The sequence below is a fragment of the Streptomyces sp. NPDC016851 genome, from assembly GCF_055562795.1.
This window is the reverse complement of sequence record NZ_JBVHEP010000027.1, coordinates 1-55,977: the sequence shown is the minus strand read 5'-3', so window position 1 is coordinate 55,977 and position 55,977 is coordinate 1. Positions and strand designations below refer to the sequence as shown.

Sequence of the window (55,977 nt, the reverse complement as noted above, 5' to 3'; positions counted from 1 at the left end):
CGGCCGGGAACGTCTCCCCCGCCGCTCCCGCCGTCCGTCTCACCACGCCGGGCACGGACGACGGCCGTGCGACGGCCCCCACCGGGTTCCGGGCGACGAGCCACCGCGCGGACGGGGCGTACTACGTCGACCTGAGCTGGGTGCCGCCGCGTGTGGACGGTGAGGTCACCGAGTACCAGATCCAGCTGGACGGCCGGCCCGCCACCTCTCTGGTGTACGGCGGGGACGCGCCGCGGGACCGGGCCACGTACAGCTTCTACGTGGGACGGGAAGCCGGTGTCAGGCACCGGGTTCGCGTCCGGGCGATGCTGCCGGACGGCACCTGGGGAGGTTTCTCGGCGGAGCGGACGGTGACGACGGGCCCGGGGCGCTGACGCGCTCCCCGGCATGGTCCGGCCGTGGGAACCCGTCACCTGCCCGGCGGCACCCGGGGTGCGTCCGGGGCCGGGGGCGCCTTGGCTGACCCTGCAGGCAGCACGGGCGTTCCCCGACCCTCGGCGGCGCAAGGGATGTACCGCCAACCGTGCCGCCGGAGGGCAGTCCACATGCGCAACTCATCGCCACTTCTCCGCTCCGGCCTGACCGTGGCAGCCGCCGCCGCGCTGCCCCTCGCCCTGGCCGCGGTGCCCGCCACCGCCGGCCCGGGCATCTCCGTGAGCACCACGGGTTCCACGGTGTCGGTCACGACCAGCGCGTGCACCCAGATCAACGGCAGCTGGGGCACCGCCTCGCTTCTCACCAGCAGTCAGGGCAGCTTCGCCCAAGGGCGCCAGGTGACCCTGTCGGGGACGTCGACCAGTCAGTCCGCCGCCTGGTCGAACGTCTCCTCGGGGACGTACACCGTCATCGTCATCTGCTCGGACGGCACCACCGCGGGCACGCAGTCGGTCGTCGTCTCCCCCACCGCCTCCCCCACGAGGTCGCCGTCCCCCTCGGTCTCGCCGTCCCGCGGTGTCATGGGCGGGGCCGGCGGGAGTGCCACGGACTACGGCACCGTCACGCTCGTGGCGGGCGGCGCGCTGGTCGGGACCGGTCTCCTCGCGACGGCCTGGTACCTGCGCCGGCGCAACAGGCCGTACCGGCTCTGATCCGGTACGAACGGCGGCCCGCCCTTCCGAAGCGCTCCGGCCGGGCGGGCCGCCGTCACGTGCATGCCAGCTCGGCCGCTCCACCGTCACGTCCCCGTCAGGCCGGCGGCCAGCCGTCGCACGCCCGTCAGGCCGGGGCGAGCCGCCGTCGCACGCCCGTCAGGCCGGGCAGGCCACCGTCCCACGCCAGTCGGGCGGGGTGGGCCAGTCAGGCCGGGCGGGCCGGCTCGTCGGTCGGGAGTTCCGCGAAGTCCGCCAGGGCGCGCCTGAGCCACTGCGTCCAGAACGTCTCCAGGTCGATGCCTGCCTGGAGCACCAGATGCCGCAGCCGGTCCTCGGTGCCGTCCCGGCCGGGCGGGAAGTCTCGCTTCTCGATCTCCTGGTACTCCGCCAGCTGCCGTTCATGCAGCTCCAGGTGGCGCCGCAGATCGGCCTCCAGGCCCGCGGTGCCGACCACGGCCGCCGCCCTCAGCCGCAGCAGCAGCGCGTCGCGGTGCGGCTTGGGGTCCTGGGAGGTGGCCGTCCAGCGGGCCAGTTCGGCGCGGCCCGCCGGCAGGACCTCGTAGCTCTTCTTCTGCCCGCGCGTCGGCTGCTCGGCGGGCAGGGCCCGGATCAGGCCGTCGGCCTCCAGCTTTCCCAGCTCGCGATAGATCTGCTGGTGCGTCGCGGACCAGAAGTAACCGATCGACCGGTCGAAGCGGCGGGTCAGCTCCAGCCCGGACGACGGCTTCTCGAGCAGGGCGGTGAGGATCGCGTGCGGGAGTGACATGGCCTCATCCTAGGGACGCGTATCGGCACTACAGGGCGGCCGCCAGCTCGGTGCCCTGCTTGATGGCGCGCTTGGCGTCCAGCTCCGCGGCCACGTCGGCGCCGCCGATGAGGTGCGCGCTGCGCCCGGCCGCGATCAGTTCCTCGTACAGGCCGCGGCGCGGCTCCTGGCCCGTGCACAGCACGATCGTGTCGACCTCCAGCACGGTGCTCGCACCGTCGATCGTGACGTGCAGTCCGGCGTCGTCGATCCGGTCGTAGCTCACGCCCGGGACCATGGTGACGCCGCGGTGCTTGAGTTCGGTGCGGTGGATCCAGCCGGTGGTCTTGCCGAGGCCGGCGCCGACCTTGGAGGTCTTGCGCTGCAGCAGGTGGACGGTGCGCGGCGGGGCGGGCCGCTCGGGCGCGGCGAGGCCGCCGGGGGCGCGGTAGTCCAGGTCGACGCCCCACTGACGGAAGTACGTCTGCGGGTTCTCGTGCGCCTTGTCGCCGGTGTCCGTGAGGTACTCGGCGACGTCGAAGCCGATGCCGCCCGCGCCGAGGATCGCGACCCGGTCGCCGACGGGTGCGCCGTCGCGCAGGACGTCGAGGTAGCCGAGGACGCTGGGGTGGTCGACGCCGGGGATGTCGGGGGTGCGCGGGGTGACGCCGGTGGCGACGACGACCTCGTCGAAGTCGTCGAGGTCGCCGGCCCCGACGGAGGTGTTCAGCCGTATGTCGACGCCGTGCCAGTCGAGCTGGGTGCGGAAGTAGCGGAGCGTCTCGTCGAACTCCTGCTTGCCGGGGACCTTGCGGGCGACGTTGAGCTGGCCGCCGATCTCGCTCGCCGCGTCGAACAGCGTCACGTCGTGCCCGCGCTCGGCGGCCGAGACCGCGCAGGCCAGCCCGGCCGGCCCGGCGCCGACGACCGCGACGCGCTTGCGCAGCCGGGTCGGGGAGAGCACGAGCTCGGTCTCGTGGCAGGCGCGCGGGTTGACCAGGCAGGAGGTGATGAGGCCGCTGAAGGTGTGGTCGAGGCAGGCCTGGTTGCAGCCGATGCAGGTGTTGATCGCCTCGGGCCGGCCGGCCGCGGCCTTGATGACGAAGTCCGGGTCGGCGAGCATCGGGCGGGCCATCGACACCATGTCGGCCGCGCCCTCGGCGAGCAACTCCTCGGCGAGTTCGGGGGTGTTGATGCGGTTGGTGGTGACGAGCGGGACGGATACCTCGCCCATCAGCCGCTTGGTCACCCAGGTGTAGGCGCCGCGCGGCACGGAGGTCGCGATGGTGGGGATGCGGGCCTCGTGCCAGCCGATGCCCGTGTTGATGATGGTGGCGCCGGCGGCCTCGACGGCCTTGGCGAGGGTGATCACCTCGTCGAGCGTGGAGCCGCCCGGGACGAGGTCGAGCATGGACAGCCGGTAGACGACGATGAAGTCCTCGCCGACCGCCTCGCGCACCCGGCGGAGGATCTCCAGGGGGAAGCGCGTGCGGTTCTCGTACGAGCCGCCCCAGCGGTCGGTGCGCTCGTTGGTCTGCCGCGCGATGAACTCGTTGATGAGGTAGCCCTCGGAGCCCATGATCTCGACCCCGTCGTAGCCGGCCTGCCGGGCGAGGCGGGCGGCGCGTGCGTAGTCGTCGATCGTCCGCTCGATGTCGGCGTCGGTGAGCTCGCGGGGCGGGAACGGGCTGATGGGCGCCTGGAGCGGGCTGGGCGCGACCAGGTCCTTGTGGTAGGCGTACCGGCCAAAGTGCAGGATCTGCATCGCGATCCGTCCGCCCTCGCGGTGCACGGCGTCGGTGATGACCCGGTGCTGCTCGGCCTCCGCCTCGGTGGTGAGCTTCGCGCCGCCCTCGTAGGGGCGTCCCTCGTCGTTGGGTGCGATGCCGCCGGTGACGATCAGGCCCACTCCGCCGCGGGCGCGGGCGGCGTAGAAGGCGGCCATGCGGGCGAAGCCGCCCTCGGCCTCCTCCAGACCTACGTGCATGGAGCCCATGAGGACCCGGTTGGGCAGGGTCGTGAAGCCCAGGTCGAGAGGGGTCAGCAGGTGCGGGTAACGGCTCATCGGGCCCTCCGTGCGCGGTGTCGTGCCTGTAGTTGTAGAGGACCGCGCACGGTTTATGCAACTAGTTGCACAAGGTGATGGAGGGCACAGGGGGCCGATGAGCAGGAAGATCGAGGGGCAGCGGCGGTCACCGGCTTTCGAGGCGCACGTGCAGTTCCTTCTCCTGGTCGCCGGAGACCGTGCTCATGTCCCGCACGGCGAACAGCGCATCCAGCCTCCTGCGGAACTGCTCGATCGCCCAGTAACCGCCGTGCAGGTCGGCGTCGACGGAGGACGACAGCCGGGCCGGTCGCGCCCCCTCGTGCGTGTCGGCGACGTCGAACGTGCCGAGCCACACGGTCGGGCGGGTCGCGTGCAGTTCCTCGGGTACGTCGTCGGCGCACCGGTCGGACTCGAAGCAGGCGCACAGCGTGTCGAACACGACCCGGGCGTCCTGCTTGCTGCACCCGCTGATCTCCACCGAGACGGAGTGGGGATGCGGCTGCTCACGGTCCATCGTGATCGCTCCTCTCGTGGCGTATCCGCCCCTACCCCAGCAAAGCACCACCTTCTGCCGAGCACTACCGGCGGCGCCCCGCCGTGATGACGGGTTTGCGGAGCGGGTGGCTCCGCGTTGGGAGATGGTGGAAGGTGACGCAAGGGGCCCCGGATCGACGGCCCCACGCGGTAGAACAGCGGTAGAGCATGGGGTGTCGGCACCGTGACGGCGTGCCGCGTGATCGGCGAAGGCGGGGCGTGGGATGAGTGCAGCCGGGTCTCCCCTGGCCGAGGGCGACGAGCCGGCGCGCGCGGCAGTGCGGCCGAGCGGGCTGCTCGACGTCCTGCGCGTGGCCTCGGTGGTCCTGGACGCCGAGGGCCGCATCGTGCTGTGGAGTCCCCAGGCCGAGGAACTGTTCGGGTACGAGGCGCGGGAGGCGCTCGGGGAGTACGCCGCCCGGATCATGGTCCACGAGCAGCACCTCGATCTCGTGGTCAAGCTGTTCGCGGACGTCATGGGCACCGGGCAGAGCTGGGCCGGTGCCTTTCCCGTCCGCCGCAAGGACGGCACCACGCGGCTCGTGGAGTTCCGCAACATGCGGCTGCTGGACGACCAGGGGGACGTCTACGCGCTCGGTCTGTGCGCCGACCAGTCGACCGTGCACCGGCTGGAGCGCGAGGTGGCGCTGTCGACGCGGATGATCGCCCAGTCCCCGATCGGGCTGGCCGTGCTGGACACCGACCTGCGGTACGTCTCGGTCAACCCGGCGCTGGAGGAGCTCAACGGCGTGCCGGCCGAGGAGCATCTGGGCCGGACGGTCCGCGAGGTGGTGCCGCGGATGGACGTCGACGCGCTGGAGGCCGCGGCACGCCGGGTGCTCGACACGGGGGAGCCGGTCGTCGACCAGTCAACGATCGGCCGCACCCCGGCCGACCCCGACCAGGATCACGCCTGGTCGATCTCGCTGTACCGGCTGGAGAACGCCTTCGGGACCGTGCTGGGCGTGGCCCTCTCGGTCGTGGACGTCACCGAGCAGTACCGCGCGGGCATCGAGGCGGAGGCCGCGCGGCGCCGCCTGGCCATGATCGCCGACGCCTCCGGCCGCATCGGCACCACGCTGGACCTGGACCGCACGGCCCGCGAGCTCGCCGACGTGGCCGTGCCGGAACTCGCCGACATCGCGGCCGTGGACCTGCTGGACGCGGTGGTGCAGGGCCGGCGGACCAGCCTCGGCCCGGCCGAGGCGGCCGTGATCCGCGCGCTGGCGGTCCAGGGCTACGACTCCGCCGAGGCGCTCGAGGCGGCCGACCCGCCCGGGCAGGTGGCCCGGTACGCGTCCGACCGGCTCATCACCCAGTGCGTGCGCACGGCCGGCCCCGTGATGCTTCCGGAGGTCGGGGACGAGGACCTGCCGCGCATCGCCCGGTCCCCGGAGGCGGCCGAACTGCTGGGCCGGGCCGGGGTGCACTCGTATCTGGCGGTGCCGCTGATCGCGCGCGGCGAGGTGCTGGGCGCCCTGGACCTCAAGCGCACCCGCAATCCGCTGCCGTTCACCGAGGACGACCTGCTGCTGGCCCGCGAACTGGCGGCGCGGGCCGCGGTGCAGATCGACAACGCCCGCTGGTACCAGAGCGCCCGCGACACCGCGCTCACCCTCCAGCGCAGCCTGCTGCCCAGCCATCCGCGCGTGACGGGCGGGCTGGAGGTCGCCTCCCGCTACCAGCCGGCCGGGGCCACGAGCGAGGTGGGCGGCGACTGGTTCGACGTGATCGGCCTGGAGGGCGGCAAGACCGCGCTCGTCGTGGGCGATGTGATGGGCAGCGGCATCCCCGCGGCGGCGGCCATGGGGCGGCTGCGTACGGCGACCAACACGCTGGCCTCCCTCGACCTCGATCCGGCCAGGCTCCTGGAACACCTCGACAAGATCACCGCAGGGCTGGAACAGGCCATCGCCACCTGCGTCTACGCCGTCCACGACCCGCATCTGCGACAGTGCCGGATCGCCAACGCCGGGCATCTGCCGCCGGTGCGCGTCCGGCCGGGGCGGCGTCCCGAACTGCTCGACCTGCCGACCGGGGTGCCGCTCGGGGTCGGCGGTGTCGCCTTCGCCACGACGACCGTCGACCTGGAGCCGGGCGACCGGCTGGTGTTCTACACCGACGGCCTCGTCGAGACCCGGCGCGACTCCCTCGACGACCGTCTCGACACGCTGCTGTCCCTGCTCGACGGGCCCGACCGCCCGCTGGAGGAGGTCTGCGACCTGCTGCTGCGCACCTTGCACGAGCCGGACAACTTCGACGACGTGGCCCTGCTCATCGCGCGGGCGACGGCACCGGACTGAGGGGCCGCCGCCGGCGAGCGGCCGCGCTCGGGCCCGTCAGGGTGCGACGCCGATCACCACATGGGCGTACAGCTCTTCCGAGACGGCCAAGTGTGCCGTCAGGCCGCTGCGTTCGAAGGCCTCGAGGGCGTTCGGTGCCTGGTGGCGGCTCGTCTCCACCAGGACGCAGCCGCCGGGCGCGAGCCAGCGGGGCGCCTCGGCCGCGACCCGGCGCAGGACGTCGAGGCCGTCCGCGCCGCCGTCGAGGGCGACCAGCGGCTCATGGGCGCGGGCCTCCGGCGGCAGCAGCCCGATCTCGTCGCTCGGTACGTACGGCACGTTGGCCGCGAGGATGCCGACGCGGCCCCGCAGGTCGCCGGGCAGCGCCTCGAACAGGTCACCTTGGTGGACGTGACCGCCGGCGGCGGCGACGTTGCCGCGGGCGCAGCGCACGGCGGCGGGGTCGATGTCGGCGGCGTGCAGTTCGACGGGGCCGAGTCCGGCGGCCAGCGCCGCGCCGACGGCGCCCGAGCCGCAGCACAGGTCCACGACGACGCCGGCGCCGGGCGCCCGGGCCAGGGCCTGTTCGACCAGGAACTCGGTGCGGCGGCGCGGCACGAAGACGCCCGGGTCGACGGTGATGCGCAGGCCCCGGAACCCGGCCCAGCCGACGACGAGTTCGAGGGGCAGGCCGGCGACGCGGCGTTCGACCATGGCGGCGGCTTCGGCCGGGGTGCGGGCGGTGGTGAGGATCAACTCGGCCTCGTCCTCGGCGAAGACGCAGCCCGCGGCGCGCAGGGCGAGGACGACGGAGTCACGGGAGGACGGCGGAACGGGAGACACGGAGGGCATGGATGCCAGGAGCCTTTCGGGATGCGAAGGGCGCTCCTGCGGTCGCCTACGGCCGGCGATCCGCGCGACATCGAGGAGAGAGCACCCGGGCTGACACAGCGGTAATGGGTCTCACCTCCTCGGTTTCCGTCGGCCGGGGTCCGTCCACAGCCGGACGGCAACACTACCCGACGGCCCGGTCGGCCGGTACGGCACCTGGTCGGCCGCCCCGCCGACGGTGCGTCGGCCGCCCCCGCCGACAGGTGGTTGGGCTATGCAACGATGGAGGGCCGAAAGGACGACGTGGTGAGGGAGGGCCGATGAAGCCTGCCGATGCCGTGGAGACGATCCAGCGGGAGATGACGGTCTTCGCGCGCCGTGCCCGTGCCGCGGCGGGGCGGATGCACCCGGAGCTGTCGCTGGTGTCGTACACGCTGCTCGGTCACCTGGAGGAGAGCGGCGGGTGCCGGGCCACGGACCTGGCCGCCCACTACGCCCTGGACAAGTCCACGGTCAGCCGCCAGGTGGCCGCGCTGGAACGCGCCGGTCTGATCGAACGCCGCCCGGACGCGCAGGACCAGCGTGTCCTGGTACTGCATCTGACGGAGGCCGGCCGGCGCATCCTGGCGCGGGTCACCGAGAGCCGCCGGGCGGTCTTCCGGGAGCGGCTGGCGGACTGGCCGGCCGAGGACCTGACGCGATTCGCCGACTACCTCACGCGCTACAACGCGGGCTCTGCCCGTGGCCGGCCCGACGAGGAGCGCACCGCCCGCACAGACGACTAGGCACACAGCGCACGTACGGTTGAATATGCAATGACTGAGTACGCCGGCCCGACGGGGCACCGTCGGTCCGGCCCGGAGGCACACCGCATGCACATCACCCGAGGCTTCACCGGGCGCCCACGCGTGGACGACCCCGGTCTGCCGCCCGGCCAGTACGACGCGGGCGACGACTGGCCCGTCCTGTCCGCCGAAGTCACTCCCGACCTCGCACCCGCCGACTGGACGTTCCGTATCGACGGGCTGGTGGACGAGCCCCGCGCCTGGGACTGGGACGAGGCGCACCGGCTGCCGCCGTCGGCGTACGAGGGCGCCATCCACTGTGTGACGAGCTGGTCGAAGTTCGGGGTGCGGTTCGCGGGGGTGTCCCTGGACGCGTTCTTCGATGTGGTCCGGCCCCATGGGTCGGCGACCCATGCCGTCGCCTATGCGCACACCGGCTACACGACGAACCTCCCGCTCGCCGACCTGACCGGCGGGCGCGCCTGGATCGTGTGGGAGTACGACGGCAGGCCGCTCGCCCCGGAACACGGCGGCCCGGCACGGCTGCTGGTGCCGCACCTGTACTTCTGGAAGAGCGCCAAGTGGATCGCCGGCCTGCGGGTCCTCGACCACGACGAGCCGGGTTTCTGGGAGCGGAACGGCTATCACGAGCGGGGCAACCCCTGGGAGGAGCAGAGGTACTCCGGTGACTGAGACGTTCGTGCCTCCCACGCGGTTCGCCGTGCCCGGGCGCATCGCGGTGAGCGAGCAGGCCGCCTCCGAGTGGCAGACCGCGACGCTCACCGAGATCCGGCGCGAGACCGCGCGTGCCACCACCTTCCGGTTCGCCGTGCCGGGCTGGCCGGGGCACCTGCCCGGCCAGCACCTGATGGTGCGGCTGACCGCCGAGGACGGCTATGCGGCCCAGCGCCACTACTCGATCGCGTCCGCGCCGGACGACTCCGGGCACGTCGAGCTGACCCTTGATCACGTCGAGGGCGGCGAGGTCTCGGGCTGGTTCCACACCGTCGCCCGGCCCGGCGACCAGGTCGAGGTGCGCGGCCCGGTCAGCGGGTTCTTCGCCTGGCCGGGTGACCGGCCCGCGCTGCTGATCGGCGCCGGCTCCGGCGTCGTACCGCTGATGTCGATGGTCCGGCACCATCGGGCGCGGAACCTGACCGTGCCGCTGCGCCTGGTGGTGTCCGCGCGGAGCCCCGAGGAGCTCGTCTACGCCCGGGAGTTCGGCCCCGAGACGACGCCCGTGTTCACCCGGAGCGCGCCCGAAGGTGTGACGGTGGGACGTATGGCGGCCGCACATGTGGCGCCGCTCCTGGCCGAGCAGCCTTCCGGTGGGTGGGAGGCCTATGTGTGCGGCTCCAACTCCTTCGCCGAGCACGCCTCCCGGCTGCTCGTGACGGCGGGTCAGCCGGTGGACCGCATCCGGATCGAACGGTTCGGCTGATCTGGACGGCGGCTCTTCCGCCGGTGGTGTCAGCGGCCTCTATCCCCCTGCGGTGTCCCGGCGCGGCGTGCGGCGCGCCACAGTGACGGGCCCGGTGTTTCACCGCGGCGGCCCCGGGCACTCCGGCCGAAGGGCTCCGGCACGCGGCGACCCGGGCCGTGCCGGGCGATCGATGTGCGTCGGAGGGGGTACCCGCCCCGTGTGGACACTCGCACGCGTGACGTGACGTGACGTGGAGGGAGCGGCGGCGCCGCCACCGCACGGCCGGTCCGGCCCTCCGGCCGCGGTGACGGCGAGGAGGTCGACATGCGAACCCGGGTGCGCGGCTGGCGTTGGCGGCGCAGTCCGCTGCGGCGCCGGTCGGATGTCGTCGAGGCGTGGACGGTACTGGTGGTCGCCGTCCTGATCCTGGTGGGCGCGCCTCTGGCGGGGGCGACCGCCGCCTGGTGGGCCCATGGCGAAGCGCGGTCGCTCTCGGCGGAGCAACAGGCCGAGCGGCACCGCGTCCGTGCCGAGGTCGTCGGCAGGAAGGGCGACTCGGTGCCGTCGGTGCAGGCCGACGGGCGGCACGCGTACCGGGCCACCGTGCGCTGGACCGAGCCGGGCGAGGGCACGCGCACCGCGACGGCACGGGTCCCCGGAGGCACCGGGCCGGGTGAGGCCGTGGACGTGTGGCTCGACTCCCGGGGGCGGAGCGTGGCCCCGCCGGTGGACGGCACGGCGGTCTGGCAGCACACCCTCACCATGGGCACGTGCGCCGCGGGCGGTGTGGTGCTCGTGGTGCTCCTCGGCCACTCCGTCGTACGCCGCGTCGCGCTGCGCCGCCGGCTGGCCGAGTGGGAGCGGGAGTGGGCCCGTACGGAGCCGGAGTGGACGCATCGCAACGCATGAGGCGACCCACGCCCGGCGGGTGAACGAACTGCGGCAAAAAGACCTGGCGAGCCCTCCGAGCCCACACGTAGTGTGATCATCCGCACTGTCTCCGCAGCCGTTCCTCACCCAAGGCGGTCCTACATGGCCCTGTTCGACCTTCCGCTCGACGAACTCCGCGAGTACCGCAGCGCGTCCACCGAACCCGAGGACTTCGACGCGTTCTGGTCCAAGACGCTCCAGGAGGCGCGCGAGTACGACCTGGACGCCCGCTTCGAGCCGGTCGACACCGGGCTGACCACTGTGCAGGTGTTCGACGTGACGTTCGCCGGGTTCGGCGGCCATCAGGTCAAGGGCTGGCTGACAGTGCCGGCGGGTGCGGACGGCCCGCTGCCGCTGGTCGTGGAGTTCATCGGCTACGGCGGAGGGCGCGGGCTGCCGCACGAGCATCTGCTGTGGGCGTCCACGGGCCGGGCGCACTTCGTGATGGACACCCGCGGGCAGGGCAGCGCCTGGGGAGGGGGCGGTGGCACGGCGGACCCGGTGGGCGGCGCGCCCGCGTACCCCGGTTTCATGACGCGGGGTATCGACGCACCGGAGAACTACTACTACCGCCGGGTGTTCACGGACGCCGTGCGTGCCGTGGAGGCGGCCCGTTCGCACCCCCTCACCGACCCGGCGCGCACGGTCGCCGTCGGCGGCAGCCAGGGCGGCGGCATCACGATCGCGGTGGGCGGCCTGATACCGGATCTGGCGGGCATCGCCCCGGACGTGCCGTTCCTGTGCGACTACCCGCGCGCGGCGACCCTGACCGACCGCCACCCGTACCGGGAGATCGGCCTGTACCTCAAGACGCACCGCGGCCGTGCCGAGCAGGCGCTGCGCACGCTCTCCTACTTCGACGCCGTCCACTTCGCCGCCCGCGGCCGGGCCCCCGCGCTCTTCTCGGCCGCCCTGGAAGACCAGACCTGCCCGCCCTCGACCGTCTTCGCGGCCTTCAACGCCTGGAGCCACGAGGACAAGACGATCGAGGTGTACGACTTCAACGACCACGAGGGCGGCGGCCCCTTCCAGCAGGAGGCCAAGCTGCGCTGGATGCGCTCCTACGCCTGATCCCGCCGCCGTCCGGCGACTGATCCCAGCCGTTTCGGCGGCGGCAGTCTTCCACCGAGTCCGACCAGTCGGTACGTTCTTCGCGCCCGGGCCGCACCTCTGCGGCCCGGCCCGGCGAGGGGTGGAGGGGCTCATGCCAGAGCACGAGGCACAGGTGCGCGGTCACTGCGACGCGCGCTTCACGGCGGTGCGCAGGGCGTTCGAGGAGAACTTCCGGGAGCGGGGCGAGCTGGGTGCCGCGGTGGCCGTCACCGTCGGCGGCAGGACCGTGGTGGACCTGTGGGGCGGCTGGGCCGACCCGGCACACACCCGGCCGTGGGGCGAGGACACGCTGGTCAACGTGTGGTCGACGACCAAGGGGCCGGTGGCGCTGTGCGCGCACATCCTGGCCGACCGGGGGCTGCTGGATCTCGACGCGCCGGTGGCCGCGTACTGGCCGGAGTTCGCCGCCGCGGGCAAGGAGAAGGTCCTCGTCCGGCACCTGCTGTCCCACCGTGCCGGCCTGGCCGGGCTGCGTGAACCGCACTCGCTGGAGCAGCTCTGCGACTGGGAGCTGACCACCCAGCGGCTGGCGGCGACGCAGCCCTGGTGGGAGCCGGGGACCACGTCCGGCTATCACGCGCTGACCTACGGCCATCTGGTCGGCGAGGTCGTCCGGCGGGTGTCGGGGCTGCTGCCCGGAGCCTTCCTGGAGCAGGAGGTGACCGGGCCGCTCGGCATCGACTTCCGCATCGGCCTGCCGGAGAAGGACTCCGGGCGGGTGGCCGAGCTGGTCCAGCCTCCGGTCGCCGCGAGCAGTGAACAGGCCGCCGTCTTCGCCCAGTTGGCGCCCGCGGCGATCGCCGCGCTGACCAACCCCGCGGTGTCCGCAGCCGGGGCCCTCACACCGGCGTGGCGGGCCGCCGAGATTCCCGCGGCGAACGGGCACGGCACCGCGCGTGCGGTCGCCGAGCTCTACGGCGTCTTCGCGGGGCGCGGCTCGTACGGCGGCAAGCGCGTCCTGTCACCCGAGGCCGCCGAGCGGGTACGGGAGGGCCAGGGCAGCTGCCGGGACCTGGTGCTCGGCGCCGGGTTCGAGGGCGAGACCGAGGCGGGGCTCGGTCTGTGGCTCAGCGGGTCCAACGGCTCCTACGGGCCCAACCCGCGCGCTTTCGGTCATGACGGCTTCGGCGGCTCCTGCGGGCTCGCCGACCCGGAGGCGCATGTGTCGATGGGGTACGTGATGAACCGCATGGGGCCTCATATCGCGAACGACCCGCGCAAGATGGCGCTGGTCGACGCCGTGTACAGCGCTCTGTGAGGGCCGGTGAGGGCGGGCCGGTTTCGGCCGAACCGCCCTGCCGCCCTTCCCGGCTGGTTTAGACCAATGCTAGACCTGGTGGCGCACCGAGCCCGCACGGCTACCGAACGTCACCACCAGGAGGCGCGGCATGGCCCGCACCACCCCGCACGACCACCCGCCGGCCGAAGGACAGCCCCTGTACCGGCGGATCGCCACGGAGCTGCTCGGCGAACTGCGCGACGGCACCGTGCCGCCCGGCGAACGGCTGCCGGGCGAGCGGCATCTGGCCGGGCACTTCGGGGTCAGCCGGGAGACCGTACGGCAGGCGCTGGAGCTGCTGCGCCGCGACGGTCTCGTCGCCACCGACCGGCGCGGCAGCCACGCCACCCTGCCCGGCCTGCCGGTCGAGACCCCGGCCTCGCTCACCTTCCCGGTCGGCGCCCGGGCCGCGACCCCGGGCACGGTCGCCCGCGCCACCGTGGCCTGGGAACCGCCCCCGCCGGACCACGCGGAGGCCCTCGGGCTGGCTCCGGGCCGGCCGACCCTGATCCACCGCTACCGGTACGCGACGGCCGATGGACGCGGGCTGCGCACCGCCGTGACGTCCTTCTCCGCCGTGGCCCTCGCGGAGGTGGAGGAGCTGGCCCGCTACCGCGACCGCGCCGACGGCACCGCCACCGCCCATCTGCGGCGGGCCTACGACTGGATGCGCCGGGCCGGTCTGACCCTGCACCACCGCGACGCCATCACCCCCCTCGCGAGCACGCCGTCGGTACGGGTCACCCGGCGCGTGCACGACCAGTACGCCCGCCCGCTGGAGATCACCGACCTCGTGGTGGACGCCCAACGGGACGCTCTCGTCTACGAGTTCACGCTTCCGGGCCGGACGCCGACGCCGAGCGGCGCGTGAAGCGGCAGGCGTCGCTCAGCCCCCGGGCCCGGGCACGCCCCGGCCCGGCGGCCGGCACTGTCGTGGCGCGGACCCGGGATCACGGAGATCATCGAAAGAGGGCTCAGGATCAGACCCCGAGGCCCCACCGAGAGGATTCCCCATGAGCACGTTCACCACGTCCGACGGTACCGAGATCTACTACAAGGACTGGGGCGAGGGACAGCCCGTGGTGTTCAGCCACGGCTGGCCCCTCAACGCGGACGCCTGGGACGGACAGGCACGGCTGGTCGCCGAGCACGGGTTCCGGGCGATCGCGCACGACCGCCGCGGGCACGGCCGCTCGGGTCAGCCGTGGCAGGGCAACCACATGGACCGGTACGCCGACGACCTGGCCGAGCTGATCGAGGCGCTGAACCTCACCGACGCGGTCCTGGTGGGCCATTCGACCGGCGGCGGCGAGGTGGCACGCTACATCGGGCGGCACGGGACGGCGCGGGTCGCCAAGGCCGTGCTGCTGGGCGCGGTGCCGCCGCTGATGCTGCGGACGGACGCCAATCCGGAGGGCACGCCCAAGGAGGCCTTCGACGGGATCCGCGCGGCAGTGGCGGCCGACCGCTCCCAGTTCTACTGGGACCTGAGCGAGAGCTTCTACGGCTTCAACCGGCCCGGGGCCGCCGTGTCGGAGGGTGTACGGCGGGCGTTCTGGATGTGGAGCATGCAGGCCGGGCTGAAGGGCGCCTACGACTGCGTCGCGCAGTTCTCGGAGACCGACTTCACCGAGGACCTGCGGCGGATCGACGTGCCGACGCTCGTGGCGCACGGGGACGACGACCAGATCGTGCCGATCGGCGCCTCGGCGCAGCGGACCGCCCAGCTCGTCAAGGACGCGACCCTGAAGGTGTACCCGGGCGCCCCGCACGGCCTGGTGGGCGACTTCGAGCAGGCGTTCAACAACGATCTGCTGAACTTCCTGCGCGGCTGACTAGTCCGGCGTCCGGGCGACGACGAGCCGCACCCGCGGGCTGCCGTCCCGTCGCCGCCCGAACTCCGGCAGCGCGTTGAGCTCCACCCGGAAGCCGGCCCGGGCGAGCTCACGCCGTACGTCCGAGAAGCGGAACGCGCGGTAGTACATGACGAACGGCGGCCGCCACAGCGCGTTGCGCACCCGCATCACCGTGTCGAAGCCGAGCAGCATCCAGTAGCCGAGCGAGCCCGGGCGGGGCGGGGCGACCAGCGGAAACGCGAAGCTGCCGCCCGGCCGCAGGACGGAGCGGACCTGCGTGAACAGTCCGGGCAGCTCGCGGGGCAGGAAGTGCCCGAAGGCCCCGAAGCTCACCACCAGGTCGAAGGCGGGCCCGAAAGGCAGGGCACGGGCGTCCGCGCGGACGAAGGAGACCGGCGGCCCGGTCGGCCGGACCCGCTCCCGGGCCACGTCGAGCATCCCCGCACTGAAGTCGACGCCGACGACCCGCTCCCGGCACACCCCTGCCAGCACGCCGACGCCCGCGCCGGTGCCGCAGCACAGGTCGAGCCCGGTGTCGAAGGGCCCCGTCCGCCGCAAGGCCGACTCGACCGCGCCGAGGACCGCGTCGGGCGTCCGGAAGGGGGTGTGGTCGAACTTCGGCGCGAGGAGGTCGTAGCCGCGTTCGACGGACGACAGCGCCTGAACGGCGAGCTCGCGCAGACTGGGGCCTTCGGGGCTGAACATCGGCTCAGACTATTCGGCTCGGCCCAGGGCAGCTCGCTGCTCGAGGATCGTGAGGACGCGTGCGCACCAGCGGAGGTTCTCCTCCTCGTAGGCGATGCCTCCCATCAGCGTGAGGTACGGACCGATACGGTCGGCCTCCCGCAGGTACTCCTCCTCGCCGCGGCCGGCCAGGAGGCGTTCGCGGACGCGCTCGTAGCGGGCGAGCTTGCCGCGCGCCCACGCCTCGCGCTCCTCGACCAGCGCGCGGGTGGCCTCGGGGTCCACGCCGTCCATGGCCTGGATCTTGATGAGGAGTTCGTCGCGGATGGCGGTCGGCCGGCGGGGCGGTGCGCCGGCGAAGGCGCGCAGGTCCTCGCGGCCCGCCTCGGTGAGCGTGAACATCCGCTTGTCGGGCCGCCGTTCCTGGCGTACGACCCTGGCCTCGATCAGCCCGTCCTGCGCGAGCCGCTCCAGCTCCCGGTAGAGCTGCTGCGGAGTCGCGGCCCAGAAGTTCGCGAGCGACACGTCGAACACCTTGGACAGCTCGTAGCCCGAGGCCTCGCCCTCCAGGAGAGCGGCCAGCACGGCGTACTTGAGAGACATATGGACACCGTATCAACGGTTGATTAATCTACTCCGCACCTACTCAATTAATTGACTAAGCCAGGGTTCGATGCGTGCATTCCGTGAGGCGGTCGAGGCGCTCGACCTCGACGCCGCCGAGGCGCTGCTGGCGCCGGACGTCGTCTTCACCAGCCCGGTCGTGTTCAAGCCGTACACCGGCAAGCCGATCACGGCGGCGATCCTGCGCGCCGTCTGCGGTGTCTTCGAGGACTTCCGCTATGTGCGCGAGATCAACGACGTGAACGGCCGTGACCACGCCCTGGTCTTCACCGCCCGGGTGGGCGACCGGGAGCTCAGCGGCTGCGACTTCATCCACGTCGACGACGACGGGCTCATCGACGAACTGACGGTGATGGTCCGCCCGTTGTCGGCGGCGCAGGCGCTGGCGGCGGCCATGGGCGCGCAGTTCGAGCGGATCGCCGAGGAGGCACGGGCGCGCTCGATGTGAGCGACACGCGAGCGACACGTCCGGGACCCGTTTCCCGTGTTCTGCCGCCGCTCGCGGCTCACCGACGGTTGGATGTCCCCATGACGTCCGTCGATCACGACCGGCTGATGCGGGCCAACCAGGCGAACTGGGACGCCCGCACGCCCGTCCATCTCGCCAGCCGGTTCTACGGTCTCGACCAGGACCCCGACCCCGAGCGCTGGTTCGCGCCCTGGGAGTGGGAGGACGTCGGCGAGCTGGCCGGCCGTGACGTGCTGCACCTGCAGTGTCACCTCGGCACGGAGACGATCGCCTTCGCACGGCGCGGCGCCCGGGCCGTCGGCCTCGACTTCTCCGAGGCGTCCGTGGCGGCGGCGACCGGCATCGCCGCGAAGGCGGGCGCGGACGTGACGTACGTCCGGGCGAACGTGTACGACGCGGACGAGGCCCTGGACGGGCGGCGGTTCGACGTCGTCTACACCGGCAAGGGCGCCCTGTGCTACCTGCCGGACCTGGACCGGTGGGCGCAGGTCGTCGGCCGTCTCCTGCGTCCGGGCGGCCGCTTGTACGTCGTCGAGTTCCACCCCCTGCTCAACTCGCTCGGCCCGAAACCCGCTCCGGGTGAGGGCCCCGAGCTGCTCCTGCGCCACGACTACCTGGGCGGCGGGGGTCCCGTGCACCGGGACGCGACCCACACGTACACGGACGGCCCGGCCGTCGAGGGCGCCACGGACAGTTACGAGTGGATGCACGGAATGGGCGAGGTCGTCAACGCGTTGACGGAAGCGGGACTGGCCGTCCGGCAGCTGCGGGAAAGCGACGAACTGCCCTGGCCGCGCTGGCCGCAGATGGCCCGTACGGAGTCCGGCTGGTGGCGGCTGCCCGAGCCGCGCATCCCCCTGCTGTACGGGCTGCTGGCCACCCGCTGACGCATATCCCACTCCCCCGGCGCCCCGTCGGGTGGTAGCCTGCAGACAGCACTCGTGCACGCCCCTCTCTGTGTGGGCGCCGGTGCGGTTCTTCCTCTCCTCTCCATCATTTCCGGCATCTCGACGAACTCTGTCGTACCCGAGGTGCTGTTCCCCCGCCGCCGGAGGCGTGCCCCAGGCCCTCCGTTCGCGGCTCTCTCCCTTCCCTTCGCATGTCCCATGCCTGCCGTCCGTGAAAGGACACCTCACCATGACCACCACACTCGACACCCCGGCTGCCCAGCGGCAGCCCGAGCCCCGGACCGCCCTCGGTGTCCTCGACATCGACGCGAGCGGGAAGGGGCATCTGCGCGGCGAGGACTACCAGCCCGCGCCCACCGATCCCGCCGTCTCCCCCGCCCTGATCCGCCGCCACGGCCTGCGCAAGGGCGACCTCGTCGAGGGCACCCTGGGCGACCGGAGCGCTCTCACCGACGTCGCACGGGCCGACGGCCGTACGTCCGCGGAACTGCGCGGCCGCCGGCACTTCCGGGACCTGACGCCCTTGCATCCGCACGAGCGCCTGCGTCTCGAACACCCGGCCGCCGGAATGGCCGGCCGGGTCGTCGACCTGATCGCACCGGTCGGCAAGGGCCAGCGCGGGCTTCTCGTGGCCCCGCCGAAGACCGGCAAGACCGTCATCCTGCAGCAGCTCGCGGCCGCCGTCACCGGCAACCATCCCGAGTGCCGGCTGATGATGCTGCTGCTCGACGAGCGGCCCGAGGAGGTCACCGACATGCGGCGCAGCGTGCGCGGCGAGGTGTACGCCTCGACCTTCGACCGGAACGCCCGGCAGCACATCGCTCTCGCCGAGCTCGTGATCGAGCGGGCCAAGCGACTCGTCGAGGCCGGTGAGGACGTCGTGATCCTCCTCGACTCCCTCACCCGGCTGTGCCGGGCGCACAACAACGCGGCCGCGTCCGGAGGCCGCATCCTCACCGGGGGCGTCGACGCGTCCGCGCTGACCGGCCCCAAGCGGTTCTTCGGCGCCGCCCGGTCGGCCGAGGAGGGCGGTTCCCTCACGATCCTCGCCACGGCGCTGGTGGAGACCGGTTCCCGGGCCGACGACTTCTACTTCGAGGAGTTGAAGAGCACGGGCAACATGGAACTCCGCCTGAGCCGCGAACCGCCGTCCCGCCGCGTGTTCCCGGCCGTCGACATCATCCCCTCCGGCACCCGCCGCGAGGAACTCCTGCTGCCCCCGGCCGAGTTGGCGGCCGTCCACGGCCTGCGGCGCGTGCTGCAGAACCGGGACGGTCAGGACGCTCTGGAGACTCTCCTGGAACGCATGCGCGAGACCCCGGACAACGCGACGTTCCTGCGGCGCATCCAGCCGACGCTGCCCTAGGGCTGCCCCAGGGAGCGCCCCACCGCCCCGGACCGCCCCCGGATATGTGCCGTCAGGAGTTGCGGTCCGTGCCGTCAGGAGATGCGGATGTCCGACCAGTCCGTGGTCTTGCCGGCCTGGGACCGGTTGTCGAAGCCGCCCTTGCCGTTGCCGCGGTTCAGCCAGGCCCGGCCGTCCTTGTCGAGTGAGACCAGGTCGGATCGGCCGTCGCCGGACAGGTCGAGTCCGCCGACCACGTCCTTGTAGGAGGTGCCCCAGTCCTTGAAGACCAGCGACCGGGGCTTGAAGGTGCCGGCGCCGGTCCCGTCGAACCGCCACAGCTCGTTCGACGCGTCGATGGCCAGCAGGTCGTTCTTGCCGTCGCCGTCCAGGTCTCCCGCGGCGATCAGCCTCTTGTAGCCGCCGAAGCCGGACCCGGCGAGCGCTCGGGCCTTGAAGCCGCCCGCGCCGTTGTTCGCGTACACGTACAGCTTCCCGGTCGAGTCGGACCGGGTCAGCAGGTCGGCCCTGCCGTCGCCGGTCACGTCACCGGGCGAGACGACCGCGTCGTACGCGCTCCAGTCCGAGGAGACCTTCACGGAGAACGACTGCTGGTCGGGCAGCCCGCCGCCGCAGATCGTCGGGTGGACGCGGGCCTCGCCCTTCGGGGAGCGGACGAACACGTCGTTGCAGCGGTCACCGTCGACGTCGCCGAAGGGCAGGACGAGCGTGCCCGTCGGCCAGCTGCTCGCACGCTGCCCCGCGGTCAGCTTCGTCGCGTCACCCGCGTACACCTTGAGCCCGGCGCTGCCCCGGCCGAACAGGTCGGCCTTGCCGTCGTCCGTGTGGTCACGCCACTTGGGCAGCGCGCGGCCGGTGGTGGTCGCCTGGTACACGCCGTCCAGGACGGTGTTGTTCGTCTCGCCCACCAGGTACTCGTCCCACAGCACGACGGGCCGGCCGAGCGCGTCGGCGGCCACCTGCGACGGCCCGGCGAACTGGGCGCTCTTCGCACTCAGCCGCCGCGGCGTGGACCAGGTGCCGCCCTTGAAGACGGCGGCCATCGTGTACTCCTCGTACGAGTAGCCCTCCCGCCACGTCACCGTGACCGTGCCGCCGGAGGTGGCGGCCGCGGCGACATTGCGCACCTTCTTGTGGGTGGAGAAGCGCTGCGCGTACGACCGCCAGAGGCCGGTGGCCGCCGAACGCACCGCGTACCAGGGGGTGGTGGGCCCACCGGCCACGAAGAGATCGCCGTTGGGCAGGTGGACGGGCGCCGTCATCCTGTACGTGCTGCCACGGCTGTCGGCGGGCCGCGGGGTGCTCCACTGCGTGGCGCCGGCGGGCCGGCGGGAGTGCATGAGGGACGCGTCGTCGTAGAAGACGTCGAAGCCGCCCTGCGGAACGGCGAACACCTTCGGGCGCGCGAGATCCTTGCCCGGGACCGGGAAGCCCTGGACCGCGGTCCAGGCGGACGCGCCCGGGGCCTTCTCCAGGGCGACGACGGCCTTGCTCGCCTGCCACTGCCACACCAGCAGGGCGGTGCCGTCCTCGGCGACCGCGAGGTCCATGTTGGCGATGTCGCGACTGCCGGACGGCGGCTGCGCGTTGAGGTCGGCCGGAGCGGTCCACGCGGCCTGCGGACCGGCCTTCTCGGCGGCCCTCACGACACCGGAGACCGACCACACGGCGACCAACCGGCCGTCCGGGGCCGCCCCCAGGTGGTGGTAGCCCTTCTCGGGGACCGCGGCGACGTACTCGGGCTCGGAGAAGGCGGTCGCTCCGGGTGTGAGGGTGGCGACCTTCAGCCAGTGGTTGCCGTGGTCGTCGGCGCGTTTGGCCCGCCAGGCCAGGCGCACGGAGCCGTCGCCGAGCGCAACCAACTCGGTGCTGTACGAGCCGGCGTCCGGCCAGCTCTGCGGGGTGAGCCAGCGGGTGCTGCCGGCGGGCCGGATCCGGGTGGAGCGCCCGTCGTGGGTGAGGGAGACCAGGGCGCCGTCCCCGGCCGACACCAGGGCGCTCAGCCCGCCCGAGGCTTCACCTGGTCTGGGGGCCGGGGCGTGGAGGGCGCGGGCGCCCCACGGGCCCGGCGCACGCGTCTCGACGGCGGCCGCAGCGGTGCCGGCGGCCGGGGCCGTGGTGGCCGTGCCGGTGGCGGTGGTGTCGGCCGTGGCGGTGGTGTGGGCGGCGGCCGGGTCGGCGGCCGCCAGAGCGAAGACGGGAGTGAGCGCGATGCCGAGCACCGCGCGGGACTGCGAAGTCATGGGAACGCCCCCCCGGGCAGGACGAATCAGTTGACACGGATTCGCCGAACTGTTCGAACAAGTCTGACGCAGCGTATATCAACCAAGATCGCCCCGCGTGGGGGAATTCCCTGGAATTCCCTCCCCGTGCCCGATGGGGCTCCGGCGCCGCACGTGCGGCATCCGGGTGCTCGCGCGTGATGTCCGGCCCGGTCGTCGCGGCGCGGAGGACATCCGTTTCTACGTTGATCATATGATCTACGGATTCTTTTCCCGGGTGGCCGCGTCGACCTGTGCGCTCTGTACGGCCGGGCTGCTGGCCGTGATGCCCGCCGCGGCGGCCCGTTCCGGCGGGGCGGAACCCAGTCCGCCGGCCGGGCCGAGGGCGGCGGCCCCGCACCCCTCGCTGCTGTACCGCCCCGGTACCCAGGTCCGCCCGCGCGCCGGGGCGCCCCGTCTCCCGGAGACCTCCGCGCTGTCCTGGCTGGTGGCCGACGCCCGCACCGGCGAGGTGCTCGCCGCCCACAACGCGCACCGCAGGCTGCCCCCGGCCAGCACCCTGAAGACCCTGTTCGCCCTCACGGTGCTGCCCACGCTGCCGGCCGGCATCCGGCACACGGTCCGCGCGCGGGAGCTCCGGGGCATCGGTGCCGGCAGCAGCATGGTCGGGGTCACCGAGGGCCGTACCTACCGGGTCGCCGACCTGTGGCGGGGCGTCTTCCTCAACTCCGGCAACGACGCCGTGCGCGTCCTGGCCGAACTCAACGGCGGCTGGCGGGCCACGGCGCAGCGCATGCAGGCCAAGGCCCGGTCCCTCGGCGCCCGCGACACCCACGTGGTCTCCCCGGACGGCTACGACGCGCCGGGCCAGGTGTCGTCGGCGTTCGATCTGGCGGTCTTCGGCAGCGTCGGGCTGCGCAACCCCGACTTTGCGCGGTACTGCGCCACCGTCGAGGCCAGGTTCCCGGGCGGCGGAGGCTGGTCGTACCCGATCCGCAACACCAACCGGCTGCTGAGCGGCGCCCGTGGTGTGCAGCCGTACCGGGGGCTGATCGGCATCAAGAACGGCTACACCAGCAAGGCGGGCAACACCCTCGTCGCGGCGGCGCGGCGCGACGGGCGCACCCTCGTCGTGACGGTGATGAACCCTCAGGAGGGCGGCGGCTCCGCGGTGTACGAGGAGGCCCGCTCGCTGCTCGACTGGGGCTTCGAGGCGGGCAGCCGGGTCGAACCGGTGGGTTCGCTCGACACGTCGAAGCCTGCGGACGGACCGGCCGCGGCGACTCCGCCCACCGTCGCGGCCGCCGTGCCGAAAGAGGCCGGCTCCGGGTGGACGGAAGCGGGGCTGATCGCTGGTGCCGCCGGGCTGGGCGCGGTGGTCGTGGTGCTGGTGCTGCGGCTGCCGGTCCGCCGTTCCGGAGACTGCTGACCGGCCGGCAGCCACAGCAGCAGGCCCAGGGTGATCCAGGCGTAGGTGTTGCTGCCCAGGAAGCCGTCGACGCCGGACGCGTCGTCGAACCACAGCCACACCACGCTCGTACACAGCACCGCGTACAGGGCCCCCGCGATCCGGGTGTGCCCGGTACGGATCAGCACGGCGAAGGACGGCAGCAGCCACACGAGGTGGTGCACCCAGGTGACCGGGCTGACGAGACAGGCGGCGAGGCCGGTCAGGGCGAACGCCGCCGCCCAGTCCCCCGCGGCGACCGCCCGGCGCGCCCGCAGCGCCCACACACCGAGGACCAGCAGGACCGCCGCCGCCCACACGGCCCGATCCGTCTCGCCCAGCCGGGCCAGGATGCCCTGCACCGACTGGTTCGAGACGTAACCGAGGCGGCCCACCCGGTTGGTGTCCCACAGCGCCTCGGTCCAGTAGAAGCGCGAGGCGTCGGGGTCCACCGACGCCGCGAGGGCGGTGGCACCGAGGGCGACGGCCGTGGCGACCGCCGCCGCGCGCCACCTGCGGGCCACCAGCAGCAGTCCGATGAACAACGCCGGCGTGAGCTTGATCGCGGCCGCCAGCCCGATGCCGATGCCCGCCCAGCGTGTGCGTCCACCGGCGAGCAGCGCCGCGTCGGTGAGCACGAGCGCCAGCAGCAGCAGATTCACCTGGCCGAAGCTGAAGGTGTCGCGCAGCGGCTCGAACAGCGCGAGGAGGCAGGCGGTCACGGCCCAGCCGTACCAGCCGTGGCGCCGCCGGTCAGGGCCGGCGAGCAGCCGCAGGATCAGGGCCAGGGCCGCCGCGTTGAGCAGCAGGGCGGCGGCGATCGCGGTGCGCAGGTCCAGCAGGGCCATCGGCAGCATGACGACGGCTGCGAACGGCGGGTAGGTGAAGCCGTACACCGTGCCGGGGACCCGGTAGTCGTAGATCCGGCCGCCGTGGTGGACCCAGTGGTCGATGGTTCCGTAGTAGACGCGCAGGTCGAACCAGTCGCGCAGCAGAGGCACGGTCGCGGTGAAGACCGTCACCACCGCGGCGAGGGCGAGCACGAGCAGCAGTCGTCCGCGGTCGGTGCGCGGCAGGCCCGGGGTCATGCCGTGTGTCCCAGCGCCGGTGCCAGCTGGGCCTGGTGGGCCTGCCACAGCACGACGACCGCGAGTGCCCCGCCGGAGACGGCCAGCACGAGTTGCCCGGTGTCGGCCGGGCCGCCGCCGGGCAGGACGCAGAGCGCCAGCACGCCGGTCACCGCCGCCGTGCGGTGGCGTACGGAGGTGCTGGGTGCGGCGGCGGCGATGAGGAACAGGCCCCACAGGGCGTACCAGGGGCGGATCGCCGGGCCGAGTGCGGCCACCGCCGCCAGGCTCAGTCCCAGGGCGTACACCGGTCGTGGCCGCAGCCGGAGCCAGATCAGGACGATCGCGGCCCCGGCCGCCACGACGCCCAACGCGTGCCAGGTGGGGATCGCCAGGGGCGCGAGATCGCTGCCGAGGTGTTCCAGCAGGGCGCGGGTGGCGCGGCCGAGCAGGGTGGTCAGGGCCCAGTTCTGCGGCGAGACGGGGGTGTTCAGGGCGCCGATCCAGCCGTATCCGGTGCCCGCCGCGGCCGTGGCCGCGACGGTCGTCCCCGCGGCCGCGACGGCGGTCGTCACGAGGGCCTTCGCCGTACCGCGGCCCGCTCGCGCCTGGAGGACGACGACGGCGGCGAGACCGAGGGCGGCGGGCGCCTTGACCAGTGCGGCGAGCGTGACGAGGACGGCGCCGAGGAACGGCCACCGGCCGAGCGCCGCCACCAGGCCGGCGCCGAGCAGGCCCAGCATGACGGCGTCGTTGTGGGCACCCGCGACCAGGTGCAGCAGGACGAGCGGGTTGAGGGCGCCCAGCCACAGCGCGGCGGCCGGGTCGGCGCCGCTGTGGCGGGCGAGTCGGGGCAGCGCGGCGGCCATCAGGGCCACGCCGGCGAGTGCGACGAGCCTCATCCCGAACAGTCCGGCGGGCAGTTCCCCGCGCGTCAGCGCCGACAGGACCGCCGCGACGGCGAGGAACACCGGGCCGTACGGGGCGCCGGTGTGGCGCCAGAGCGGGGCGACCTCGCCGGCGAGGGGGCCGCCGAGCTGCGACGGCCCGTACGCGTAGACGTCCATGTGCGCATCGACCATCGCCCCTTGGGCGAGGTAGCTGTACACGTCACGGCTGAACAGCGGTGGGGCGAGCAGCAGCGGGGCGGCCCAGACGGCGAGGACGAGCAGCAGGGCGCGGGGAGCGGGCGGTCTCGGCCCTCGGACCAGCCGGCCCAGCAGCGCCCAGGCCGCGATCAGCAGGACCAGTCCGAAGTACACCGCCACCAGGCCGAGGGCCGCGCGCGCGGAGGCCGGGTGCAGGAGGTCGCGTACGGGCAGGGCTCCGGCCGTCTCACCTCCTGCCGCGAGGAAGGCGGTGCCGGCCAGACCGAGTATCTGGCAGCGGCGGAGATCGACGGGGAAAGCCATGGCCAACACTCGGGCAGCGTGTCAACGTGGGGTGGCCTCACGGCGACGTGGAGCCCTCTGGAGGGGAGCGGGAGTGTGACCGGCCGGTGATCAGGTGCGGGGGGGGGGACGGGGACCGGCGAGTATCTGCCGGGTGCGGTGGTGTGCGGAGTGCGGGCTCGTCGTGGCTTGTCGCGCAGTTCCCCGCGCCCCTGAAGGCATGACGCCGACGCCGACCGAGATGTGAAGGCGTGCTCCCGACGCCCGCCGAGATGTTCTGTCAGAACACCGACAGGCCCGTCAGGGTCGTGAATCTGTCCAGGGCCGCCACACCGGCCACCGAGTTGCCCCGTTCGTCCAGGCCGGGGCTCCACACGCAGAGCGTGCAGCGGCCCGGGACGACCGCGATGATGCCGCCGCCGACACCGCTCTTGCCGGGCAGGCCCACGCGGTAGGCGAAGTCGCCCGCCGCGTCGTACGTGCCGCAGGTCAGCATGATCGCGTTGATCTGCTTGGCCTGGCTGAGGGTGAGCAGGCGGGTGCCGTCGGCGCGTATGCCGTGCCGGGCGAGGAAGGCGGTGGCGAGGGCGAGATCGGCGCAGGACGCCGCGATCGAGCACTGCCGGAAGTACTCGTCGAGCAGGACGGGCACCGGGTTGTCGATGTTGCCGTAGGACGCCATGAAGTGGCCGAGCGCGGCGTTGCGGTCGCCGTGCGCCGACTCGGACGCGGCGACCTCCTGATCGAAGGTCAGGTCCGTGTTACCGCTCTCCGCCCGCAGGAACGCCAGCAGCTCGCCCGATGCGTCGCCGGTACGGGTGTGCAGCCGGTCGGTGACGACGAGGGCGCCCGCGTTGATGAACGGGTTGCGCGGGATGCCGTTCTCGTACTCCAGCTGGACCAGGGAGTTGAAGGGGTTGCCGGAGGGCTCGCGGCCGACGTGTTCCCACAGGGCGTCGCCCTCGCGGGCCAGGACGAGGGCGAGGGTGAAGACCTTGGTGATGGACTGCGCGGAGAAGGGACGCCGCCAGTCCCCCACGCCGTACACCGTGCCGTCCGGCTCGGCGACGGCCATGCCGAAGCTGCGCGGGTCGCGGGCGGCGAGCGCCGGGATGTAGTCGGCGGCCCGGCCGCGGCCGGGTGTCCGCTCGATCTCCTCGGCGATGCGCTCCAGGACCGGCTGGAAGGTCGTCGACGACGTCATGATCCGATTGTCGCTCCTGCCGGTCCCGGTGCGCTCGCGTCCGTCAGGCCACCGGAGCCGGACCGCTGCCCGCCAGGACCTCCGGGCGCAGCAGCCCGGCGAGCGTCTCGGCGGGCAGCAGGCCCTTCTCCAGGACGAGTTCGGCCACGCCCCGGCCGGTGGCGAGGGCCTCCTTGGCGATGTCGGTGGCGGCCGTGTAGCCGATGTGCGGGTTGAGCGCGGTGACGAGGCCGATGGAGTTCTCGACGGTCGCGCGCAGCGCCTCGGTGTTGGCGGTGATGCCCGCCACGCAGCGTTCGGCGAGGGTGAGGCAGGCCGCGCGCAGGTGGGTGATGGACTCCGACAGGGAGTGCAGGATGATCGGCTCGAAGGCGTTGAGCTGGAGCTGTCCGGCCTCGGCGGCCATGGTGATGGTGACGTCGTTGCCGATCACCTCGAAGGCGACCTGATTGACGACCTCGGGGATCACCGGGTTGACCTTGCCGGGCATGATGGACGAACCGGCCTGCACCGGCGGCAGGTTGATCTCGTTGAGGCCGGCGCGCGGACCGGAGGACAGCAGGCGCAGGTCGTTGCAGCTCTTGGAGAGCTTGACCGCGATGCGCTTGAGCACACCGGACATCTGGACGAACGCGCCGCAGTCCTGGGTGGCCTCCACCAGGTTGGCCGCCGTCACCAACGGCAGGCCGGTGATGGCCGCGAGGTGGCGGCGGGCCGACTCGGCGTATCCGGCGGGGGCGTTGAGGCCGGTGCCGATCGCCGTGGCGCCGAGGTTGATCTCATGGATCAACTCGACGGCCTCGGCAAGACGGGACCGGTCCTCGTCCATCATGACGGCGTACGCGGAGAACTCCTGGCCGAGCGTCATCGGCACCGCGTCCTGCAACTGTGTACGGCCCATCTTGAGCACGTCGCGGAACTCGACGGCCTTGCGGGCGAAGGCGTCCTGGAGGACCGCCATCGCGTCTAGCAGCCCGCGCACCGCGAACACCGTCGCGATCTTGACGGCGGTCGGGTAGACGTCGTTGGTGGACTGGCCGAGGTTGACGTCCTCGTTGGGATGCAGGTACCGGTACTCGCCCTTGGCGTGACCCAGCAGTTCCAGGGCCCGGTTCGCCACGACCTCGTTGGCGTTCATGTTGGTGGAGGTGCCGGCGCCGCCCTGGACGACGTCGACGACGAACTGGTCGTGCAGCTTGCCGTCGCGGATCTCCCGGCAGGCGGCGACGATCGCGGCGGCCTTCTTCGGGTCCAGCAGCCCGAGTTCCTCGTTGGCGAGGGCGGCGGCCTCCTTGACGGCGGCCAGCGCGTCGATCAGGTGCGGGTAGGCGGAGATGGTCATGCCGGTGATGGGGAAGTTCTCCGTGGCCCGCAGGGTGTGCACACCCCAGTAGGCCTCGGCGGGAACGTCACGGTCCCCGAGCAGATCGTGTTCGGAACGGGTGGCGGCGGTCATGAGGGTGAGGGGTCCCTTTTCTGAGGAGTGAGAGCGGATTCACGCCCTTAAGGGGCGCGGGGAACTGCGCGACCAGCCACAGGGGGCCCGCAGTCGCCGACGGGGGAGATCCGGCACACCCTTAGGCGTGAGCCGATCCGACAACGGGCTCCAGCGAGCGAACGGGCCGCACACACCCGACCGGCTCCCCGCCCCCAAGCAGCGGCTCACCGGCGAACTCGGCAAGCAGCTCGGGATCGACACCCGCCCGGGCCAACGCGGCGGCAGCCACCGGCACCCGCGCCCGATTCGCACCATCCGCGATCTTCACAGCAACGGCCCGCCCATCGGCCAGCGCAGCGACCTGCACCCCTTCGAAGCCGTCCTTGGACAACAGCCCCGGCACCGCCCGCATCATCGCGGCGACGTCCCGGCCGGAGCCGGAGGCCATCTCGGCGTGCTCGCGCATCGCGTCGGCGACGCGGGCCTCGGGCGTGCCCGGCGCGGCGGTGACGATCCGGGCGGTGGCCCGGGCGAGGCCGTGCAGGGAGATGGAGAACAGGGGCGCCCCGCAGCCGTCGACGGTGACCCGGGCGATGCGCTGCCCGGTGAGGTCCTCGACGATCTCGGCGATGGCCTGCTGGAGGGGGTGGCCGGGATCGTGGTAGTTCTCCAGCGGCCAGTCGTTGAGGGCGCAGGTGTAGAGCATGGCCGCGTGCTTGCCGGAGCAGTTCTGCGCGAGCCGCGAGGGCAGCCGGCCCTCGCGCACCCAGGCGTCCCGGACGACCGGGTCGAACGGCAGGTCCGGGACGTTGCGCAGGTGGTCCTCGGTGAGCCCGGCGAGTTCGAGGATGCGCCGGGTACCGGCGAGGTGGCGTTCCTCGCCGGAGTGGCTGGCCGCGGTCAGCGACAGCAACTCGCCGTCGAGCGGCAGCCCGGCCCGGGCCATGGCCACGGCTTGGACGGGCTTGATCGCGGAGCGGGGGTAGAAGGCGGCCTCGATGTCTCCGATCTGGAGCTGGACCTCTCCGTCGGCGCCGAGGACGACGACGGAGCCGTAGTGGATGCCTTCGACGATTCCGCCGCGTATGAGGTGGGCGACGGGGGCGTGGACGGGTTCACGGACAAGGGGTGCGTCCGCGAGGGAACTGCTGTACATCACTGCCTGCTTCTCATGGAGCGGCGCGTTCCTCACGCGTCGGCTCCGGTGGTGGACGTGCGCGCGACACGGCCGCGGACGGCGAACCATCCGGCGACCAGTGCCCCGACGATCAGCGGCAGGCACAGCACGGTGGTGCGTCCCGCGCCGCCGTCGGCGTACATGAGGACCAGGACGGAGGCGAGGAACGCCAGCGTCACGAGCTCGGTCCAGGGGGAGCCCGGCAGCCGGTAGCCCGGGCGGGTCAGCTCGCCCTTCTGGGTCTTCTGCCAGAAGAGGAGGTGACAGATCATGATCATGCCCCAGGTGGCGAGGATACCGATCGCGGCGAAGTTCAGCACGATCTCGAACGCCTCGGCGGGCACGACGAAGTTGAGGCCGACGCCCAGCACGCAGATGCCGCTGGTGAGCAGGATGCCGCCGTAGGGGACCTGGCTGCGGCTCATCACGGACGTGAACTTCGGCGCGGACCCGGCCATCGCCATGGAGCGCAGGATGCGGCCGGTGGAGTACAGGCCGGAGTTGAGGGAGGACATCGCAGCGGTGAGGACCACGAGGTTCATCACGCCGCCGGCCGCCGGGACGCCGATGTTGGACAGCACCGTGACGAAGGGGCTCTCCCCCGCCGTGTACTTGTTCCAGGGCAGCAGCATCGACAGCAGGACGACGGAGCCGACGTAGAACACGCCCACGCGCCACATGATCGAGTTGATCGCCTTGGGCATGATCTTCTCGGGGTTCTGGGTCTCACCGGCCGCGACGCCGACGAGCTCGACGGAGGCGTAGGCGAAGACGACGCCCTGGATGATCAGCAGCATGGGGAGCAGGCCGTGCGGGAAGACGCCGCCGCTGTCGCTGATGAGGGACGGGCCGGGACTGTGACCGTCGACGGGGTGCTGGGTGACCAGCAGGAAGATGCCTATGCACATGAAGACGACGAGCGCGCCGACCTTGACGATCGCGAACCAGAACTCCAGCTCGCCGAAGATCTTCACCGAGATCAGGTTCACGGTGAGCACGACCGCCAGCGCGATGAGCGCGATCACCCACTGCGGGATGTCGGAGAACATGCCCCAGTAGTGGGTGTAGGTCGCGACGGCGGTGATGTCGGCGATGCCGGTGGTCGCCCAGTTGAGGAAGTACATCCAGCCCGCGGTGTAGGCGCCCTTCTCCCCCATGAACTCGCGGGCGTACGACACGAACGCGCCGGAGGAGGGCCGGTACAGCACGAGTTCGCCGAGGGCGCGGACGACGAGGAAGGCGAAGAGGCCGCAGACCGCGTAGGCGAGGAAGAGGGAAGGGCCCGCGTCGGCGAGGCGGCCGCCGGCGCCGAGGAAGAGGCCGGTGCCGATGGCGCCGCCGATGGCGATCATGTTGACGTGCCGGGACTTCAGGGACTTGCTGTAACCGGCGTCTCCGGCATCGACATGGCCGGAACGTTTCTGCACGCCTTCGTGCAGGGACTGCTCGCTCACGCCTCGGGTCCGCCTTCCGTGGGGGTGTCCGTGCGCGCGGGGCGCACGATGTCGGTGAGGGTCGTCTCGACCCGGTCGAGGTGGTGGGCCATGGCCTCCACCGCGTCGTTCTCGGAACCGTCCATCAGCGCCTCGACGATCGCCCGGTGCTCACGGTTGGACTGCTCGCGGCGGCCGCCCAGCTCGTTGAGGAAGGCGGACTGGCGGGCCAGCGCGTCCCGGATCTCCTCGATGACCCGGCGGAAGACCGGGTTCTGCGCGGCCTCGGCCACGGCGAGGTGGAACAGCGTGTCCATCGCGACCCAGGCGGTGGTGTCCGTCTCCCGTTCCATCCGGTCCAGGAGGTGGGCCAGGTGGTCGAGGTTCTCCGGGGTGCGGCGCCGCGCCGCGTACCCGGCGACCGGGATCTCGACGTGGCGGCGCACCTCCAGCAGGTCGCTGGCCGAGTAGTCGCCGAAGGTGGGGTCCTCGACGGTGCTGGCGACGACGAAGGTGCCCTTGCCGGTCCTGGAGACGGTCAGGCCCATGGTCTGAAGCGCCCGCAGCGCCTCGCGCAGCACGGGCCGGGAGACCTCCAGGGTGCGGCAGAGCTCCGCCTCGGAGGGGAGCTTGTCGCCGATCGCGTAGTCGCCGCGCTCGATGGCGTCGCGCAGATACGCCAGTACCGCTTCCATGGCGCTGATGCGACGTACGGGCTGTCCGGCTGTCCGGCTGTCTGACAGGTTCACGGTGGTGATCCTGGGGGTCGCGGGATGCGCCTGTCAAGGGGTCGCAACGAAACGTCAAGGGCGCCGAAAGCCCGCGTTCACGCGCCCGGCCCCTCGCCGTCGCGACCGGTCAGCCGGTGAGCACACCCGCCCCGAGCAGGCCGAACAGCAACAGGCCCACGACGATCCGGTAGATCACGAAGGCGTTGAAGGAGTGCTTGGCGACGAACTTCAGCAGCCAGGCGATGGAGCCGTAGGCCACCACGAAGGACACGATCGTGCCGACGGCGAGCGGGGCCGCGCCCACGCCGGTGCCCAGGGCGTCCTTGAGTTCGTAGAGGCCGGCGCCGGTCAGGGCGGGGATGCCGAGGAAGAAGGAGAGCCGGGTGGCGGCGACCCGGTCCAGGTCGAGGATCAGCGCCGTGGACATGGTCGCGCCGGAGCGGGAGAAGCCGGGGAAGAGCAGGGCGAGGATCTGGGAACTGCCGACGAGCATGGCGTCCTTGAAGGAGGTGTCGTCCTCGCCGCGCTTGTGCCGGCCCATCTGGTCCGCCGCCCACATCACCCCGCTGCCGGCGATCAGCGAGCCCGCCACCACCCACAGCGAGGCGAGCGGGCCCTGGATGAGCGGCTTGGCGGCGAGTCCGACGGCGACGATCGGGATCGTGGCGCAGATGACCCACCACGCGAACTTGTAGTCGTGGTGGTAGCGCTCCTCACGGTCGCGCAGGCCCCTCCCCCACGCGGAGACGATCCGCACGATGTCCTTGAAGAAGTACACGAGCACCGCGGCGATCGCGCCGACCTGGATGACGGCCGAGAACCCGACCACGGCGTGATCGTCGACGGGGATGCCCATGAGCCCTTCGACGATCTTCAGATGGCCGGTGGAGGAGACGGGCAGGAACTCGGTCACCCCCTCGACGGCTCCGAGGACGACGGCCTGACCGACGCTGATGACGCTCATGGGATCCAGTTCTGTGCGGGGTGGGACGGGCGTGGAGAGGACCGTCCTACTACACGCGGGCGAGAACGGGTCTCACAGACGCGCGAGCGCCACCCCCGCGAACGCCGCCCCGAGACCGGCCGCAAGGCTCGCCGTCACATTGAGGACGGCGTAGCCGCGGGCCCCCGTCTCCGCCAGCCGCAGCGTCTCGTAGGAGAACGTCGAGTACGTCGTCAGGGCCCCGCACAGACCCGTGCCGAGCAGCAGCTGGACGTGTCCCGCCACGCCGGTGAGCAGCCCGAGGACGAGGCAGCCGGTGACGTTCACCGCGAAGGTGCCCCAGGGGAAGACGGAGTCGTGCCGGGACTGCACCGCGCGGTCGGTGAGGTAGCGCAGCGGGGCGCCGACCATCGCGCCCCCGACGACCAGCAGCCAGTTCACAACGACCTCTTACCCTTCGTGTCCGTTTCGCCCGGAGTGCCCTCTCGGGAGGTGTACCGGATGACCTCGCAGTCGTCGAGGGTCACCAGGCCCTCGGTGACGAGTTCGTCGAGCTGGGGCAGGAAGGCCCGCACGCGTGGCTCGGTGTCGACGATCACGACGGCGACCGGCAGGTCCTCGCTCAGGGACAGCAGCCGCGAGGTGTGGATCAGCGAGGAGGCGCCGAAACCCTCGACGCCCCGGAAGACGCTGGCGCCCGCGAGGCCCGCCGCGTGGGCCCGGTGGACGATCTCCGAGTAGAGCGGCTTGTGGTGCCAGGTGTCGTTCTCGCCGACGAAGACGGTCAGGCGCAGGGCCCTGCCGGTCAACCGTGTCATGGCTGCCTCCGTTTCAGGACACGGCGGGTCGACCAGGCCGCGAGCCACACCGCCGTGAGCGCCGCGATCGGGGTCGCGGCGAGGTAGGCCAGGCCGGCGCGGAGGTGGCCGCCGTCGGCCAGCTTCTGGATGTCGACGGCGTAGGTCGAGAAGGTCGTGAAGCCCCCGAGGACGCCTGTGCCGAAGAAGGGACGGACCAGACGGTGGGCGGGCCGGAACTCGGTGATGACCACCATGAACACGCCGATCACGGCGCAGCCGGCGACGTTGACCCAGAAGATCGTCCAGGGGAAGCCGCCGGTGTGCGACGGCCACCACAGGGACGCCGCGTAGCGGGCGGCGGCCCCCGCTCCCCCGCCGAGCGCCACCGCCGCGACGACGGGCGCCTGGGCGCGCCAGGCGGGCGGGTGCATGGCAGCGGGCCGGATGCGGAGGCTTTCCGTCTCGGGGGCCGTCATGGTCGTACGTCTCCTACTCGCCGGGGCCCGGGATCGTGCGGGCGCGTGCCGTCGCAAGTAGGGACCGTTGGCGGCGTCCGTGCCGCGGTTCGGGTACGGCGGGCCCCACCGCCGCGCCGCGAGAGGTGTCGCGGCCGGGGTTCAGGTTAACCCCGGCGGCGAACCGGCGTCATTTCGGGCCGGGTGGCTCGCAGATCGCCACGCCCGGCTCCCAGAGGCTGCCCAGCACGAGGTGTCCGCCCGCTTCGCACACGCTGGTGACCATCCGGTAGCCGGAGTGGCGGCGGGCGAGGTGGTGGACGACGCGGCCCTCGTCGTCGAAGGCCAGGACGGCGATCGTGCCGGTGGGACGGAAGGGAGCGCGTACGGCCACGCGGGCGGCGGCGCGGCGGACCGCGGGCGCGCTGCGGTGGAACAGGTCGAGGGCGGGGACGCGGGGCCCGGCCAGCGCGACCCACACCGGTCCGTCCGGGGCGCCGCGCCAGAGGTTGTCGGGCATGCCCGGGAGGTTCTCGGCGAAGGGCTCGCTCCGGCCGGCGCCGGGTCCGGTGAGCCGGTAGCGGATGAGCCGGCGGGCGCCGGTCTCGGCGACGACGAGGAACGACTCGTCGGCCGCGGCGGCGAGCCCGTTGGCGAACTGGAGGCCGTCCAGCACCACCTCGGGGGTGTCCGCGCCGGGGGCCAGGCGCAGCAGGCGCCCTGTTCCGGTGTGTTCGACGATGTCGCCGATCCAGTCGTCCAGGGGGTGGCGGCGGCTGGAGACGGTGAAGTACACGCTGCCGTCGGAGAGGGACACGACGTTGCTGGCGAACCGCAGGGGCTCCCCCGCCACCGCGTCGGCGAGGACGCGGACCGTGCCGTCGCCGGTGCCGACGCGCAGCAGTCCGCGTTCGGCGTCGCACACCAGCAGGTCGCCGTCCGGGAGGAGTTCGAGCCCGAGCGGCCTGCCGCCGGTGTCGGCGATCACCTCGGAGCGGGCCGTCACCGGGTCCCCCAGGCCGTCCAGGCGCAGGATGCGGCCGTCCGCCAGGCCGGTCAGCACGCGGCCGCGCGGGTCGGCGACCACGTCCTCGGGGCCGTGGCCCACCGCGACGTAGTGGCGTGGGACGAGTGCCGTGGGACGGTCCATCGCGCGCGTGTCCTTCACCGTGGGGGGAGATTCCGGGGGCTGGGTCCTACCGGGTCGCCTACCAGCCCTTTTCAAACATCCGGGCGACCTCGGCGATACGCATGTCGTCGCGGTGGTAGTGCACGCGGCCCTCGGACCGGCTGGTGCGCAGCATGCCGGTGGCCTGGAGCAGCCGGAGGTGGGTGACGGCGACCGGGCGGGGCATCGAGAACCTCTCGGCCACGGCGTCCGCGGTGACACCGTGCGCGGCGGGTCCGGGTTCCTTCAGCCAGGCCAGGATGCGCAGGCGCGTGTCGTCGGTGGGAGTCCTCAGCATGTCCTGCCCCTGCCTCGCGGCTCTGTCCTCTTACCGCGTCTTCCCACTGTCTCGCAGTCGAAGCAGCCTCGCTCGGGACTCGGCATCCTTGACCGATACCGAACAGCCGTATCACGCAAGCGAGTTCGGAAACGAGAGAGGGCCCGGCCGCGTGCATGCGGCCGGGCCCCATCTCTCCGTGGGTCAGCGGTGGCGGAACCAGGACATCGACGACAGCGCCCGGTCGTCGTAGCCGAACAGCGCCTGGTTCTCCCAGGCGTTGCCGGAGGACGCGTCGGTCGGGTCCCAGCCGTTGCCGTTCACCGCGGTCCAGGTCGCCTCCCAGTAGAAGATGCCGAGGCCACGGCCGTTCGGGACGGCCTCCACGATGCTCGCCACGTCGTTCATCCACCGGGTCTGGCCGGACACGCTCGCCGGGTAGCCGGGGACCAGTTCGGCGCTGGTGTCGATGATGTTCTCGTGCGCGTCCTCGCTGTCCAGGCGGAACGGGTAGGCCGTCTCGGCGACGAAGACGGGCTTGCCGTAGCGGGAGGCCGCGTCGTCGAGGGTGGTCTGGAAGTCGGCCAGCGTGCCGTGCCAGTAGCCGTAGTACGACAGGCCGATCGCGTCGAACTTCACGCCGTTGGAGCGGGCGCTGTCGAACCACCAGCGGGTGCCGGCCAGGTCACCGCCCTCGGCGAGGTGCAGGGCGACGGTCGTGCCGGAGTTGACCGCCTTGACAGCGTCGTAGCCGGAGTTGAGCAGACCGGCCAGCTGCGGCCAGTTGGAGGTCGATCCCTCGTTCCACAGCATGCCGCCGTTGATCTCGTTGCCGACCTGGACCATGTCGGCGGTGGTGCCCTGCGCCTTCAAGGCGTTCAACACGTCGTACGTGTGGTTGTACACGTCTGTCTTGAGTTGACTGTACGAGTGTCCGGACCAGGCGGCGGGCTTGTCCTGGCGGCCCGGGTCGGCCCAGAAGTCCGAGTAGTGGAAGTCGACCAGCAGCTTCATGCCCTGCGCCTTGACGCGCTTGGCCGTGGCGAGGACGCGCGCCTTGTTGTTGTAGCCGTCGGCCGGGTTCACCCAGACCTTGAGGCGCGCGTAGTTCATGCCGGACGACTTGAGGATCGCCAGCGGGTCTCCGGCCGTGCCGGAGCTGTTCCGGTAGACGCCGCCCCTGGCCTCGCTCTTGGCCAGGGACGAGATGTCGGCACCCTTGATCGACGTACTGGAGGTGCCCGACGTGAAGGTCAGGTCGTCAACGTTGATCCAGTTGCCCGCGTTGGCGTCACTGTTGACGCTGATCGTGCACTGATTGCTGGTCACATTGACCGGCACGACGATCCGGATCCACCCACTGGCCGAGACCGGCAGGTCGGTGCGCTGCTCGGCACCACCGCAGTTCTTCAGCGCTATGTACGCGGACTTCTGCCCGCCGCCGGAGCGCACCCAGGCGGTGAGCTTGTACGCGCCGTTGGTGAGTCCGGACAGGTACTGGTACGTCTCCACCTTGTAGGCGGTGGAGGCCCAGTGGCTCAGGCGGTAGCTGCCGCCGTGGCCGCCGGACTCGGTGAACGAGGCGCCGGTGTCGCCGTACTCGGACCAACCGCCGGGTGTGGCCGCGCCCGCGCCGTCGGCCTCGAAGCCGCCGTTGGTCAGCGTGCTCGCGGCGTGGGCGGAGGTGGCGGGCAGGGCGGTGAGGGCGAGCCCCGCCGCGAGGGGGAGCAGCAGGGTTCTGAGCGTGCGTCTGGGATGGAACATCGTCGTCCGTCGTCCCTTCGACGTGGGGGTTGGGGGTGCCTCTCGCCCGGAGGTGAGGCGAGAGAGCCCCTCCGCCCGCGGCTCCTGCGGCTCGCACGGGCGGAGGGGAGTCGGTTCAGCCGTCGAGCCGGACGACCCGGACGGCTCCGGCCGGGACCGCCAGGCGGCCCGCGGCGCGTTCACCGGTCAGCAGTTCGGTGCCGTCGGCCTCCAGCGGCACCTTGGCGTCCGAGGCGGTGTGGTTCACGGCGAACAGGTAGGTGCCCGACTCGCCGGTGCGGCGCACCACTTCGACGTCCCGGGGCAGGTCGGCGCGCGGGGCGAGCCGCGCGTCCTCGACCGCCCAGCCGAGCAGGGCGTCGAGTCCGTCGGCGCCGAGCCGGGTGGAGACGTACCAGGCGATGCCCTCGCCGAGGCGGTGCCGGGTGACGGCGGGCCGCCCGGCGGTGAGGCCGTCGGCGTACGTCAGGACGGTCTCGGCGCCGCGCGGCACCACGAACTCCGTCCACACGTCGGCGGCCAGCTCGGATCCGTCGGGGCCGGTGACGCTCACCCGCTCGCCGGGCAGCAGCGGTGAGAACTCCTCGACGGTGAGGCCGAGGACGTCCCGCAGGGGGCCCGGGTAGGCGCCCTCGTGGACGGCGTCGTGCTCGTCGACGATGCCGGAGAAGTAGGAGACGACCAGTGTGCCGCCGTTGTCGACGTAGGTCTTCAGGTTGCGCCCGGCCGCTTCCGTCATCAGGTACAGGGCCGGTACGACGACAAGGGGATACCTCGACAAGTCGGCTTCCGGGTGGGCGAAGTCGACGGTGAGGTGGCGGTCGTAGAGGGCCTCGTAGAAGGAGTCGGCGCGTTCGCGGGCGTCGTGGTCGACGCTGGGGCGCCAGTCGAGGTTCTGCGCCCACCAGGAGTGCCAGTCCCACAGTACCGCCACGTCGGCCTCGGTGCGGGTGCCGCGGATCTCGCTCAACGCGTCGACGGCCGAACCGAGTTCGACGACCTCGCGCCACACACGGGTGTCGGTGCCGCCGTGCGGGACCATCGCCGAGTGGAACTTCTCGGCGCCTCGCCGGGACTGGCGCCACTGGAAGAACATGGCGCCGTCGGAGCCGCGCGCCACGTGGGTGAGGGAGTTGCGGGCCATCTGACCGGGGGCCTTGGCCGGGTTGCGGGGCTGCCAGTTGACGCCCGAGGTGGAGTGTTCCAGCAGCAGCCAGGGGGCGCCGCCCGCGACGGAGCGGGTGAGATCGGCGGCCATCGCCAGGTTGACGTGGGTGCGACGGCCGTCGGTGATCAGGTAGTGGTCGTTGGTGACGATGTCGACCTCACGGCCCCAGGCCCAGTAGTCGACGGAGTCGCACTGGCTCAGCGCCGTCATGAAGTTGGTGGTGACCGGGACGCCCGGGGACAGGCGGTGCAGGATGTCCCGCTCCGTCACGAAGTTCTCGCGCATGGTGGCGTCGGCGAACCGCTTGTAGTCCAGCGCCTGGCCCGGGTTGACGGCCGCGGGGGTGAGCCGGGGCGGGTTGATCTGGTCGAGGTCCGCGTAGCGCTGGCCCCAGAAGGCCGTGCCCCAGGCCTCGTTGACCGCGTCGACCGTGCCGTACGTCGTCGCCAGCCAGCGGCGGAAGTGGGCGGCGCACGAGTCGCAGTAGCACGCCGAGACGGGGACGCCGTACTCGTTGTGCACGTGCCACATCGCCAGGGCCGGGTGGTCGCCGTAGCGTTCGGCGAGCTTCGTGGTGATGGCGGCGGCGGCCGCGCGGTAGTCCGCGTTGCTGTGGCAGATCGCGGCGCGGGAGCCGAACTCGTAGCGCACGCCCTCGGCGGTCACGGGCAGGGCGTCGGGGTGGGCCCGGTAGAACCAGGCGGGCGGTACGACGGTGGGAGTGCCGAGGTCGACGCGGACGCCGTGCTCGTGCAGCAGGTCCAGGAGCCGGTCGAGCCAGCCGAAGTCGTGACGGCCGGGTGAGGGCTCCAGCAGCGCCCAGGAGAAGATCCCGACACTCACCATGGTGACGCCGGCCTCGCGCATCAGCCGGACGTCCTCCTGCCAGACGCTCTCCGGCCACTGCTCGGGGTTGTAGTCCCCACCGAAGGCGAGCCTGGTGAGGCCCCTGGGGGTGGTCTCCGGCATGGATGGTCTCCCGGTCGGTCGATCAAATGGGAACGTGCACACACAGCGGCGCAGTGCGGAGCCCAACATAACCGCACAGCAACAACCATTGACAAGTGTCCGGGATGTTTCTCTACTGTGAACGCTCACAGAAGCATGGCAGGTTCTCGCAGCAGGCGAGGACCCCAGGTCAGGGGAGAGATCCATGCCGCACACGAAGCGCCGCCGCCTCGTGACATCCGCCGTCGCCCTCACGCTCGGCGCCACCGCCCTCGCCGCCTGCGGCTCGGAATCCGGGGACAGCGAGACCGAGTCGGGGCCGGCCTCGCTGACGTACTGGACCTGGACGCCCGGCATGGACAAGGTCGTGGACCTGTGGAACAAGGGGCCGGGCAAGAAGGACCAGATCACCGTCACGGTGAAGAAGCAGGCGTCCGGCGACACGCTCATCACCAAGATCCTCACCGCGCACAAGGCGGGCAAGGCGCCCGACCTGGTGCAGGCGGAGTACCAGGCGCTGCCCACGCTGGTCAGCAACGACGCCCTGGCGGACATATCGAAGAACGTGGGCGACGCGAAGGACAGGTACGCCGACGGTGTCTGGCAGCAGACGACGCTGGGCACCGACGCCGTCTACGCGGTCCCGCAGGACATCGGGCCGATGATGTTCTACTACCGCGAGGACCTGTTCAAGGAGTACGGCCTGACGGTGCCGACGACCTGGGACGAGTTCGCGAAGACCGCGCGCAAGCTGAAGCAGGCCGCCCCCGACAAGGACCTCACCACCTTCTCGGCCAACGACTCCGGCCTCTTCGCGGGCCTCGCCCAGCAGGCGGGCGCCAAGTGGTGGACGACCTCCGGTGACCAGTGGAAGGTCGCCATCGACGACGCGGCGACGCGGAAGGTCGCGAAGTTCTGGGGCGGCCTGGTCAAGGAGGGCGCCATCGACAACCAGCCGATGTACACCCCGGCCTGGAACAAGGCGCTCAACACCGGCAAGCAGATCGCCTGGGTCAGCGCCGTGTGGGCACCGGGCACGCTCACCACGGCCGCCCCCGCCACCAAGGGCAAGTGGGCCATGGCCCCGCTCCCCCAGTGGTCCGCGAACGAGAACAGCACGGGCAGCTGGGGCGGTTCCTCCACCGCCGTCACCACGGACTCCGAGCACCAGCAGGCAGCCGCCAAGTTCGCCACCTGGCTGAACACCGACTCCGACGCCCTCAACGCCCTGGCCAAGGAGAGCGGCATCTACCCGGCCGCCAAGAACGCCCAGACCAGTGGCGCCTTCCTCAAGCCGCCGGCCTACTTCTCCAACCAGGCCGACTTCTACAGCAAGGCCGCCGACATCGCGGAGACCACGGCGCCGTCCGCCTGGGGCCCCAACGTGAACGTCGCCTACACCACCTTCAAGGACGCCTTCGGCGCCGCCGCGAAGAACAAGTCGGACTTCGGCGCCGCGCTGAAGGAGATGCAGGACGACACCGTCGCCGACATGAAGAAGCAGGGCTTCGAGGTCGCGGAGTGAAAAGCACGGCACGTCGGCGGTCGTACGGGGTCAAGGGGGCCCCGTACGCCCACCCGTCTCCCACCACCACCCTCAAACGAGCGCGAAGCGCCCCCTATTTTTTCCTCATCCCGGCGACGATCCTGTTCGCACTGTTCTTCGCACTGCCCATCGGCTACGCGCTCTGGCTCAGCCTCCGCAAGGTGAAGGTCTCCGGCCTCGGCCTGGGCTCCGGCGCCCGCAAGGAGGTCTGGGCCGGTCTGGAGAACTACACCGACGCCCTCACCGACAGCGAGCTGGTGAACGGGGCGCTGCGCGTGCTGGGCTACGGCTGCATCGTCGTCCCCGTCATGCTCGGCCTCGCCCTGCTCTTCGCGCTGATGCTGGACTCCGAGAAAGTGCGGCTGGCCCCCTTCACCCGGCTCGCGATCTTCCTGCCGTACGCCGTCCCCGGTGTGGTGGCGGCGTTGCTGTGGGGCTTCCTGTACCTGCCGGACGTCAGCCCCTTCTACTTCGTGCTCGACAAGCTGGGCCTGCCGCAGCCGGACCTGCTGGACGGCGGGCCGCTGTACCTGGCGCTGTCGAACATCGCGGTCTGGGGCGGCACCGGCTTCAACATGATCGTCATCTACACCTCGCTCCAGTCGATCCCGGCGGAGGTGTACGAGGCGGCGAAGCTGGACGGCGCCACCCCGGCGCAGATCGCGCTGCGGATCAAGATCCCGATGGTGGCGCCGTCGCTGGTGCTGACCTTCTTCTTCTCGATCATCGCGACGCTCCAGGTGTTCAGCGAACCGACCACCCTCAAGCCGCTCACCAACTCGGTGTCCACCACGTGGAGTCCGCTGATGAAGGTGCACCGGGACGCGTTCGGCGAGGGTGACATCTACTCCGCCGCGGCGCAGGCCGTGATCATCGCGTTCGTCACGCTCCTGCTGTCCTTCGGCTTCCTGCGGGCCGCGAACCGTCGTCAGAAGCAGGAGGCAGCCCGATGAGCTCCCTTGCCGTTTCCCAGGCCGAGCCGGTGGCGAGCACCGCGCCGGGTGCCGCCCAGGGCCGCCCGCCGCTGCGCCGCCGGATCGCCCTGATCCCCACGGTCACGCTGTTCCTGGGGGCGGTCTACTGCCTGCTGCCGGTGGCCTGGGTGGTCATCGCGGCCACGAAGTCCGGCAGTGAGCTGTTCTCCACGTTCACGTTCCTGCCGGGCACGGGCTTCGCCGACAACTTCCGGGATCTGAGCGCCTACCGCGACGGCGTCTACTGGTCGTGGATGGGCAACTCCGCCCTGTACGCAGGGCTCGGTGCCCTGCTGTCGACGTGCGTGTCGGCGTTCAGCGGCTTCGCGCTGGCGATCTACCGTTTCCGGGGTCGCGAGACGATCTTCAACGTGCTGCTCGCGGGTGTGCTGATGCCGCCGGTGATCCTGGCCATCCCGCAGTACCTGCTGCTGGCGAAGGCCGACCTCACGGACTCCTACCTGTCCGTGCTGCTGCCGCAGATCCTGTCGCCGTACGGCGTCTACCTCGCCCGGATCTATGCCGCCGCCGCGGTGCCGGCCGACGTGGTCGAGGCCGGCCGGATGGACGGGGCGAGCGAGTGGCGGATCTTCACGCGGATCGCGCTGCCGATGATGATCCCGGGCATGGTGACGGTGTTCCTGTTCCAGTTCGTGGCGATCTGGAACAACTTCCTGCTGCCGTACATCATGATCAGCGACGACGAGAAGTTCCCGATCACCCTCGGCCTGTTCACGTTGCTGGAGCAGGGCGCCAACACCCCGGCGCTGTACACCCTGGTGATCACGGGCGCGCTTCTCGCGGTGCTGCCGCTGGTCGCTCTCTTCCTGGTCATCCAGCGGTTCTGGAGTCTGGATCTGCTCTCCGGAGCCGTAAAGTCATGACCATGAACGCTGCGGGGGGCAGGCGCAGGCCGCCCACGATCCACGACGTGGCGCGCGAGGCGGGGGTCTCGCGCGGCACGGTCTCGCGTGTGCTCAACGGCGGCCACTACGTCAGCCCGGCCGCCCAGGAGGCGGTGAACGCGGCCATCCGCAGGACGGGTTACGTCGTCAACCGGCACGCCCGCTCCCTGATCACCGGGCGGTCCGACTCGATCGGCTTCCTGCTGACCGAACCGCAGGAGAAGCTGTTCGAGGACCCCAACTTCAACGTCCTGCTGCGCTGCTGCACCCAGGCGCTGGCCGCGCACGACATCCCCCTGCTGCTGATGCTGGCCGGGACGCGGGACGAGCGGCGGCGGATCACGCGGTACATCACCGCGGGCCACGTCGACGGCGTGCTGCTCGTCTCCAGCCACTCCGCCGACCCGGTCGCCGAGCAGCTGCACGAGGCGGGGGTGCCCCTCGTGCAGTGCGGCAAGCCCATGGGGCGTGGCACCAAGGTGAGCTACGTGGCGGCGGACGACCGGGACGGCGCCCGCGACATGATGCGCCACCTGCTGTCGCTGGGCCGCCGCCGTATCGGCATGGTGAACGGCCCGGTGGACACCCCGGGCGGTGTCGATCGCCTCGCCGGCTACAAGGAGGTGCTCACGGAAGCGGGCCTCGAGATCGACGAGCGGCTCATCGTCACGGGCGACTGGGGCCGGGCCAGCGGCGAGGCGGGCGCCGAGCAGTTGCTGGCTCAGGTCCCGGACCTGGACGCGGTGTTCGTCGCCTCGGACCTCATGGCGCAGGGCGTGCTGGCCGCCCTCCAGCGGGCGGGGCGGCGCGTGCCGCAGGACGTCGCGGTGGGCGGCTTCGACGACTCCCCGGCCGCCGTGGCCTCCAGCCCTGAGCTCACGACCATCCGGCAGCCGTGGGACCGGATCAGCGCCGAGATGGTGCGGGTGCTGCTCGCGCAGATCGGGGGCGAGGATCCGGCGGCGGTGATCCTGCCGACGGAACTGGTCAAGCGGGAGTCGACCTAGGATCCGGTGCCCGGTGAGAGGCATGCACTGCATGCACGGACATTGAATGTCACGCCGGTGTTACCGTTCACATATGGCGTCGAAAACGGCTGGTGCGCGGCTCGAGGAACGGTGGCGGGACATCCTGTCGGCGCACGCGCGCACGATGTGCGAGATCGACCGGGTGCTGCATCCGCACGGCCTCGGCGCGTCCGACTTCGAGGTCCTGGACATCCTCGCCACGGCGGCGCCCGAGGAGGGCGACCAGTGCCGGGTGCAGAACCTGGTCGGGCGGGTCCACCTCAGCCAGAGCGCGCTGTCCCGGCTCATCGCCCGGCTGGAGAAGGACGGGCTGGTGACGCGCTCGGTGTGCGCGGAGGACCGGCGCGGCGTGTGGGTGGCCCTGACCTCCAAGGGCCGTGACCTGCACGCGGAGGTACTGCCACTGCAGCGGGCCGCGCTGGCCCGGGCCCTGGGCGCGTAAACCGCCCGGGCCCGGGCTCCGGCCCGCTCGGTCCTACGGACGTGCCAGCAGGGTGCGTACTCCCTCCGAGGTGAGGGTCAGGCGGTGCTCCGAGCTGCCGTCTATGGTGAGCGACAGGTCGTCGGCCGGCCACTGGGCGGCCAGGGCGCCGAGCGGCACCAGGCGGTAGCGGGAGACGAACGGCAGCAGCCCGGCCATCTCCACCTCGGAGGTGAACACGGGCACCACCGGCTCGCCACCGGGCTGCTCCAGCACCGGCAGCGCCACCGCCGAGGGGTTGGCGGCGTCGGCGTCGTTCGCGTCGTCGGGCACGGGGATGAGCACGTCGCTGTTGGCGAGCGCGTCCAGAGCCGCCGCGTCCTCGGTGTTCTCGGTGAGGACGTCCAGAGCCCGCTGGGCGGGCGTGGGCGTGGGGTCGTTTGCGGGTGTCTCCATGGCAGATTCCCTGGTAGCGGCGGTCGTGCGGCCCGCCCGGGGCATGATCCGCCCCGGACGCGGTGCTGCTCGCGTACCCGATCGTGCCCGGGACAATCCTGGTTGATCTTTGAGGTTCAGGGGATGGGTGGGACGCGATGCAGGAGAGGGCAGAGCAACCCGTCCGCCACCCGCGATCAGCCGTAGGAACCCAAGCCGTTCCGATCGACTGCCGCCCGGATCCGGCTCAGCCACTCCCCGGCCAGTCTGCGCCCGTCGGGGAGCTGGTCGTCTCGGTCCCAGCGCCATGTTGTGATCATCGCCAGCACGAGGATCCGGCACTCGCGCAGCAATTCCTGATCGACGCCCGGATAGTGCTCGTCGGCTTCTTCGGGCGCATGGGCGAGGTCGAATTCGACGGGCCCGCGGCAGCACGTCTCGAGGTCGATGAACAGCAGCCCGTTCCTCGTGGTGAGGAGGTTGCCCGGGTGGGGCTCGCCGTGCAGCAGCTGCTCGGCGGCACCGCGCTCGCCGATCGCTCGTCTGAGGCTCCGCAACGTGTCCCCGAGCAGTTCCCGGTCCGTGCCAGCGAGCGCCGGCGTGCGGCCGTGGTTCGCCACGAGTTGTTGAGCCTGCTCGACTCGGTCCGTGAAGTGCGGGGCAGGCACAGCTAGTTCGCGCATGCCGGTATGCAGCAGCTTGAGCGCGGTGGCGTAGTCGGCCGGTGAGATCTCTCGGGGCATAGCGGGTTCGTAGTAGGTCCACAGCGTGATCTCGAAGCCGTCACGCTCATGGACGCGTGGCTCCACTCGAGGCTCGAGAGCAGCCACGGGGCATCCGGCTCCGGCGAGCCGCTGCGCGAGGTCGAGTTCGAACTGTGCGACCTCATGCGCCGCAGGTGCCACCCGGGCCAGGACATCGCACGGCAGCAGACGCAGAGTGAGCTTGTTGGAGTCATGAAGAACGCGCGCGTCGTCGGCTGTCAGGCCGAGTGAAGAGGCGGTCGACAGGGCCGCGGCCACCGCCCGGCGGGTCTCAGACGTCTTCATCGTCGCCCGGCCCCTCTCTCTTGACCATTAGGTGCGCGGGCCGGTGTGCAGAACGGCGAATACCCCGCGGGCCCGGGTGCCGTCCGGAAGCTGCCAGGCGCCGGTGACCTGGCCGGTCGCTCCCGGGGAGGGGGGAAGCGGGCCGTCGGGGGCAGGGCTCAGGACCCGGTGCAGGTGGAGGGTCGTGCCGTGCGGGGCGGTCAGCCGGGTGCCGTCCTGGCCGTCGGTGGCGACGAAGTCCGTGGGGAGGGGGCCTTCGCCGGTGTGGGAGGCGGCGACCTCCCGGTCGGCCTCGTGGCTGACGCTCTGGGCCTGGGCCTGCGCCCGGCCGTCGATCAAGGCGGCCAACTGGGCGACCAGGACGGGGTCGTGGCAGCCGTCGTAGGCCCAGCGCCGCCCGAGCACGCCGTGCTCCATGGTGCCCACCAGGGCGTGCTCCGCCCCGTCGAGGGCGGCACCGCGATAAGTGAGCGGGACCTGGTAGGTGACGGGCTGAGGCCCCGAGGTGTCGGTGACGACCATGAACTCGATCCCGACCTCGCCCTCCGGGTCGTCCAGCCGGAACCCGCCGGCCTTGGCCAGCTGCGGTCCGGCAGCACCCCCGCGGTACCACGGACGGGACGGCAGCCAGGAGGTGAGCAGTTCCAGCTTGGTCGGTGCGACCGTGGTGCGGTGGATGACGGCCATGCCCAGGGTTTCCTTCCGTCCGTTGCGCCGGCTCGAGGGCGCAGGTGGTGGCCCACGCGCGCATTAGATCAGCCGTCATACCGGCTTGACCACGCGATTACCGGTGAGGGCGAGCCAGCCCGGAGGTCGCACGGGGTTCTCATTCGGGCCGTCAAGGGGTGTCGGCGCGCCGGATGTTACCGGTAACATCACCCTCGCCCTCCCTCGCCCGCCCTCGCTTCGAGCCGTACGCGCCATGTCCTCCGCCCGCCGCACCCGGCCGGCCGTCCCCCGGAGTCCGCGTGACCGACCAGCCCACCGCGCAGCGCGCGGTCAGCCTCTCCCCCGACGCGCCGGCCCCGGTCTTCAGCCGGTCCGCCACGGTCGCCTCCTGTGCGGGCTTCGTGCTCATGGGTGCGCTGCAGGCCCTGTACGGGCCCGCGATCCCCGGCTTCCGCGCGGAGTTCGGGCTCTCGCCGTCCGCCGCCGGGCTGGGGCTCAGTGCCCACTTCGTCGGCGGCGTGGCCGGTGTACTGCTGTTCGACCGGCTCTACGGGCGGGTCGGCAACCGGCACCTCCTCGGCAGCTCCTACCTGCTGATGGCGGTCGGCGCGGCAGGTTTCGCGCTGGCGCCCGGCTGGCCCGTCGCCCTGGCGGCGGCCCTGCTCGCCGGGCTCGGTTTCGGCGGCATCGACTACGGCCTCAACCAGCTGTTCGCCGTGGGTTTCGGCCACCGTTCCACCGCGATGCTGAACATCCTCCACGCCCACTTCGGCATCGGCGCCATCCTCAGTCCGGCCCTGATCGGCGTGGTCGGCTCCGAGCACTACCCGGCCGTCTTCCTCGGTTTCGCCCTCGCCAACCTGCCGTTGCTGCTGTGCCTGAGGGGGGTACGGAACGACGCGCCCGTCCCGGCCGCCGACGAGGCGAGCCGTGGCGGGGTCCTCCGGCGGAGCCTCGCCTCGGTGCTCGGCGTCTTCGTCGCGCTCTACGTCCTGCACGTGGGCATCGAGGCCGGTGTCGGCGGCTGGGAGCCCACGCACCTGGAGACCGTCGGCTACGGCGCGGGCGTGGCCGCCACCGCCACCTCCGTGTACTGGCTGATGATGACCGTCGGCCGCTTCCTGGTCGCGCCGCTCGCGCTGCGCTTCTCCGCCCAGGCGATCATCACCGTCTCCTGCGCGGGCATGACGGTGTGTCTGCTGGCCGCGTCCGTGCCGGCGCTGGCGCCGTACGCGTACGCCGGTGTCGGTCTGTTCATCGCGCCGATCTTCCCCACCGGGCTGCCGTGGCTGAACCGGGCCGCCCCGCGGGCCCGCAGAGCCGGTGCCCTCGTCATCGCCGCGTCCATGGTCGGTGGTGTCGTGGCGGGTCCGGCGCTGGGCAAGGCCATCGAGTGGTCGGACGTCCGCGCGGTGCCGCTGCTGTTGTGCGGTGTCTCGGCGCTGTGCCTGGCCGCGACGCTCTGGCTGATCCGCGTCACCCGCTCCCACTGAAACGTCCACCGACGCCCACCGACATCCATTGACGTCCATCGACGTCCTTGACTTCCGCCCGCATCCCGAAGGGAAGCCTGCTCATGCCCGCCCTGACGACGACGTCCGACGGATTCCTGCTGCACGGCGAGCCGTTCCGGATCATCTCCGGTGCGCTGCACTACTTCCGTGTCCACCCCGGCCTGTGGTCCGACCGGCTGCGCAAGGCGCGGCTGATGGGCCTCAACACGGTGGAGACGTACATCCCGTGGAACCACCACCAGCCCGACCCCGAGGGCCCCCTCGTGCTCGACGGCCTCCTCGACCTGCCCCGGTTCCTCCGACTCGCCCGGGACGAGGGGCTGCACGTGCTGCTGCGTCCCGGCCCGTTCATCTGTGCCGAGTGGGACGGCGGCGGCCTGCCCGACTGGCTGACGTCGGACCCGGACATCCGGCTGCGGTCCAGCGATCCGCGTTTCACCGGGGCCGTCGACCGCTACCTGGACCTGCTGCTGCCCGCGCTCCGGCCGCACCTGGCCGCGGCGGGCGGTCCCGTCATCGCCGTGCAGGTGGAGAACGAGTACGGGGCCTACGGCGACGACAGCGCGTATCTGAAGCACCTGGCCGACGCGTTCCGCTCCCGGGGCGTCGAGGAGCTACTGTTCACCTGCGACCAGGGCGACCCCGAGCACCTGGCCGCCGGGAGCCTGCCGGGCGTGCTGACCGCCGGCACCTTCGGCAGCCGGGTCGAGCAGAACCTCGGGCGGCTGCGCGAGCACCGACCCGAAGGCCCGCTGTTCTGCGCGGAGTTCTGGATCGGCTGGTTCGACCACTGGGGCGGCCCGCACCACGTACGGAACGCGGCCGACGCCGCCGCCGATCTGGACCGCCTGCTGTCCGCCGGGGCGTCCGTCAACATCTACATGTTCCACGGCGGCACCAACTTCGGCTTCACCAACGGCGCCAACCACAAGCACGCCTACGAGCCCACCGTCACGTCGTACGACTACGACGCCGCGCTCACCGAGTGCGGTGACCCGGGCCCGAAGTACCACGCCTTCCGGGAGGTCATCGCCCGCCATACCGGCGTCCCCGACGAGCCCGTCCTGGCGCCCGGCCCCAAACTGCCGCCGACCGGTGTCGAGTTGGACGGCCGGGCACCCCTGCTGCCTCTCGTCGGCGCGCTCGCCGCTCCCGTCCGTACCGACGACCCCGTGACCATGGGCGAGCTCGGGCAGCACGCCGGCTACGCGCTCTACCGCACCGTCCTGCCCGCCTCCGGTGACGGCCTGCTGCACTTCGCCGGCGGGGTCGGCGACCGTGCCCAGGTCTTCGTCGACGGCGCACCCGTCGGTGTGCTGGAGCGCGAACGCCACGACGAGACGCTGCCGGTGCGCATCCCGCACCCGGGAGCCAGGCTGGAGGTGCTCGTCGAGAACATGGGCGGCGTCAACTACGGGCCCCGCATCGGAGCCCCGAAGGGCCTGCTCGGGCCCGTCTCCTTCAACGGCACGGCCCTGCGCGGCTGGGACTGCCACGCGCTGCCGCTGGACGACCTGGAGGCGGTGCCGTTCACCCCGGGCGACGGGACGGCGGTCACCGTGCCTGCCTTCCACCGCGGCACGTTCGAGGTGGACACGCCCGCCGACGCCTTCCTCGCCCTGCCCGGCTGGACGAAGGGGCAGGCCTGGGTCAACGGCTTCCACCTGGGCCGCTACTGGAACCGCGGCCCGCAGCACACGCTGTACGTCCCCGCGCCGGTGCTGCGGCCGGGCGGCAACGAGCTGGTCCTGCTGGAACTGCACGGCACCACCGCCACCCGCGCGCAGCTGACCGACACGCCCGACCTCGGCCCGGAGAACACCTGGTGACCCCGCACCGGCTGCGCGTGCCCGCGCCCTCCGCTCCCCCGCCGACCGGCCACCTGCCCTTCGCGGACGCGCCGGGCGTGCCCGATCCGATCGAGGTCACCGGCCGCTGGCTCACCCGCGGCGGCCGTCCCTGGTTCCCGGTCTCCGGCGAGTTCCACTACTCCCGCTACCCGGCCCGGGAGTGGGAGGAGGAACTGCTGAAGATGAAGGCGGGCGGCGTGACCGCCGTCGCCTCGTACGTCATCTGGATCCACCACGAGGAGACCGAGGGGCGGATCCGCTTCGACGGCGACCGGGACCTGCGCCGCTTCGCCGAGCTGTGCGCCCGCCACGGCCTGGACTTCATCCCGCGGATCGGCCCGTGGTGCCACGCGGAGGTACGCAACGGCGGCCTGCCCGACTGGCTGCTCGCCCGCGTCCGGGCGCCGCGCACCGACGATCCGGCCTATCTGGAGCCCGTACGCGCCTGGTTCGCGGCGGTCGCGGAGCAACTGCGCGGTCTGGACCGGGCGCACGGCGGCCCGATCGTCGCGATCCAGATCGAGAACGAGCTCTACGACCAACCCGGCCATCTGCGCACCCTGAAGCGGCTGGCCCAGGAGGCCGGGCTGAGCGCGCCGCTGTGGACGTCGACCGCCTGGGGCGGGGTCCAGCTCCCGGGCGACGAACTGCTCCCGCTGTACGGAGGCTATCCGGAGGCGTTCTGGACGGAGGCGGACGGCGGCTGGCCCGACACCTGCCGCAAGCACTTCTTCTTCACCCACGAGCGCGACGACGAGGGCATCGGCGCCGATCTGCGGCCCACGACCGTACGCGGCGCCGGCCCGGAACCGGCGGACCGATTCCCCTGGGCCACCTGCGAGTTGGGCGGCGGCATGGCGGTGGCCTACCACCGGCGGCCCCGGGTGGAGGCCGCCGACGTGGCCGCGCTGGGGCTCACCAAGGTCGGCTGCGGTTCGGTGTGGCAGGGCTACTACATGTTCCACGGCGGCACGAACCCACCCGGCGAGCTGACGACCCTTCAGGAGTCGCACACCACCGGCTATCCCAACGACCTGCCGGTCCTGACCTACGACTTCCAGGCCCCGCTCGGCGAATACGGCCAGGTGCGCTCCTCGTACCACGAACTGCGGCTCCAGCACCTGCTGCTGGCCGACTTCGGGCACCGGATCGCTCCCATGGAGTCCGTGCTGCCCGAGCGGCTGCCGACGGGGCAGCACGACCGGGAGACGCTGCGCTGGGCCGTCCGTACCGACGGCTCCTCGGGCTTCCTGTTCGTGACCAACCACCAGCCGCACGAGCCGCTGCCCGACCACCCCGACACGGCCTTCACGGTCGACTTCCCCGACGCGCCCGCGCTGACGCTGCCGAGCGCTCCCGTCACCGTGCCCTCCGGCGCCTGCTTCTGCTGGCCCCTGCGGCTGGACGTGGCCGGGCTGCGGCTGGAATGGGCGACCGCGCAGCCGGTGTGCACCGTCGAGGCGGGCGGACGTACGGTCCTGGTGCTGGCCGCGACCGACGGCATCACGCCCGAACTGGCCCTGGACGCGGACACGGTGGCGTCTGTCGCGATACCGTCCGGGGAAGTCACGCCGGTCGGCGGCCGGATCCTGGTCAGCGGAGTGCGGCCCGGCACCGACGCCCTGGTCGAGGTGGACGCCGCCGACGGTTCACGCGTCGGGCTGCTGGTCCTGGACGCGGCGACGGCCCGCACCGTCTACCGGGGTGACGCCTGGGGAGCCGAGCGGCTGGTGCTGTGCGGGGACGGCGTCGTCTTCGACGGTGCCGAGGTACGGCTGCACAGCCCGGCCGCCGAGCCGTCGTTCGCCGTGCTTCCCGCTCCGGATTCCGCCCCGGTGGTGGCGGGGACACGGGTGCGGGAGGCGGCGGACGGTGTGTTCACCCGCTACACGATCGAGGCCGCGCCCCTCCCGGACAGTACGGTGCCCGTCACCCTGGTCAGGCCCGCCGGTCCGGCTCCCGAGCCGGTGACCGGCGTGCAGGGGCGGGCGAGCGTGCCGGCGGACAAGTACGTGGAGACGGTGGCCGCCGAGTACCGCGTCGACGTACCGGAGGACCTGCTGCGGGCGCCTGCCGGTGTCCTGCTGCGACTGCGCTGGACGGGTGATCTGGCCCGGGCCCATGTGGGGGACGTCCTGGTCGCCGATCAGTTCTACTCGGGCCGGGTCTGGGACATCGGCCTGGACCGGCTGCCGGTCGAGGCGCTGAGAACGGAGGGCTTGCGGCTGAAGGTGCTGCCGTTGGCCGCGGACGCCCGGGTCCACGTGCCGGGACAGGTCGGCGAAGCATGGCGAGCGGCGGGTGTGCGGCACGCCGAGTGGGTGGTCACGCGCGCGTGGGCGGTGCGGGCCGGCTGAGAAATCCCACGGGCCCCGCCCGGCCTACGCTGGCTCCTGCCGGGCGGGGTCAGGACCGCCGTAACCGACGTCGAGGAATCACCCGCCATGACACCGAGCGCCACCGACAGCCCTGTCCCCAAGGGCCGCAGCAGGCGCAACTTCGCCGGTGCGCGGCCGGTGATGGCCGACGTGGCCCGGCTGGCCGGCGTCTCCAAGCAGACCGTCTCCCGGGTGCTCAACGACCATCCGGCCGTCCGCCCCGAGACGCGCGAGGCCGTCCTGGACGCCATGCGCACCCTCGGCTACCGGCCCAGCCGCAGCGCGCGGTCGCTGGCCAGCGGCCGGACCCGGATGCTCGGGGTCATCTCCTTCGACGCCGCCCGGTATGGGCCCGCGTCCATCTTGACCGCCATCAACACCGCGGCCCAGGAGGCCGGTTACCTGGTGAGCTCCATCGCGCTCGACACGGCCGACCACGACACCGTCGTGGAGGCCGTGAACCGGCTGTCGGCCGAGGGCGCGGACGGCGTCATCGCGATCGCCCCGCAGCAGTGGGTGGGCCGGGCCCTGGCGGAGACCGACCTCGGGACTCCCCTGGTGGTGCTGGAGAGCGCCCTCGACGACAGCACGCCCCTGGTCACCGGCGACTCCCGCACCGGGGCCCGCAAGGCGACCGAGCACCTCCTCGGCCTCGGGCACCCCACGGTCTGGCACATCGCGGGCCCCGCGGGATGGACCTCCGCCGACCACCGCCTGGAGAGCTGGCAGGCGACGCTCCAGGCGGCCGGTGCGGACATCCCGGCCCCGCTCGCCGGGGACTGGAGCGCCGACTCCGGGTACGACCTGGGCCGCCGGCTGGCCCGGCGCCCGGAGGTGACGGCGGTGTTCGCCTCGAACGACCAGATGGCGCTGGGTCTGCTGCACGCCCTGCACGAGTCCGGGCGGTCCGTCCCCGGGGACGTCAGCGTCGTCGGCTACGACGACATCCCCGAGGCCGGGCATCTCCTGCCGCCGCTGACCACCGTCCGCACCGACTTCGCCGAGATCGGCACCCGTTCCCTGCGGCTTCTGCTGGACCGCATCGACGGCCCCGGGGAGCAGCCTCGCGTCGACACGCTCGTCCCCGTGGATCTCGTGGTGCGGGCCAGCACCGGCCCGCCACCGCCGGTGGGCTGACGGGTTCGTCAGTCGTTTCCTTCGGCGGCGGCCCGCTGCCAGGCCGTCTCCCGCAGCAGCCGCAGGCCGTTCAGACCGACCAGGACCGTGGAGCCCTCGTGGCCCGCGACGCCCAGCGGCAGTGGCAGGTTTCCGGCCAGGTCCCAGACGACGAGACCGGTGATGAACACCCCGGCGATGACGAGGTTCTGCACGACCAGCCTGCGCGCGCGGCGCGAGAGGGCGACGGTGGCGGGGACCGCCGCGAGTTCGTCGCGCACGATCACGGCGTCGGCGGTCTCCAGGGCGAGGTCGGAGCCCGCCCGGCCCATGGCGATGCCGGTGTGGGCGGCGGCCAGGGCGGGCGCGTCGTTGACGCCGTCCCCGACGACCAGCACCTTGCGGCCCGCGCGCTCCATCTCCTGAACGGCCGTCAGCTTGTCCTGCGGCAGCAGCCCGGCACGCACGTCCTCGATGCCGGCCTCGGCGGCGAGGTGCGCGGCGGCCCGGGGGTTGTCGCCGGTGAGGAGCGTCGGGGCGGTGCCGGTGAGGGTGGTGAGCGCGGCGACGGTGGCGGCGGCGTCCGGGCGCAGCCGGTCGGCGATGCCGAGCAGCCCGGCGGGGGCGCCGTCGACGAGGACCAGGACGGCGGTACGGCCGGACTCCTCCAGTTCCCCGGCGACGGCGGCGACCGTGCTGCCGGTGCCGTCCAGGAGACGGGACGGGGCGCCGACGGCGATCGCACGGCCGCTCACGACGGCGGTCACTCCCACGCCGGGCGCGGAGGTGAAGTCCTGCGCATCGGGCAGGTCGAGACCGCGCTCGCGGGCAGCGTCCACGACCGCCCGGCCCAGCGGATGCTCGCTGGGCCGCTCGGCGGCTGCCGCCAGCGTCAGCAACTCCGCTTCGTCCAGGCCCGATCCGGGCAGCGGCCGGACGTCGGTGACGCGCGGGCTGCCCTCGGTCAGCGTGCCGGTCTTGTCCAGCGCGACCGCGTCGACCTGGCCGATCCGCTCCATCACCACGGCCGACTTCACCAGCACGCCGTGCCGTCCGGCGTTGGCGATGGCCGACAGCAGGGGCGGCATGGTCGCCAGCACGACCGCGCACGGCGAGGCCACGATCATGAACGTCATGGCGCGCAGCAGCGCGTCCGTGAGCTGCTCGCCGAAGGCGAGGGGCACCAGGAAGACGGCCAGGGTCGCGGCCACCATGCCCAGCGAGTACCGCTGTTCGACCTTCTCGATGAACAGCTGCGTGGGCGCCTTCGTCTCGGACGCTTCTTCCACCATCCGGACGATCCGGGCGATCACCGAGTCGGACGCGTCGCGCTCGACCCTGATCCGCAGGGCGCCGGTGCCGTTGAGGGTGCCCGCGAAGACCTCGTCGCCCGGCTCCTTCGCCGCGGGGAGCGGCTCGCCGGTGATGGTCGCCTGGTCCACGTCGCTCGCCCCGTCCAGTACTCGGCCGTCGGCGCCGACGCGCTCACCGGGGCGGACGAGGACGGTGTCGCCGACCGCCAGCTCCTCGACGGGCACGGTCTGTTCGCCGCCGTCCGGAGTCAGCCGGGTGGCCGTGGCGGGGGCGAGATCGAGCAGGCCGCGGACGGAGTCGGCGGTGCGGGCGGTGGCCAGCGCCTCCAGCGCGCCCGAGGTGGCGAAGATGACGATGAGCAGGGCGCCGTCCATGACCTGCCCGATCGCCGCCGCGCCCAGTGCGGCGACGACCATCAGCAGGTCGACGTCGAGCGTGCGCTCCTTGAGCGCTTTGAGCCCTTCCCAGCCCGGCTCCCAGCCGCCCGTGAGGTACGACAGGGCGTAGAGCGGGCCCCAGGTCCAGGAGGGTGCGCCGGTCAGCTGCAAGGGCAGCGCGAGCAGGAACAGGACGGTGGCCGCCGCGGCCCAGCGCGCCTCGGGGAGCGCGAGGACACGGGTACGCCGCCGGGGCACGGTCCCGGTGCGCGCGGGCTGTGCCCGGTCGACGGGCTGCGGCGTGAGGGTGGAGGTCATCAGAAGAGTCCTTCGGGCGGGGGCATGCCTCCCCACCGTACAGGAACACATGAAGACTGATTCATGTCTTCATCGGTGACCGGACGCCCATGGCGGACGTCCACGGGGGAACTCGACGCGCCCCCGGGGGCCGATGCGAGCCCGGGCCGCTTTCGTGGAAGGGAGGGCCCAGTTGGGCACGGAAGTGACCGCACGACCGGCGGGGTACCGGCAGGTGATGTCGGTGCCCGGGTGGCGGCCCTGGGCGCTGACCACACTGCTGAGCCGGATCCCCGACGCGATGGCGCCGCTGGCGCTCGTGCTGCTGGGCCATCAGACGGGATCGTTCACCGTCGGCGGACTGGCCTCCGGCGCCCACGCCATCACCGAGGCCGCGCTGGCGCCGTGGCTCGGCGTGCTCGCCGACCGGTGGCGCGGCCACCGCTACGTGCGGGTGGCGCTGGTCGTCCGCGCCGCCGCCTACACCCTGCTGGCCGCCACCGCCACCGTGCTGCCCGCCGCGGCCCTGGTGATCCTGGCGGGCGTTGCGGGCGGCATCGGGGCCGGAGTGCCCGGACAGCTCAGAGCGCTGCTCGCCCGCACCACGGACCCGCCACTGCTGCACCCGGCGATGAGTCTGGACACCACGCTGCTGGAGCTGGCCTGGACCATAGCCCCGGTCGGCGTGTCCGTGCTGGTCGCCGTCGGCGACCCCCGGCTGGCGGTGGCCACCATGGCCGTGCTGGCCGCCACCGCGGCACTGGCCTCGCTGCGCCTGCCGACGGCACCGTCCGACGGCGACGGGGCCGACGGCGCCCGGCGTTCAGGACTGGCGCTGGGCCCGGTCCTGCTGCGCGCGGCCCTGCCCTCCCTCGCTCTGGCCCTGGTCGGCGGCTTCGCCGGCGGCGTCCTGGACACCGCGGTGCCACCCGTGCTGGACGCCTCCGGTTCGCCCGCCTCGCTCGCCGGGGTCCTGTTCACCGGCTACTCCGTCACCAGCGTCGTGGGCGGGCTGATCTACGGGTTACGGCGCTGGCCGGGCAGAATCCACCGCCAGGCGGCGGCGCTGCTGGCGGCCCTGTGCCTGGCCCTGCTGCCCGCGGCGCTGGTGCCCAGCCTGCCGGTCATCGCGGTGAGCATCGTGGCGGCGGGGCTGTTCGCCGCGCCGCAGCTCACCGCCCGCTCTCTGACCCTGCAGCGGGACCTGCCGGAGTCGGCGTGGAGCGCCGGGTTCTCCGCCCTCTACGCCGCCAACGGCGCGGGGTACGGCTTGGCCGGTTTCGTCGTCGCCGCCCTGCTCCCCCTGGGCGCGCACTTCGCCTTCGCCGTCCCCCTGGCGGTCTGCCTCGCCGCCGCCGTCGTCGCCTTCCTCCCTTCAGGAACCGCCCTTGAGTCAGACAAGCCCTAGTTGTGCTGTCCGGACAGGTTGGTGACGCGGCTGGCTGGGGTGTGGCCGCCGATGCCGGTGTGGGGTCGGTGGTAGTTGTACCAGTCCAGCCAGTCG

At 72.3% G+C, this 55,977-nt stretch carries 51 protein-coding genes and 1 pseudogene (1 of these 52 only partly in view); 25 read left to right on the top strand and 27 right to left on the bottom strand.

What is annotated here, in order from left to right:
- Both ACZ3I3_RS33640 and ACZ3I3_RS33635 read left to right on the top strand, forming a co-directional pair.
- Positions 1-374, top strand: the 3' end of a protein-coding gene (locus ACZ3I3_RS33640; RefSeq protein WP_467371214.1) for a fibronectin type III domain-containing protein. 613 nt of this gene lie to the left of the window's left edge; 374 of the gene's 987 nt are visible here — the last part of the coding sequence; its start codon lies beyond the left edge, outside the window; the stop codon is at positions 372-374.
- A 171-nt stretch (positions 375-545) separates the two neighbouring features.
- Entirely contained in the window at positions 546-1,088 is a 543-nt protein-coding gene (locus ACZ3I3_RS33635; RefSeq protein ID WP_467371212.1) for a hypothetical protein, read from the top strand.
- Between the two features lie 208 nt (positions 1,089-1,296).
- On the opposite strand, the gene ACZ3I3_RS33630 is transcribed toward ACZ3I3_RS33635, so the two are convergent.
- The 3 genes from ACZ3I3_RS33630 to ACZ3I3_RS33620 form a co-directional block, all read right to left on the bottom strand.
- A complete protein-coding gene (locus tag ACZ3I3_RS33630) occupies positions 1,297-1,857 on the bottom strand; it encodes a PadR family transcriptional regulator (RefSeq protein WP_467371210.1) in 561 nt (186 codons plus the stop codon).
- A 28-nt stretch (positions 1,858-1,885) separates the two neighbouring features.
- Positions 1,886-3,901: an FAD-dependent oxidoreductase gene (locus tag ACZ3I3_RS33625; protein ID WP_467371208.1), complete on the bottom strand. Its 2,016-nt coding sequence runs from the start codon at positions 3,899-3,901 to the stop codon at positions 1,886-1,888.
- Between the two features lie 127 nt (positions 3,902-4,028).
- A complete protein-coding gene (locus ACZ3I3_RS33620; RefSeq protein ID WP_467371206.1) occupies positions 4,029-4,397 on the bottom strand; it encodes a hypothetical protein in 369 nt (122 codons plus the stop codon).
- Positions 4,398-4,641: 244 nt separating this feature from the next.
- Here ACZ3I3_RS33620 and ACZ3I3_RS33615 point away from each other — a divergent pair, with 244 nt between their 5' ends.
- On the top strand, positions 4,642-6,720 hold the full coding sequence (locus ACZ3I3_RS33615; protein ID WP_467371204.1) for a SpoIIE family protein phosphatase: 2,079 nt from the start codon (positions 4,642-4,644) through the stop codon (positions 6,718-6,720).
- Between the two features lie 36 nt (positions 6,721-6,756).
- Here the strand turns inward: ACZ3I3_RS33615 and ACZ3I3_RS33610 are convergent, their stop codons facing one another.
- The gene (locus tag ACZ3I3_RS33610; RefSeq protein ID WP_467371203.1) at positions 6,757-7,551 is read right to left on the bottom strand and encodes a putative protein N(5)-glutamine methyltransferase; all 795 of its coding nucleotides are present in this window, start codon (positions 7,549-7,551) and stop codon (positions 6,757-6,759) included.
- Between the two features lie 299 nt (positions 7,552-7,850).
- On the opposite strand from ACZ3I3_RS33610, the gene ACZ3I3_RS33605 reads away from it, so the two are divergent.
- The 8 genes from ACZ3I3_RS33605 (at position 7,851) to ACZ3I3_RS33570 (ending at position 14,895) form a co-directional block, all read left to right on the top strand.
- A complete protein-coding gene (locus ACZ3I3_RS33605; protein WP_467371200.1) occupies positions 7,851-8,315 on the top strand; it encodes a MarR family winged helix-turn-helix transcriptional regulator in 465 nt (154 codons plus the stop codon).
- Between the two features lie 87 nt (positions 8,316-8,402).
- The gene (locus ACZ3I3_RS33600; RefSeq protein WP_467371198.1) at positions 8,403-9,008 is read left to right on the top strand and encodes a sulfite oxidase-like oxidoreductase; all 606 of its coding nucleotides are present in this window, start codon (positions 8,403-8,405) and stop codon (positions 9,006-9,008) included.
- The gene (locus tag ACZ3I3_RS33595; protein ID WP_467371196.1) at positions 9,001-9,756 is read left to right on the top strand and encodes a ferredoxin reductase; all 756 of its coding nucleotides are present in this window, start codon (positions 9,001-9,003) and stop codon (positions 9,754-9,756) included. Before ACZ3I3_RS33600 ends, ACZ3I3_RS33595 begins: the two co-directional genes overlap by 8 nt.
- 306 nt (positions 9,757-10,062) lie before the next feature.
- Positions 10,063-10,647 (top strand): Rv1733c family protein, encoded by a 585-nt coding sequence (locus tag ACZ3I3_RS33590; RefSeq protein ID WP_467371194.1) that lies wholly within the window; start codon positions 10,063-10,065, stop codon positions 10,645-10,647.
- Between the two features lie 123 nt (positions 10,648-10,770).
- Positions 10,771-11,739: an acetylxylan esterase gene (locus ACZ3I3_RS33585; protein ID WP_467371192.1), complete on the top strand. Its 969-nt coding sequence runs from the start codon at positions 10,771-10,773 to the stop codon at positions 11,737-11,739.
- Between the two features lie 133 nt (positions 11,740-11,872).
- Positions 11,873-13,039: a serine hydrolase domain-containing protein gene (locus tag ACZ3I3_RS33580; RefSeq protein ID WP_467371190.1), complete on the top strand. Its 1,167-nt coding sequence runs from the start codon at positions 11,873-11,875 to the stop codon at positions 13,037-13,039.
- 130 nt (positions 13,040-13,169) lie between these two features.
- A complete protein-coding gene (locus ACZ3I3_RS33575; protein WP_467371188.1) occupies positions 13,170-13,931 on the top strand; it encodes a GntR family transcriptional regulator in 762 nt (253 codons plus the stop codon).
- A gap of 142 nt (positions 13,932-14,073) precedes the next feature.
- Positions 14,074-14,895 (top strand): alpha/beta fold hydrolase, encoded by an 822-nt coding sequence (locus ACZ3I3_RS33570; RefSeq protein WP_467371186.1) that lies wholly within the window; start codon positions 14,074-14,076, stop codon positions 14,893-14,895.
- Here the strand turns inward: ACZ3I3_RS33570 and ACZ3I3_RS33565 are convergent, their stop codons facing one another.
- Positions 14,896-15,621 (bottom strand): class I SAM-dependent methyltransferase, encoded by a 726-nt coding sequence (locus tag ACZ3I3_RS33565; RefSeq protein ID WP_467371184.1) that lies wholly within the window; start codon positions 15,619-15,621, stop codon positions 14,896-14,898. It lies immediately after the preceding gene.
- A gap of 9 nt (positions 15,622-15,630) precedes the next feature.
- A complete protein-coding gene (locus ACZ3I3_RS33560; protein ID WP_467371183.1) occupies positions 15,631-16,203 on the bottom strand; it encodes a PadR family transcriptional regulator in 573 nt (190 codons plus the stop codon).
- A gap of 70 nt (positions 16,204-16,273) precedes the next feature.
- On the opposite strand from ACZ3I3_RS33560, the gene ACZ3I3_RS33555 reads away from it, so the two are divergent.
- The 3 genes from ACZ3I3_RS33555 (at position 16,274) to rho (ending at position 18,967) form a co-directional block, all read left to right on the top strand.
- A complete protein-coding gene (locus ACZ3I3_RS33555) occupies positions 16,274-16,672 on the top strand; it encodes a nuclear transport factor 2 family protein (protein ID WP_467371181.1) in 399 nt (132 codons plus the stop codon).
- An 80-nt stretch (positions 16,673-16,752) separates the two neighbouring features.
- Complete coding sequence (locus tag ACZ3I3_RS33550; protein WP_467371179.1) at positions 16,753-17,580, top strand: class I SAM-dependent methyltransferase; 828 nt, start codon at positions 16,753-16,755, stop codon at positions 17,578-17,580.
- Positions 17,581-17,830: 250 nt separating this feature from the next.
- Positions 17,831-18,967: a transcription termination factor Rho gene (gene rho, locus ACZ3I3_RS33545; protein WP_467371177.1), complete on the top strand. Its 1,137-nt coding sequence runs from the start codon at positions 17,831-17,833 to the stop codon at positions 18,965-18,967.
- A gap of 74 nt (positions 18,968-19,041) precedes the next feature.
- Here the strand turns inward: rho and ACZ3I3_RS33540 are convergent, their stop codons facing one another.
- Positions 19,042-21,210 (bottom strand): FG-GAP repeat domain-containing protein, encoded by a 2,169-nt coding sequence (locus ACZ3I3_RS33540; RefSeq protein ID WP_467371175.1) that lies wholly within the window; start codon positions 21,208-21,210, stop codon positions 19,042-19,044.
- A gap of 133 nt (positions 21,211-21,343) precedes the next feature.
- Between ACZ3I3_RS33540 and ACZ3I3_RS33535 the strand changes: the two are divergent.
- A pseudogene (locus ACZ3I3_RS33535) lies at positions 21,344-22,279 on the top strand (D-alanyl-D-alanine carboxypeptidase family protein); the annotation flags it as partial.
- A 59-nt stretch (positions 22,280-22,338) separates the two neighbouring features.
- Here ACZ3I3_RS33535 and ACZ3I3_RS33530 read toward each other — a convergent pair.
- The 15 genes from ACZ3I3_RS33530 to ACZ3I3_RS33460 form a co-directional block, all read right to left on the bottom strand.
- Entirely contained in the window at positions 22,339-23,724 is a 1,386-nt protein-coding gene (locus ACZ3I3_RS33530) for a glycosyltransferase 87 family protein (RefSeq protein ID WP_467371173.1), read from the bottom strand.
- On the bottom strand, positions 23,721-25,115 hold the full coding sequence (gene mptB / locus ACZ3I3_RS33525) for a polyprenol phosphomannose-dependent alpha 1,6 mannosyltransferase MptB (RefSeq protein ID WP_467371171.1): 1,395 nt from the start codon (positions 25,113-25,115) through the stop codon (positions 23,721-23,723). Before mptB ends, ACZ3I3_RS33530 begins: the two co-directional genes overlap by 4 nt.
- 259 nt (positions 25,116-25,374) lie before the next feature.
- Positions 25,375-26,298 carry a glutaminase gene (locus ACZ3I3_RS33520; protein ID WP_467371169.1) on the bottom strand — a complete coding sequence of 308 codons (924 nt, stop codon included), beginning with the start codon at positions 26,296-26,298 and terminating at the stop codon, positions 25,375-25,377.
- 43 nt (positions 26,299-26,341) lie between these two features.
- On the bottom strand, positions 26,342-27,754 hold the full coding sequence (gene aspA, locus ACZ3I3_RS33515; RefSeq protein WP_467371168.1) for an aspartate ammonia-lyase: 1,413 nt from the start codon (positions 27,752-27,754) through the stop codon (positions 26,342-26,344).
- 121 nt (positions 27,755-27,875) lie between these two features.
- Positions 27,876-28,892 (bottom strand): asparaginase, encoded by a 1,017-nt coding sequence (locus ACZ3I3_RS33510; RefSeq protein WP_467371166.1) that lies wholly within the window; start codon positions 28,890-28,892, stop codon positions 27,876-27,878.
- Positions 28,893-28,924: 32 nt separating this feature from the next.
- The gene (locus tag ACZ3I3_RS33505) at positions 28,925-30,367 is read right to left on the bottom strand and encodes an amino acid permease (RefSeq protein ID WP_467371165.1); all 1,443 of its coding nucleotides are present in this window, start codon (positions 30,365-30,367) and stop codon (positions 28,925-28,927) included.
- Complete coding sequence (locus tag ACZ3I3_RS33500) at positions 30,364-31,041, bottom strand: FadR/GntR family transcriptional regulator (protein WP_356926897.1); 678 nt, start codon at positions 31,039-31,041, stop codon at positions 30,364-30,366. Before ACZ3I3_RS33500 ends, ACZ3I3_RS33505 begins: the two co-directional genes overlap by 4 nt.
- A 163-nt stretch (positions 31,042-31,204) precedes the next feature.
- Complete coding sequence (locus ACZ3I3_RS33495; RefSeq protein WP_467371163.1) at positions 31,205-32,041, bottom strand: undecaprenyl-diphosphate phosphatase; 837 nt, start codon at positions 32,039-32,041, stop codon at positions 31,205-31,207.
- 72 nt (positions 32,042-32,113) lie between these two features.
- The gene (gene crcB, locus ACZ3I3_RS33490; protein WP_467371161.1) at positions 32,114-32,461 is read right to left on the bottom strand and encodes a fluoride efflux transporter CrcB; all 348 of its coding nucleotides are present in this window, start codon (positions 32,459-32,461) and stop codon (positions 32,114-32,116) included.
- Positions 32,458-32,838 carry a DUF190 domain-containing protein gene (locus ACZ3I3_RS33485; protein WP_467371159.1) on the bottom strand — a complete coding sequence of 127 codons (381 nt, stop codon included), beginning with the start codon at positions 32,836-32,838 and terminating at the stop codon, positions 32,458-32,460. Before ACZ3I3_RS33485 ends, crcB (ACZ3I3_RS33490) begins: the two co-directional genes overlap by 4 nt.
- Positions 32,835-33,296 (bottom strand): fluoride efflux transporter CrcB, encoded by a 462-nt coding sequence (crcB, locus tag ACZ3I3_RS33480; protein WP_467371158.1) that lies wholly within the window; start codon positions 33,294-33,296, stop codon positions 32,835-32,837. The genes ACZ3I3_RS33485 and crcB (ACZ3I3_RS33480) overlap by 4 nt, the downstream gene beginning before the upstream one ends.
- Positions 33,297-33,465: 169 nt before the next feature.
- Positions 33,466-34,425, bottom strand: a complete 960-nt coding sequence (locus ACZ3I3_RS33475) for an SMP-30/gluconolactonase/LRE family protein (protein WP_467371156.1) — start codon at positions 34,423-34,425, stop codon at positions 33,466-33,468.
- Positions 34,426-34,483: 58 nt separating this feature from the next.
- Positions 34,484-34,741, bottom strand: coding sequence for an ArsR/SmtB family transcription factor (locus ACZ3I3_RS33470; RefSeq protein WP_467371154.1), 258 nt, complete (start codon positions 34,739-34,741; stop codon positions 34,484-34,486).
- A 183-nt stretch (positions 34,742-34,924) separates the two neighbouring features.
- On the bottom strand, positions 34,925-36,484 hold the full coding sequence (locus ACZ3I3_RS33465; protein ID WP_467371152.1) for a glycoside hydrolase family 53 protein: 1,560 nt from the start codon (positions 36,482-36,484) through the stop codon (positions 34,925-34,927).
- 115 nt (positions 36,485-36,599) lie between these two features.
- Positions 36,600-38,621: a beta-galactosidase gene (locus ACZ3I3_RS33460; protein WP_467371150.1), complete on the bottom strand. Its 2,022-nt coding sequence runs from the start codon at positions 38,619-38,621 to the stop codon at positions 36,600-36,602.
- A 184-nt stretch (positions 38,622-38,805) separates the two neighbouring features.
- Between ACZ3I3_RS33460 and ACZ3I3_RS33455 the strand changes: the two genes are divergently transcribed.
- From ACZ3I3_RS33455 to ACZ3I3_RS33435, 5 genes are all read left to right on the top strand, one after another.
- Entirely contained in the window at positions 38,806-40,125 is a 1,320-nt protein-coding gene (locus ACZ3I3_RS33455; protein WP_467371148.1) for an ABC transporter substrate-binding protein, read from the top strand.
- Complete coding sequence (locus ACZ3I3_RS33450) at positions 40,122-41,099, top strand: carbohydrate ABC transporter permease (protein WP_467371146.1); 978 nt, start codon at positions 40,122-40,124, stop codon at positions 41,097-41,099. Before ACZ3I3_RS33455 ends, ACZ3I3_RS33450 begins: the two co-directional genes overlap by 4 nt.
- Entirely contained in the window at positions 41,096-42,004 is a 909-nt protein-coding gene (locus ACZ3I3_RS33445; protein WP_467371144.1) for a carbohydrate ABC transporter permease, read from the top strand. Before ACZ3I3_RS33450 ends, ACZ3I3_RS33445 begins: the two co-directional genes overlap by 4 nt.
- On the top strand, positions 42,001-43,032 hold the full coding sequence (locus ACZ3I3_RS33440) for a LacI family DNA-binding transcriptional regulator (protein ID WP_467371142.1): 1,032 nt from the start codon (positions 42,001-42,003) through the stop codon (positions 43,030-43,032). The genes ACZ3I3_RS33445 and ACZ3I3_RS33440 overlap by 4 nt, the downstream gene beginning before the upstream one ends.
- A gap of 73 nt (positions 43,033-43,105) precedes the next feature.
- Entirely contained in the window at positions 43,106-43,495 is a 390-nt protein-coding gene (locus ACZ3I3_RS33435) for a MarR family winged helix-turn-helix transcriptional regulator (protein WP_467371140.1), read from the top strand.
- Between the two features lie 33 nt (positions 43,496-43,528).
- On the opposite strand, the gene ACZ3I3_RS33430 is transcribed toward ACZ3I3_RS33435, so the two are convergent.
- The 3 genes from ACZ3I3_RS33430 to ACZ3I3_RS33420 form a co-directional block, all read right to left on the bottom strand.
- Complete coding sequence (locus ACZ3I3_RS33430; protein ID WP_010043978.1) at positions 43,529-43,930, bottom strand: SseB family protein; 402 nt, start codon at positions 43,928-43,930, stop codon at positions 43,529-43,531.
- 176 nt (positions 43,931-44,106) lie between these two features.
- Positions 44,107-44,958 carry a phosphotransferase enzyme family protein gene (locus ACZ3I3_RS33425; protein ID WP_467371138.1) on the bottom strand — a complete coding sequence of 284 codons (852 nt, stop codon included), beginning with the start codon at positions 44,956-44,958 and terminating at the stop codon, positions 44,107-44,109.
- A 27-nt stretch (positions 44,959-44,985) separates the two neighbouring features.
- Positions 44,986-45,645: a maltokinase N-terminal cap-like domain-containing protein gene (locus ACZ3I3_RS33420; protein WP_467371136.1), complete on the bottom strand. Its 660-nt coding sequence runs from the start codon at positions 45,643-45,645 to the stop codon at positions 44,986-44,988.
- Positions 45,646-45,926: 281 nt separating this feature from the next.
- Between ACZ3I3_RS33420 and ACZ3I3_RS33415 the strand changes: the two genes are divergently transcribed.
- The 4 genes from ACZ3I3_RS33415 to ACZ3I3_RS33400 all read left to right on the top strand — a co-directional run bounded on the left by ACZ3I3_RS33415 (position 45,927) and on the right by ACZ3I3_RS33400 (position 52,506).
- Positions 45,927-47,120, top strand: a complete 1,194-nt coding sequence (locus ACZ3I3_RS33415; protein ID WP_467371134.1) for an MFS transporter — start codon at positions 45,927-45,929, stop codon at positions 47,118-47,120.
- Positions 47,121-47,203: 83 nt separating this feature from the next.
- Positions 47,204-48,970, top strand: a complete 1,767-nt coding sequence (locus ACZ3I3_RS33410) for a beta-galactosidase (protein ID WP_467371132.1) — start codon at positions 47,204-47,206, stop codon at positions 48,968-48,970.
- Positions 48,964-51,348 (top strand): beta-galactosidase, encoded by a 2,385-nt coding sequence (locus tag ACZ3I3_RS33405; protein WP_467371340.1) that lies wholly within the window; start codon positions 48,964-48,966, stop codon positions 51,346-51,348. Before ACZ3I3_RS33410 ends, ACZ3I3_RS33405 begins: the two co-directional genes overlap by 7 nt.
- 87 nt (positions 51,349-51,435) lie before the next feature.
- Positions 51,436-52,506 (top strand): LacI family DNA-binding transcriptional regulator, encoded by a 1,071-nt coding sequence (locus ACZ3I3_RS33400; protein ID WP_467371130.1) that lies wholly within the window; start codon positions 51,436-51,438, stop codon positions 52,504-52,506.
- An 8-nt stretch (positions 52,507-52,514) separates the two neighbouring features.
- On the opposite strand, the gene ACZ3I3_RS33395 is transcribed toward ACZ3I3_RS33400, so the two are convergent.
- Positions 52,515-54,494, bottom strand: coding sequence for a heavy metal translocating P-type ATPase (locus ACZ3I3_RS33395; RefSeq protein ID WP_467371129.1), 1,980 nt, complete (start codon positions 54,492-54,494; stop codon positions 52,515-52,517).
- A gap of 172 nt (positions 54,495-54,666) precedes the next feature.
- On the opposite strand from ACZ3I3_RS33395, the gene ACZ3I3_RS33390 reads away from it, so the two are divergent.
- On the top strand, positions 54,667-55,881 hold the full coding sequence (locus tag ACZ3I3_RS33390; RefSeq protein WP_467371127.1) for an MFS transporter: 1,215 nt from the start codon (positions 54,667-54,669) through the stop codon (positions 55,879-55,881).
- Here ACZ3I3_RS33390 and ACZ3I3_RS33385 read toward each other — a convergent pair.
- A partial coding sequence (locus tag ACZ3I3_RS33385) for an integrase core domain-containing protein (RefSeq protein ID WP_392200673.1) occupies positions 55,878-55,977 on the bottom strand: 100 nt, incomplete at its 5' end. The two genes, ACZ3I3_RS33390 and ACZ3I3_RS33385, sit on opposite strands and share 4 nt — an antisense overlap.

Bases quoted from the DNA above. Each gene is read 5' to 3' on its own strand.
- ACZ3I3_RS33580 (WP_467371190.1), top strand. From the start codon at position 11,873: ATGCCAGAGCACGAGGCACAGGTGCGCGGTCACTGCGACGCGCGCTTC.
- ACZ3I3_RS33610 (WP_467371203.1), bottom strand. From the start codon at position 7,551: ATGCCCTCCGTGTCTCCCGTTCCGCCGTCCTCCCGTGACTCCGTCGTC.
- ACZ3I3_RS33520 (WP_467371169.1), bottom strand. From the start codon at position 26,298: ATGACGTCGTCGACGACCTTCCAGCCGGTCCTGGAGCGCATCGCCGAG.
- ACZ3I3_RS33455 (WP_467371148.1), top strand. From the start codon at position 38,806: ATGCCGCACACGAAGCGCCGCCGCCTCGTGACATCCGCCGTCGCCCTC.
- ACZ3I3_RS33440 (WP_467371142.1), top strand. From the start codon at position 42,001: ATGACCATGAACGCTGCGGGGGGCAGGCGCAGGCCGCCCACGATCCAC.
- ACZ3I3_RS33485 (WP_467371159.1), bottom strand. From the start codon at position 32,838: ATGACACGGTTGACCGGCAGGGCCCTGCGCCTGACCGTCTTCGTCGGC.
- ACZ3I3_RS33620 (WP_467371206.1), bottom strand. From the start codon at position 4,397: ATGGACCGTGAGCAGCCGCATCCCCACTCCGTCTCGGTGGAGATCAGC.
- ACZ3I3_RS33470 (WP_467371154.1), bottom strand. From the start codon at position 34,741: ATGCTGAGGACTCCCACCGACGACACGCGCCTGCGCATCCTGGCCTGG.
- ACZ3I3_RS33600 (WP_467371198.1), top strand. From the start codon at position 8,403: ATGCACATCACCCGAGGCTTCACCGGGCGCCCACGCGTGGACGACCCC.
- ACZ3I3_RS33465 (WP_467371152.1), bottom strand. From the start codon at position 36,484: ATGTTCCATCCCAGACGCACGCTCAGAACCCTGCTGCTCCCCCTCGCG.
- ACZ3I3_RS33575 (WP_467371188.1), top strand. From the start codon at position 13,170: ATGGCCCGCACCACCCCGCACGACCACCCGCCGGCCGAAGGACAGCCC.
- ACZ3I3_RS33630 (WP_467371210.1), bottom strand. From the start codon at position 1,857: ATGTCACTCCCGCACGCGATCCTCACCGCCCTGCTCGAGAAGCCGTCG.
- ACZ3I3_RS33605 (WP_467371200.1), top strand. From the start codon at position 7,851: ATGAAGCCTGCCGATGCCGTGGAGACGATCCAGCGGGAGATGACGGTC.
- ACZ3I3_RS33560 (WP_467371183.1), bottom strand. From the start codon at position 16,203: ATGTCTCTCAAGTACGCCGTGCTGGCCGCTCTCCTGGAGGGCGAGGCC.
- ACZ3I3_RS33475 (WP_467371156.1), bottom strand. From the start codon at position 34,425: ATGGACCGTCCCACGGCACTCGTCCCACGCCACTACGTCGCGGTGGGC.
- ACZ3I3_RS33460 (WP_467371150.1), bottom strand. From the start codon at position 38,621: ATGCCGGAGACCACCCCCAGGGGCCTCACCAGGCTCGCCTTCGGTGGG.
- ACZ3I3_RS33400 (WP_467371130.1), top strand. From the start codon at position 51,436: ATGACACCGAGCGCCACCGACAGCCCTGTCCCCAAGGGCCGCAGCAGG.
- ACZ3I3_RS33540 (WP_467371175.1), bottom strand. From the start codon at position 21,210: ATGACTTCGCAGTCCCGCGCGGTGCTCGGCATCGCGCTCACTCCCGTC.
- ACZ3I3_RS33590 (WP_467371194.1), top strand. From the start codon at position 10,063: ATGCGAACCCGGGTGCGCGGCTGGCGTTGGCGGCGCAGTCCGCTGCGG.
- mptB (WP_467371171.1), bottom strand. From the start codon at position 25,115: ATGGCTTTCCCCGTCGATCTCCGCCGCTGCCAGATACTCGGTCTGGCC.
- ACZ3I3_RS33625 (WP_467371208.1), bottom strand. From the start codon at position 3,901: ATGAGCCGTTACCCGCACCTGCTGACCCCTCTCGACCTGGGCTTCACG.
- ACZ3I3_RS33435 (WP_467371140.1), top strand. From the start codon at position 43,106: ATGGCGTCGAAAACGGCTGGTGCGCGGCTCGAGGAACGGTGGCGGGAC.
- aspA (WP_467371168.1), bottom strand. From the start codon at position 27,754: ATGACCGCCGCCACCCGTTCCGAACACGATCTGCTCGGGGACCGTGAC.
- ACZ3I3_RS33530 (WP_467371173.1), bottom strand. From the start codon at position 23,724: ATGACCCCGGGCCTGCCGCGCACCGACCGCGGACGACTGCTGCTCGTG.
- rho (WP_467371177.1), top strand. From the start codon at position 17,831: ATGACCACCACACTCGACACCCCGGCTGCCCAGCGGCAGCCCGAGCCC.
- ACZ3I3_RS33585 (WP_467371192.1), top strand. From the start codon at position 10,771: ATGGCCCTGTTCGACCTTCCGCTCGACGAACTCCGCGAGTACCGCAGC.
- ACZ3I3_RS33555 (WP_467371181.1), top strand. From the start codon at position 16,274: ATGCGTGCATTCCGTGAGGCGGTCGAGGCGCTCGACCTCGACGCCGCC.
- ACZ3I3_RS33500 (WP_356926897.1), bottom strand. From the start codon at position 31,041: ATGGAAGCGGTACTGGCGTATCTGCGCGACGCCATCGAGCGCGGCGAC.
- ACZ3I3_RS33420 (WP_467371136.1), bottom strand. From the start codon at position 45,645: ATGGCCGTCATCCACCGCACCACGGTCGCACCGACCAAGCTGGAACTG.
- ACZ3I3_RS33570 (WP_467371186.1), top strand. From the start codon at position 14,074: ATGAGCACGTTCACCACGTCCGACGGTACCGAGATCTACTACAAGGAC.
- ACZ3I3_RS33635 (WP_467371212.1), top strand. From the start codon at position 546: ATGCGCAACTCATCGCCACTTCTCCGCTCCGGCCTGACCGTGGCAGCC.
- ACZ3I3_RS33445 (WP_467371144.1), top strand. From the start codon at position 41,096: ATGAGCTCCCTTGCCGTTTCCCAGGCCGAGCCGGTGGCGAGCACCGCG.
- ACZ3I3_RS33495 (WP_467371163.1), bottom strand. From the start codon at position 32,041: ATGAGCGTCATCAGCGTCGGTCAGGCCGTCGTCCTCGGAGCCGTCGAG.
- ACZ3I3_RS33425 (WP_467371138.1), bottom strand. From the start codon at position 44,958: ATGAAGACGTCTGAGACCCGCCGGGCGGTGGCCGCGGCCCTGTCGACC.
- ACZ3I3_RS33395 (WP_467371129.1), bottom strand. From the start codon at position 54,494: ATGACCTCCACCCTCACGCCGCAGCCCGTCGACCGGGCACAGCCCGCG.
- ACZ3I3_RS33565 (WP_467371184.1), bottom strand. From the start codon at position 15,621: ATGTTCAGCCCCGAAGGCCCCAGTCTGCGCGAGCTCGCCGTTCAGGCG.
- ACZ3I3_RS33510 (WP_467371166.1), bottom strand. From the start codon at position 28,892: ATGTACAGCAGTTCCCTCGCGGACGCACCCCTTGTCCGTGAACCCGTC.
- ACZ3I3_RS33615 (WP_467371204.1), top strand. From the start codon at position 4,642: ATGAGTGCAGCCGGGTCTCCCCTGGCCGAGGGCGACGAGCCGGCGCGC.
- ACZ3I3_RS33550 (WP_467371179.1), top strand. From the start codon at position 16,753: ATGACGTCCGTCGATCACGACCGGCTGATGCGGGCCAACCAGGCGAAC.
- crcB (WP_467371158.1), bottom strand. From the start codon at position 33,296: ATGACGGCCCCCGAGACGGAAAGCCTCCGCATCCGGCCCGCTGCCATG.
- ACZ3I3_RS33430 (WP_010043978.1), bottom strand. From the start codon at position 43,930: ATGGAGACACCCGCAAACGACCCCACGCCCACGCCCGCCCAGCGGGCT.
- ACZ3I3_RS33410 (WP_467371132.1), top strand. From the start codon at position 47,204: ATGCCCGCCCTGACGACGACGTCCGACGGATTCCTGCTGCACGGCGAG.